This is a genomic window from Leptolyngbya sp. FACHB-60, assembly GCF_014695775.1.
In the GTDB taxonomy this organism is placed as follows: Bacteria; Cyanobacteriota; Cyanobacteriia; order Phormidesmidales; family Phormidesmidaceae; genus Nodosilinea.
This window is the reverse complement of the sequence record NZ_JACJOX010000040.1, coordinates 1-54,135: the sequence shown is the minus strand read 5'-3', so window position 1 is coordinate 54,135 and position 54,135 is coordinate 1. Positions and strand designations below refer to the sequence as shown.

Sequence of the window (54,135 nt, the reverse complement as noted above, 5' to 3'; positions counted from 1 at the left end):
AATCGCGGCAATCGCTTTCTGGCGCAGGTCAAGGCTGTAGGGAGCTGGCATCACAATACTCCTCTCGATATCCTGTCATTTTGCCTGACCGAACCCTTATACGGATCGCTATATTTGAGCAATGTTTTGGCAATTCCCCGGTGAACGACCCATTAAACTTTGCGGCCCTCTCCCCCACCGCCTACGCCGATGCCCTGGGGCGTGAGCACTGTATGGATAGGGGCATTCGAGAACTGTGGCCCCGCATTCCCCGGCTGGCTGGCCCCGCCTACACCGTTAGCTGCCCACCGGGCGATAACCTGATGCTGCACGCCGCCATTTACCGGGCCGCCCCTGGTGCGGTGATAGTGGTGCAGGCGGGTGACACCGACTACGCCATGGCGGGAGGGAATGTCTGTGCGATCGCCCAAAATCGAGGCATTGCCGGCTTTGTGGTCGATGGCGTGATTCGCGACTTGGCCGAGGTGCGCGAGGCTCAGTTTCCGGTATTTGCGCGAGGGGTAATGCCGGTGCCGGGGAAAAAGCAGCAGTTGGGCACGCTGAATCAGGCGATCGTCTGTGGGGGAGTGCGGGTCAACCCTGGAGATATGATCGTGGCCGACGAAGAGGGTATTGTTGTGATTCCAGCGGCCCAGCAGGCGGCGGTTTGGCAGATGGCCCAGCAGCGCACCGACCAAGACGCCGCCCAATCGCTAGCGGATTGGGAAACCAACCACCGTGCCAAAGTCGAGCGGATGTTGCAGGACCTGGGTTTTGAGCCAGAGGGGTAAACCCTTTCCTCAAGCACCACAACACGCAAATCCTGCAACGGCTGACCTACCCCATGAAAGTTAATGTTTTCAAAATCGCCCCCAAAACCGTTGCGGCGGTGATGGGCAAAATCGCACTGATTGGGTTAGCGGGTTGCGATCGCCCGTTAGCGATTCCGTTGACCAAGTAGAAGACGCCCTCGACAGTAATGAAACCCTGAGGCCGTTTGATTTAGATGCCGAAGAAGAAGACAATCGTATTGAAGTTAAGTAATCGACAGCCGTAGTCGCGTTGGTTAGCCCCTCACCCGGCCTGCCGCCCCTACTACAGAGAAGCGGCCTGAAACAGGGTTAGCCCCAGCAGACCGACCAACCCCAGCAAACTGGGCAGAGTAACAAACAAAAGGTTGCGGGCGTCGTTGTGCGATCGCGGTGAATCTTGAAGCAGCCTAGCGTCATTCATGATTGTAGATACCAATTAGTAAACGGTACAGCCGTTAAACGGGATGCCCTAGTCTTGCCCCAGTCTGAGGCGCAAAAAGCCCTACTTCTTCAGAATTCGGTGGAGAATTTCTTGCTTGAGCCGAATCAACTCTGGGCTGGCCAGGTCTCGGGGACGAGGCAAATTGACCGCCACATCCAGCTCAATGCGACCGTTTTGAATCACAACGACGCGATCGGCCAGCACCACCGCCTCTTCGACATCGTGGGTCACCAGCAGAGCGGTGAACTGCTGCTCTTGCCACAGGGTTTCAATCAGCCGCTGCATGTCGATGCGGGTGAGGGCATCAAGGGCACCCAAAGGTTCGTCGAGCAGCAAGAGATCGGGCTGCGTCACCAAGGCCCGCGCCAGGGCCACCCGCTGCTTTTGCCCCCCCGACAACACCGTAGTCCAGTCTTTGGCGCGGTTGTCTAGGCCCACCTGCTGCAAAGCCCAGTGGCTGCGAGGGCGCGTCTTTTCTTTCAAACCTAGCGAAACGTTCTCTAAAACATTGCGCCAGGGCAGCAGGCGCGCATCTTGAAACATTACCCGCGCTTTAGCATTGAGCCCCGCTAGCCGCTGGCCATCGAGCTTGATCTCACCGTGGGAAGGGTTCTCTAGCCCCGCCAGCAACCGCAGCAGCGTGCTTTTGCCGCAGCCGCTTTTGCCGACAATAGCCACAAATTCTCCCGGCAAAATTTCTAGGGAAAAGCGATCGAGCACCGTCAGCTTGCCAAAGGCTTTGGTCAGATTGTTGATCCAAATGTGGCTGCCGTAGGTGGTTTGGGGGAGGGTTGAGGTTGAGAGGGTTTGGGTGTAGGTCATGGGAGTGGGGAGTAGGAAGGTAGGGAGTGGATGGGTGGATGGGTAGGGAGTAAGAGGGTAGGAAGTGAGGGAGCTGTACTGGGTCGATAAATCAATTCACTCACCCATCTACCCTCCTACCCATCCACCCGCCTACTTCAGGTTCTGACTGGGATGCCAGGCGATCGTGACCTTCTCTAGCCAGCGCACGGAGGAGTCGGCAAATTTGCCCAGCAGGGCATAGAGCAAAATGGCCACTACCACCACATCGGTCTGCATAAATTCGCGGGCGTTCATCGCCATATAGCCAATGCCGGAGCTAGCGGCGATGGTTTCGGCCACAATTAGGGTGAGCCACATGTTGCCGAGGGCATAACGCAGCCCCACCAGCATGCTGGGTAGGGCACCGGGCAAAATAATTTGCGAAAATAGCTGGCGACGGGTGAGGCCATAGACGCGGCCCATCTCAATTAGCCCTGGGTCGATGGCGCGAATGCCGTAGAAGGTGTTGACGTAGATGGGAAACAGCACCCCGAGGGCGACCAAAAAAATGCGGGCTTCGTCGTCGATGCCAAACCACAGAATCACCAGGGGAATCATCGCCAAGTGGGGGATGTTGCGAATCATTTGAATGGAGCTGTCGGAGAGCAGCTCTGCGGGGCGAGAGACGCCATTCAAAACGCCAAAAAATAGGCCAATGCTGCCGCCGATTAAAAACCCTACCCCGGCCCGCCAGGCGCTAATGGTCACATGCTTGAACAACTCGCCGCTGAGGGTGAGGCGAATGGTCGCCTGCACCACCTCGGTGGGAGCGGGCAGAATGCGGCTGTTGATCAAGCCCGCCTGGGCCAAAATCTGCCACAGCAAGATTAAAGCAGCGGGCACCAGCCAAGGAATGATGCGCTCCCACGGGATGCCGGCAGTTAGGTTAGAAACGGTGTCTCTACAGCGGATGGTTTGCATCGTTCAAGCGTTTTAGGGTCTGGGGAACTAACCGGAGTGAGCAACGGCATAGAAAAGATGTTTAACGACAGGCTCAAGGTAGGGCTACCTGCCTAGACGGCCGTGAGCACAGCGGGAAGCGATCGCACTAACCTGTCTAGCGAAGTTTGCAGGCGCGCTTTTAGCTCTGGGTCGTTAAACTCAATGCCGCCCGTTTCTAACCGTTGAAACTGCGTATCGACCAGGTAAACCCCTGACAGAATGGGGGTGGCACCGAGCACCCCCAGCACAGGGTTGAGGGCGTAGTCGATCGCCAGCAGGTGCGCCAATGTTCCCCCAGTAGCGATCGGCAGAACCGGCTTGCCCACTAGCGCCTTCTGGGGCAGCAGATCGAGAAAAGCTTTGAGAATGCCCGTGTAGGCTGCCTTGTACACAGGTGTCGAAATAATCACGGCATCAGCGGCGGTGACCTGAGCCGTGGCGGCGTTGATGGCCGCACTATCAAACCTAGCGTGAAGCAAATCTTCCGCTGGCAAATCTCGCACCAGCAAAATCTCTAGCTCCACACCCTGAGCGTTCAGAATTTTCTGTACCTCCTCTAGCACCGCGTAGGAACGCGAGGGATGGGACGGGCTACCCGCGATCGCAACAACTTTCGTCATAACTAAACCTCTTCAGCTAATTGAAAATTCAAAACTTTCCCTACTCAGCTGGCCGGAGCGGGGACTTTATCGTTAGCGATGATCTCGCCAAGCGGGCTGACGTAGCGGCTGGGGGCTGCCGTGGGCAGGTTCTCCAGAGGCAATTTGGGAAATACCAGTTCGGCGAAGCGGTAGGCTTCTTCCAGGTGGGGATAGCCGGAGAAGATAAAGGTGTCGATGCCCAGGTCGATATATTCCTGCATGCGCTGGGCGACGGTGTCGGGGTTGCCGACCAGGGCAGTGCCGGCCCCGCCGCGCACTAAGCCGACACCGGCCCAGAGGTTGGGGCTAATTTCGAGGCTGTCGCGGCGGCCACCGTGGAGGGCGACCATGCGGCGCTGACCTTCGGAGTCGGCGTGGGCCAACGCTTTCTGGGCGGCGGCGATGGTATCGTCATCCAGGTAGCGAATCAGGTCGTTGGCGGCGTCCCAAGCCTGGGCGGTGGTATTGCGCACAATGACGTGGAGGCGGATGCCGAAGCGCAGGGTGCGCCCGTGGGCTTCAGCTAATTGGCGCACCTCGGCGATTTTTTCGGCCACCTGGGCGGGGGGTTCGCCCCAGGTGAGGTACAGATCCACATGCTTAGCGGCGACCTCTTTAGCAATGGGGGAAGAGCCGCCAAAATACAGCGGTGGGTAGGGGTCTTGCACCGGGGGAAACAGCAGCTTTGCCCCTTGCACCGTCAGGTGCTGGCCCTCAAAATCCACTACTTCCTGCTGCATGACGCCGCGCCACACTTCAAGAAACTCGTCGGTGAGTTCGTAGCGTTGTTGCTTGTCGAGGTGCAAGCCGTCGCCTGCTAGTTCGTAGGGGTCGCCGCCGGTGACGACGTTGATCAGCAGGCGGCCGTTGGAGATGCGATCGAAGGTCGCCGCCATCCGCGCGGCCATGCCGGGGGAGCTGATGCCAGGGCGAATCGCTACCAGAAACTTCATGCGCTTGGTGACAGCAATCAGCGATGCGGCGGTAATCCAGGCGTCTTCGCAGGATTTGCCGGTGGGCAGTAGCGCCCCGGCATAGCCCAGTTGATCGATCGCACCGGCCAGCTGCCGCAGATAGTCGGCGGTAATGGCGCGGCCTCCCACAGCGGTGCCCAGGTAGCGGCCGTCGCCGTGGGTCGGTATAAACCAGTGAATGTCGAGGCTCATAGCAATGAAAACCGCAGAGAGAACAACGAAGAGAAAAGACGTAGGAGAGAGTTAGAAGCGCATGCGCAGCATCAGAGCTGTATCGGCCCTACGTCAAGCTTTAGTGCCTTAGTAGGCGTCACCTACCCATTCCAAATGACGGTGGAGACGTCGATTTCTTTGGGAATCAGCTGTAGGTCATAGAAGGTGTCGGCAATGTCTTGCTGGTAAGTCACCACCTCGTCAGTGATGGGCTGAATGCCGTAGCCGCGCCGACTTTCCACCAGATCCAGCACGTCGGTGGGAATCCCTAGCTCGTTCGACAGAAACTTAGAGACCTCGGCGGGGTTTTCTTTGGCAAAGGTGCTAATGGTTTCAGCCTCTTCTAAAACCGCCTGAAGCACGTCGGGCTGGCTATCGGCAAAGGATTTGGTGGCGAGATAGAAGCCTCGATTGCGGGCAATGCCTTTGCCGTCGCGCAGGGTTCTGGCTCCCAGCTGCTTTTTTGCCGCCCCCTGGAAGGGATCCCAGATCACCCAGGCATCGACGCTGTTTTGCTCAAAGGCCGAGCGGGCATCGCCGGGGGGCAGGTAGGCGGTCTCGATGTCGCTGTACTGCAAGCCCACTTCTTCTAAGGCTTTGACCAGCAGGTAGTGGACGTTGGAACCCTTGTTGAGGGCCACTTTTTTACCCTTCAGCCCGGCGACGCTCTGAATCGGCGAGTCTTTCTGCACGAGGATGGCTTCGGCCAGCGAGCCGACGTCTTCCCAGGCGACATAGACCAGGGGCGCATCGGCGGCCTGGGCAAAGATCGGTGGGGTTTCGCCCGTGTAGGCCACGTCAATGCTGCCCACGTTGAGGGCTTCGAGCATTTGGGGGCCAGCGGCAAACTCATTCCAGGTGATGGGAAAGGCCTCGGCCTCAAAGCGCTTTTCGAGGAGTTTTTGATTCTTTAGTAGGTTCAGCACCGTCGAGGACTTTTGGTAGCCCACCCGCAGTTGCTTGGTGGCGGCGGGGGCGGCACCACCGGCACCGGCTTGGGTCGCCCCAGTCTGGGCCTGGGGCGTAAACTCGCTGCTGCAAGCTCCCACTACCCCGGCCAGGGCCATACCCCCCAAGAACAGGCCGCCCTGGCGCAGAAATCGGCGGCGGGAGGTCAAACCCCGCAACACTGGGGTTTGGGCCTGGCTCTGGGAGTGGTTATAGCGAGGCACAATCTGCAAAGGTTCTTCAAACTCCGGCTTTTCAAAATTCATGGATGGGCTCAACTTTGGTGAATGGCAATGGGGAGTGAGGCGAGGGGGTTGGTAGCAGGCCGCTTTAGCCGGGCCGAGGAAGCTGAGCTGGGGGTCCAAATCACGTCTTGCACGCGCACCGCTTTGGGAATTAGCTCTAGCTCGTAAAAGGCGTCGGCAATGCGCTGCTGCTCTGCGATCGCCTCGGGCTGCACTGGGTCAAAGATGTAGCTGCGGCGGCGGGTTACCACATCTAAAATCTCTGGCTCCAAGCCGGTGATGGGGGCCAGCACCTCTACCACTTCGGCGGGGTTATTGTCGGCCCACTGGGCAACTTCAGCGGTATCTTCGAGCAGGGCGACCAGCAGCGCTTCGTTGTCGGCCACGAAGGCTTTAGAGGCCAAGAAAAACTCTCGGTTGGGGGCTAGCTCTTCCCCGGTGATCAGAGTGCGCGCCCCCACCTGTTTTTCTGAGGCTGCATAGAAGGGGTCCCAAATGCACCAGGCATCGATGTTGTTTTGCTCGAAGGCAGAGCGGGCATCGGCGGGGGTGAGGTTCACCGGCTCAATGTCTGACCAGGCTAACCCAGCTTTTTTGAGCGCCTGCACCACCAAAAAGTGAGCGCTAGAGCCGCGCTGAAAGCCCACTTTTTTGCCCTTGAGATCGGCCAGGGTTTGCACTGACGAATCGGCCGGCACCACAATGCCCGAGCTCTTAGGTCGGGGCGCGCCGCTACCCACATAGAAAAAGGGCGTATCCGCCGCCTGGGCAAAAATCGGCGGGGCATCACCGGTGCGGCCAATGTCGATACTGCCCATGTTTAGGGCTTCCAGCAGGGGCGGCCCCGACTGAAACTCAATCCACTCGACGCGGGTGCCGAAGGTTTTTAGCCGTTCCTCTAGCCCGCCCCGCGCTTTGATCAAAATAAACGGGTCAAACTTTTGGTGGCCGATGCGTAGCACCCTGGCCTTGGCTTTGGTGGCGTCGGGTTGGGGTTCGGTGCTGGTGGTGGGGTCGCTGCTACAGGCGGTGACCGATGCACTTAGCCCCATGCCGCTGGCAAATAGATAGGCAAACGACTTCAGCGACTGTCGCCGGGTCAGCCCCCAAGCTCTAGGGCGATGCTGCTTTGCCATGGCTGTACCTCTACAAATGGTCCTTTCCTGACGCAGACCTGACCTTCCAGCAGTTGCTTAAGGCCGGTGCTAAATCAGGAAACTACGGTAAGTCGGTAGAAATACCGCTGTTTGCTGGCGCAGTATGGCACGCGAGCTGAGCGAAGTTCAAGTAAACTCAGTTACAAATGAAATTTAATTTCATTCAATATTTTGGCCGAGGGGTTGGGCCGCTGGGCGTAGACCAGCTCAAAGCAAGGAACCGGTTGATGAGAGATTTGTTAATGCTTGAGCCATTCCAAATCTGGATATATTGCCGTAGTTGATTTAGTTGGGATTTGACAGGCGAAATCCACTGGTAGGAGCGTTGCAGTGCAACGCCCCTACGTCGAACCTGTCATAACCCACGGGCGTTTGCAATGGCAGGTGAAGTCTGGGCTAGAACCGTCCAATAGACAAGGGGGATGAAGAGGCGTCCCTGCTCAAGAGGTTAGATGGAGCGGTAAGCCATCCTGAAAGACCAGCAGTTCACCGGGCTGGATTGGGGTCCAGGCCTCGTTGTCGGTGAGGGAAGTGGTAGCGATCACGGCGACGCGATCGCTCGGGGTGGTCAGTTCTTGAAAATCCACCGTGATGTCTTCGTCAATCAGGTGGGCCGCTGCAAAGGGGGCCTGGCGCACGATGTAGCAGAGCTTGGTGGAGCAGTAGGCAAAGCAGTGTTCGCCATCTGACAGCAAATAATTGAAGATGCCGTGGGGGGCGATCGCCGCCGTGATCTCTTGCAGGGCAATGCATAGGTCTTGAATCGGGGGCTTGCGATCGGGGAACCGCTGCCGAATGTGGTTGAGCATGAGGCAAAAGGCCTGCTCGCTGTCGGTTTGCCCGACTGGGCGGTAGATGCCTTGGTGGTCGAGCGGCAGCGTCGGCAAATCGCCGTTGTGGGCAAACACCCAGTAGCGCCCCCACAGCTCTCGCTTGAAGGGGTGACAGTTTTCTAGCGTGACTGGCCCAATGGTGGCCTTGCGAATGTGGGCGATCACATTCATCGATTTGATCGGGTATTGCCGAATGAAGGCGGCCACGGGCGAGGAGCTAGACGGGTTGTCGTCGAGAAAAACCCGGCAGCCTAGGCCTTCAAAAAAAGCAATGCCCCAGCCGTCTTTGTGGTCATCGGTTTTGCCCCCGCGCGCGCAGAACCCCTCAAAGGAGAAGCAGATATCCGTGGGCACATTGCAGTTCATCCCCAACAGCTGGCACATAGTGGCGTATCTTCACTCGTCTTTCAGTAGCTCTAAGGCTAACTCCGTTACCTCGGCAACCGATACATCATTGATAAATAACGCTCTGTGGTGGCACTGACTCTCTGTTGCAACTGACGCCGCAAACGGGGCAGTGCAGTTGCCCTGGAGATGGCGGGCAGGGTTGGCGGGGCTAATCGACCGACTCCAGTAGACAGTACTCTCTGATCAACTGCCTAGCCAGGGTTTTGTAGCCCATCTGATCAAACAAAATCACGATCTTGTCGCCCTCATAGCGCATCACCGTACCCTCGCCCCACGTTCGGTGAACCACACGGCTATTCAGCGCAAAGGGCTGCCAAGCACCCTCGTCTTCGACCACGATGCCTGCCTGACAGTTGTCGCAAAAGCCGCAGGGCTGATCGCGCGTTTCGCCAAAGTAGTTGAGCAGATATTCGCGGCGACAGTCGCGCAGTTCGGCATAGCCGCGCATCATTTCTAGGCGCGATCGCACGTGGTTTTGATGTCGCTCTTGGGCCTCAACAGCAGCCTGGGAGGCTTCATTGACATCCGTCAGTTCACGGGCAACCACTTCGCCCGTAGATAAGGTCTCGACGGTATCCACCGCCTCTAAGTGGCTGAGGGCGGCGGCCACCTTAGTTCGGGAAAGATTGGTTTTGGCCTGCAAATCCTGCCGCTTGATCGGGTCATCCTGCTCTTGAAGCACGGTGGCTACCTGGGTCACCTGCTCCACATCTACCTGGCCGCCCCTGGCTAAAAAGCGACGAATATTCAGGTCGTCGGGGCAGTAGAACAGCAGCGCAAAGGCTTTTTCACCATCTCGCCCCGCCCGCCCAATTTCCTGGTAGTAAGAATCGACCGAATCGCTAATGTTGTGGTGAATCACAAAGCGGACGTTGGGCTTGTCGATGCCCATGCCAAAGGCGGTAGTGGCCACCATCACCTCAGCCTCGTCATCCATAAAGGCAGCCTGGGCCTGCTCGCGGTCGGCGGCTTTCATGCCGGCGTGGTAGGAGATCGCAGCCACACCGGCTGCCTCCAGCGCCTCAGCTAGAGTCTCGGTGTTTTTGCGAGTGGCTGCATAGACAATGCCCGGTTTTTTAGCGCGTACCACCTGGTCGATCAAGGCCTCTGTCTTCTCGGCTTCGGTCTCAAAGCGCCGCACCTCTAGCCAAATGTTGGGTCGGTCAAACCCCTGCACTAGCACCTGAGCCTCTCGCATGGCCAGGTGTTTGACAATTTCTTCTCGCACCGCCGGGGCTGCTGTGGCCGTCAGCGCCAACACCCTGGGATGGCCGAGGGCATCGATTACAGCGCCAAGTCTGAGGTAATCGGGGCGAAAGTCATGGCCCCACTCGCTGATGCAGTGGGCTTCGTCAACCACAAACAGCGAGGGCTTGGCCGCTTGCAAGCGGTCTAGGGTTTCGGGGTTGTTGAACTGCTCGGGTGCCAGAAAGATGAACTCTAGCTCGTCGTCGGCCAGCGACTCAAAGGCCGCCTCTCGCCGAGACGCACTCATGGTGGAGTTGATCGCGGCGGCCTCACCCACTTCTTGATCTGCGATCGATTCAACCTGGTCATGCTGGAGCGCCACGAGGGGTGAGATGACGACGGTGCAGCCGGGAATCAGCGCCCCCGCCAGCTGATAGATGGCCGATTTTCCCGACCCTGTGGGCATGACTGCCAAGACATCGTGCCCATCAATCAGAGCGGCGATCGCCTCCTCTTGCCCCTCCCGCAGCTCTGCATAACCCAGCTTTGCTTGCGCCGTCTGACGAATCTCTTGGCGAATCTTTTTTCTTGACAATGACTTGGATGGTTGAGCCATGCGGCTGGAAACCTGCTGGTAAAAATTATGGCCTTGCTGAATGGGGTGTGACTTGCCTAGCTCTTACCCAAGCTGATTGTGATAGGCTCTAACAGCCTAGGGTTCAGGGTTTAAGGTGTCGGGTTTAAGGCAGGTCGCGAACCTAATACCCTAAACCTTGAACCACTGCTAATCTGTCACTTTTGGTTTGGCAAGCTCGACTACATCTACATCTTGCTTGTTAGCGGGAGAGTCCATTTTTGGGGCTGTTGACTGTGCTAAACCTAATGCTCGCTACGCTAAAATTTCCTCTGCCTTAGGTACAACCTCGCCTCTATCCACAGCGTCGCTCGACATAGATGGCAGAACGCAGCGTTGAGACAAAACCTAGAGGGATCCGCTCGAACGAGTTAACACCAGGACTGTTCTTCAGGCGGGTTGTGCAGCAATTCTCGAATGTTGGCTTCGATTACGCGATAGCCCACGTTGCCGTTGAGTCGCTGCCGACCCTCGTTAAAAATTAGGGTTGGGCTGACGGTAACGGAATGTTCTTTAACTAATTCAAAGTCTTTCGACAGCAAAGCGTAGGCCTCGCCACTATTAATTTGCTGCTCAAGGGCGGCGATCGGCAGACCTAACTCTTCTGCTAGGGAAAGCTGTACGGTGCGATCGGAAATATTAGAAAGTTCTGTAAAAAAAGCTTTTCGAAATGACCAAACTACCTTTTCAAACGTTTTTTCTGACTTCGGGATAATATTTTTAATTTCTAGCAGCTGAACGGCGTGGAGAAACAGGTGGCAGGATGTCGATGAAGCGGGTGTTACCTTTGTCCAAATATCAGGATTGACGATGATGTGATCGAACTTATTGACGGCTTCAAAGACGTGGTTGCTGTAACCTTTTAATCCTCCTTTTTCGCGCCATCGAATCTCTAGTTTTTCGTGAGCATTCCCAAACACAGGTACGAAGTGATATTCGATCGCAACCTGATCTTGAAAAACCGTCACCAACTCATCCATCCGAATTTGAGCAATGTAGGCCCAGACGCAGAGAACATCGGAAAAATAGGAGATTTGAATAGGTTCCATGGGCTTTGAGAGTAGGAGTGAGGTGAGCGATCGGCAACAACAATGGAGTGAATATGCGCTATTTTACTGTGTTGTCATTTTATCTAGTCTTCGGCTACGTTCTTCTTTAGAACGACACAGTTAACATGAGTTGGCCAATGTATATTAATACTTGCAAAAGGTGAATATATCTGCACCTTCATGCAGAAAGATGGGTTGAAATCTGAGGTTAGCCCTTAGCTATAACCCCCTTCAATCTGGTATAACGCTAAAAACGGCGATGGAGCTCGCCAAAACCGCCCAGCGTGAGTCAGGTTTGATCGCGTAAGGGCTGATGGCTCCTACTTATTCCGGCTTGGGGCGGAAGGGTAGGGGCTTTGGAGTCTTCTAACTACTGCTACAGGCCGCGCAACCGATTCAACTTTGGCGTGGCGACATGTTAGAAAGCATGATTTGGATTTTATTGATGGGCTTTTTTGTCGGGCAGATCGCTCGACGGCTGAAGGCCCCTGCTCTGGTAGGCATGGTGCTGGTGGGTATTGTGCTTGGCCCTCAGGTGGGCAATGTGATTAGCCCAGGGGTGTTGGCGGCGGCCGACGGGTTGCGCACTATTGCTGTCATGGTGATTTTGATGAAGGCTGGGCTGGGCCTCGATCGCGAAAAGCTAGCTCAGCAGGGGTCGGTGGCGCTGCGGCTGGGGTTTTTGCCCGCTGCCTGTGAGGCGATCGCCATTGCCTTGGCCGCTATGGGCCTATTTCAGTTTGATTTGGCCACCGGGCTACTGTTGGGCTGCGTGCTGGGGGCCGAGTCACCCGCCGTCATTGTGCCGGGGATGCTGCGGCTCAAAAGCTTGGGTTGGGGGGTTAAAAAAGGCATCCCCGACGCGATTTTGACGGGCAGTGCTCTCTCGGACGTGTTGTTGCTGCTGGTGTTTAGCCTACTGTTGGCGTTTTTGGGTCAGAGTGCCGTTGATGGGCTGACTTTACCGGGGGTGCTGACCCTGAGTCCGCTGCAACTGCTACCGCTGCAAATTGTGGCTCAGATTTCCCTAGGAATATTGCTGGGGTGGTTGACGGCCCATCTGCTGGTGTCGCTGCTGGCCTGGCAAAACTGGACTCAAAATGCGGTGCAAGATGCCCTGGTGGCAGCCAGCTTTGCCCTGCTGCTGGTGGTAGTGGCCGAAGATTTTCCGGTGTTTTCGGGCTATTTGGCGGTGATGACCGCTGGTTTTTTTCTGATCGAGCTAGATGCCCCGCTGGCGCGACGGCTGCGGGGCGGCTTCGACAGCCTGTGGACGATCGCTCAGATTGTTCTATTTGTGCTACTGGGGGCAAGTATTCAGCTCAGCGTGCTGGGGGATACGCTGTTAGTCGGCCTGCTGGTGCTGGCAATTGGCACGCTGGTGGGGCGATCGCTGGGCTGGTATCTGTCTACGGTGGGCAGCAACTGGACTTGGCAAGAGCGGCTGTTTTTGCTGCCCGGCAACTCGGCCAAGGCCACGGTACAAGCAGCGATCGGCGCGATTCCGCTGGCTCAGGGCATCGAGGGCGGCGAAATTATTTTGGCGCTGTCAGCTCTCTCGATTTTGGTAACGGCTCCCTTGGGGGCCTGGGCGATTCCCACCTTTGCGCCAAAGCTGCTAGAGCGTGGTGAGGTTGACCCGACAAAGGTAACGGTGGCTCGCGATATTGTCTTGCTGGCAGCGGTGGATACATCCCCGCTGGCGACAGGGGTGCTGACCAAAGCTGCCGAACTCGCTCGCCGCAGTGACGCTGAGGTTGTCGTGCTGCATGTGGTGAGAGGGGACGATCCGGCGGGGGTTGAGGAGCTGCGCCAGCGGACGAAGCAGTGTTTAGCCGATATTCGCCATCGGTTTATCACCACGTCAGGCTCGGTGTCCAAGGAGATTGCGCGAGCGGCTCAGGAGTATGGCGCGGCTGAGGTTGTGGTGGGCAAGCGCGGCGATCGCCCCCTAGACAACGTGCTGACGGGGTCAGTTTCCCAGGCGGTGCTAGAGACCAGTCTGCTGCCGGTGGTTGTGGTTAAATCTCAAAAACATTAAAAGCGTTATAAAACGGGGCAGAGCTTTTGAGAGAAATACCGGTAATCCAGTATGTTTTTAGGGTTTGCGCGGATTTGCTAGGGTTGATGTGGCGATCGCAGGTCCGTTCTAGGGTTGCACTGGCGAGCTGGGGCTTTCCCCTTGATGCTGGTGATCTGGATGAGGGTATCTTTCTTCTCCGGTGTCCACCCTGGTATCTATCTACCTAGAGCTAGTGGATTTTGGCTTGGGCTTGCTGCTAATGGTGGTGATGTTCTCGGGCGATTGGTGGCTACCTCGCGGTTTTGCAATCCCCCTGCGTAGCGTTAATTCCCGTAGTTAAGATGAACCCCTTGTCACTCCTTCAGCCCGATACTGAGTTAGATACTGCTGACTACGCCCCCGCCGACAGCGCCCCTGAGGTGAATGCCAAGTCGGCCGCCCCCTGGCTGCGACGGCTGTGGGGCGGTAGCCTGGTGGTGGTTGGCTATCTGCTCTCACCCCTGTGCTGGTGGAATGATTTGGTCATTAATCTACCCCTGGCCCTGGGCTTTGGCTACCTGGCCAGCCGCCCGTTCCCCGATGCCCTGGTGCCCATGACCGGGCTAGGCTATTGGCTGACGAACGTTGTCGGCTTTGTGCTCATGCAGCAGGGGGCGGTTACCGCGCTGCAAAAACAAGAGCCGGGCACCACTGGTCATTCGCTGCGCAACGGCTTGATCACATCTACGGTGTATGCCCTGGCAATTGTGGTGCTGCTGCAACTGCACATCCTCGATGTGCCCGATTTTCTCACAGGTGATCTGCTCACCCAGCTCGATGCTGTGCTGCCCGGCTGGCTCATGACCTGGATTTCAACCTAAGTTAGTCTCTAGTCAAATGGAACAGTCTGCTCGCTCCTCAGCCCCTAGCCCGCTCTGGCTGGGAGTCATTTTACCGCTGTCGGCCCTGATGATTTTGATTGGCCTGGGGCTACTGGTGGCGGCTTACCCGACTCTGCCCGCCTGGGATGCAGCCTTTTTGCTGCACCTGCACCGCTACGCCACCCCAGCGTTGAATCGAGACGTGGCGATCGCCACCGACCTAGGCACGTTTTGGGGCGTGCTGCCCGCCTCCCTGGGGCTGATGGCCCTGGGCCTCTGGCGGCGTCGCTGGCAACCGGCCAGCTATTTGGCCTTTGTAATGGCGGGCAGCGCTGGGCTTAACCAAGTCGCTAAGCTGCTCTGGCACCGGGTGCGCCCTGCCTTATGGGAAGGCATTCCGCCCCACGCCGACTTTAGCTTTCCGAGCGGCCACGCGACCTATTCGATGGCCTTTGTGCTGGCCCTAATTTTGCTCAACTGGGATAGCCCTAAGCGCCCCTGGCTGTTGGGGTTGGGCGGTCTGTTTGTGCTCTGCGTTGGGGCTAGTCGGGTTTATCTGGGAGTGCATTTTCCCAGCGATATTTTAGGGGGCTGGCTGCTGGCGATCGCCTGGGCGCTGAGTCTGCACCAGGCCATGTATCGCTGGCTACCGCTGCTGCCAGGATTAAAGACTTAAGCCAAGGGACGGCCCATTCAAAACTGCTAGGGCAGACACTATTTTTACAGCGGTCGCGCTTTGCCCTTTGGCGATGGAAATTGAATTGTCCGACCTACTCCTCAAAGCGGCTTGTGGGGTCGCGATCGCACTCATATTGTCTCGTGAGCGGAAATGGCGGCAACCAAGACTCACGACGGATAATCCAGTTTTCGTAGGTTGGTGTTAGTTGGTTAGGGGCATCTAGGGAGCCTAGGTACACTTCGATTTCGTCTGCGGTGCGGGCGAAAACAGACGAGCCGCAGCGAGGGCAGAAAAACCGCCCGCCGTAGTCGCGGGTTTCGCCAGCGATCGCCACCGCCTCTTGAGGGAAAATCGCGGAAGCGTGAAAAAGAGCCCCATGATGCTTGCGGCAGTCGAGGCAGTGACAAAGGCCAACTCGGTATGGGCGTCCCGTTGCCACAATTCGGACGTTGCCGCACAGGCAACCGCCGGTGAATTGATCCATGCTGCGTCTCCTCCAAAATCAAACGATCGGAATAGTTATAACGGACAGCACTAATCCGCTTCCCATAGTGTATTCGCCGCTGCTAGTGATGCCAGAGAAAGAGGATTGCTGAGACTATGGTGGCGCGCACAATGACTGCTAACCGTAACGATAAGCGATAGCAGATAAGACCTTAAAGCTAGATGAAACGGTTTTAACTGTCCGCTCCATCATGTTGTTATACTACGTTGCTTTTGCCAGCCAATAGTAGACCTACTGGCGATCGCCCAGGTCTTCCCATTGATTGATTTGAGCTATGCTGGGCTACTCAGCTAACTTAGGCAGAAACGAAAGATCAACAAAATATTTCTTAGGATTTTCTTTCTCGATAAAGACGGTAATTTGCTTTCTCGTCATAAAATCGGTCGGGTCATACCATAGGTTATTGCTCTCAAATACGTGGATTTCTGTAGTAGATGGGTTCTGCCATTGCGTTATAACCTGGAAGGGATGCTTACCATTAACTGAATACGCGGTGTTGACTTCTACGCTCTTAAAATCAGTTTCAATGGATGTTCCTTCCTGCTTCAGACGCTTTTCTTCACCTTCTTTAAGCATAGGCACAACAATCATGCCAGCGCCAATTGCAGAGAATATGCTACCCAGCCCGCCAAAAATAGCTGGCATACCCCATAGCGAAAAAAAGTCATTAATCTCTGCCCTCTGCGGTTCAGCTGGTAGATAAAAAATTTCTATTGCTTGTCCGGTCGAGTAGCTTGGTGGGTTAGAGCCTGACAGCGAGGTGAACTCAATTTCTTCGCCGTCTTGGTTGGCAAAAACCACAACTGGGTAATACATAATTGAATCATCTGATCGAGACTGAATAAGCTCTATCACCGTCCCTTCTGTTCTAATGGCATCGTTAAGAAACGTACTAGTATTCTTGTACGTAAAGAGTGTAGCTGCCAGCATGCCAATTCCGGGTAACAAGAAAGCTAAAGCGAAAGCATGTTTCGTGACGGCTATTGATTTCATCGTTTGCCTCAACTGGGGGTGATTTAGTGAGTTGTCTAGGCTGGGTCGGCTCTAGTTAAGTTACTGCTGTAATTGGCAAGTAAATATAGTGTTCCCAAAGGGTGCCATTACCGCTGTCGTCGGCCTCCCCTCACCATTTGGGGCAAAGGCAACCCCGAGAGCGACGGCTGGCATTACTAGGCAGCGCCATGGTGAGTTCAATTTTCCTCGCCCACAATCCAGCGTTCTACTGCGGGGCACAGCAAACCCTGACGCCAAGACGGGGAACCCTAGTGATCGGCTTAGCCCTTGAGCTCAAGTCTGTCTCCGAGTTCCTAGCCAAGTTTTCCGTTGTTCTCTTTTCTCTCTGCTTTTTGCCATGACTTCCTTCTCGCTCAACCGGGCTGCAACCCAGCCCCCCTACCCAGCCTGCTCCTTACCCAGCTACCCTCTGCTTAAACCCCTAAAAAACCGATGGAGTCACGGTCGCGGCTATTTTGTAATCGCCCTAATTGCGCCGCTGCTGCTGAGTAGCCTGCTGCTGATTTATCTGCACAACACCACCAAAGCGCGGCTCTTGGGGCGGTGATAAAGCATCTTTGCCAATGGCAGGGCATGGGTCATTCACCCTCACCTCTAAGCGCTCAGCGCGGCGATTTTCTTTGGTTGAATACTGCTGCTAGAGCTGCGATCGCAACGATCATCCCTCCGCCCACAATCCAGGCAGGGGAACGCCTCACCTCAGGCGTAGCCTCCTGGTCGGGGGCTGGGGGGTTACGGCTACCCCCGGCGACAACGGTGGTGTAGCTGAGTTCAAAGGGGGCAAAGGTGGCTTCGGCTCTGGGGCGACCGGTGAGCACTATGCGATATTCCCCCAGGTTAGGAAATGTGATCTCGGCCCCAGGAATATTTTGAAATCGCTCGGGCGACATGGCTTGCAGGGTGGGTTGCACAACCGGAGTGGCACCGGGCTGGTTGGTGGCATAGACGGCAAGAGTGCAGTCACACTGCTCTAAAGGAATCACCTGTCCACCCTGCTGGGTGAGGGCTACCCAGACTCGCGCTGGTTCTCCGGCTTTGGGGCTGTGGTTGGGTTCAAGGTGCCAGGTGCCCGCGACATCGCCCGACACTTCGGTCTTGTGGGCTTGGGCAGGTAGCACGGTCAGGCTGCCGAGCAGCAGCCCTGCCATCAGGCTAAGACTTGGCAGGCGCATAGTAGTTCTCCAAAGACAGCAGCGACCAAATCCGCCGCCAGCGCAACAGCAGCGCCAGTAACGCCAGCCCCGCCAAGGCCACGGCTGCCACCCAGTGACGGGTAGAGTGCTCGAACCCACCCAAATAGCTCGACCCCAAAAGCAGCGTATGGGTCACGGCTAACCCAAAAATGGGGATGCTGAGCAGATGGAGCCGTCGCCAGTGGTGGCCCAGGCAAGTTTGCGCCCGATTAAAGCTGGTTAGGGCCAGGGGCACCATCAGCCCAAAGGCGACAATGCCCGCCCAGCCACCCACTTGCAGGCTTGGCAAGAGAAACGGCAAAGCGGCTGGGTTCCACCCCATGGTGACGATATGGGCGACATGGGCCACAGAAAGCACAAAGGCCCCTACCCCCAGGGTGCGACGATAGACGAGCAGAGCTGGCCAGAGACGGCTGAGGGGGCGAGCGATCAGCGCCAGCAGCAGCAACACCAGCGCCCCATGGCCGGTGAAGTCGATCATGTCGCTGCTCCGGAGCAAGGTCAGTAGGCCAATCAGGAGAGTAATCCAACCGCCTAGGCGAAACAGCTGCCCCCGACGATCGCCGCTAACCCAGGCTGTCGATACCCCGACGCCAAGCATCATCGGCAGGGTGCCTACCCCAAAAGCTAGCATGGTGGCTCCGCCCCGCCAGAGGTTGGTGGTCTCTGCTGCCTTCAGCTGCGCTGCATACAAAAATCCGCAGGGCATTAGCCCCCAGGCTAACCCCAGCAGCAGCGGCGTCCACCGCTGGGGATTGAGGGAAAGGGCCTGCATGGCGCGACTCAGCCGACTGTGCCAGCTCGCCTGGGCCATGGGGTTGAGCAGCGGCACTTGGGGCACCTGGCCAGGGCTGATTTGCGCTAGGCCAAACCAGATCAGCAGCAGCCCGGTCACCAGGGCTACCCCCCGCCGCAGGGGGCTGCCGATGCCAGCCATTTGCCCGCTGGCCACCAGCACCGACCCCAGCGCTCCAATCATGAGGCCCACTAGGGCGTAGCTAACTAACCGCCCCAGGTTGAGCAGCAGGTGAAACCCAACCTGCTGCCAGCGATCGCGATCGCTAGCAGGCTGAGATAGCGAGAAGGCCACGGTGATGGGACCGCACATACCCAGGCAGTGGCCAAAACTGCCTAAAAATCCTAAGCTGGTCATGAGCAACAGGTCGAGCATGCTGGCGTTGGAGCGCTGATGGGCCATATGTGAGCGTAACACCCCACCTGACCCGTGTCTTTCGACCGCCTGTCTAAGGCTCTACAAAACTAAACCCTCAAAGTTTTCTTTCTAAACGGTGAATCCTTTCACTGTTGCTGGAGCTGAAAACAGCACGTATAGCACCCCTGCCCCCAGCAGCGTGACCACCAGACTAAAGAGAATCACCCAGCGGCTGTTGGGTTCGTAGGTGTTGCTCTCAATGGCGTCAAGTACTGCAAAGTAGTGCCAGGTTGACAGCAACACGGTGATCAGGCCAATGGAACATAGACCTAGCCCTACCATCCAGCCCTGACCGGTGCCCGGCACATCGGGCGAGACCAGGTAACGCAGACGAGCAATCAAAACGCCGAAGCCAATCAGGGCGATCGCAGTACGCATCCAAGCCAGGTAGGTGCGCTCGTTGGCCATGTGATCGCGGGCGCGAGAGCTGGATTTTGAAGGCGGGGCTGGACTGGGAGCAGGCGCGCTGGTGCTCTGGGGGCGATCGCCCGTGGTTGGAGTGTCAACGGCTTGGGATGGCTGAGTCATTAACGCGGTAAAAAGTTTGGACAGACAGCAAAGCTGGTATGCAAAATCTGATGAGCACAGTCATACCAGGCTCGTTGGCTACATTCTCACCCTGGTTTTGGCTAAATTTCGTAGTGCCAGTGGTCGCTAGATTCGGCCAGGATGAGCTGGCGCGATCGCCGATAAATCAGCCCCTGCTCTTCAAACTGGCGCAGCAGACGAGTCACCGTCACCCGGCTGAGGCCGCTAAAGTCGGCCAAGTCTTGGTGGGTAATTTTGAGGTCAATGAGGCAACCGCGCTCAAGCTGTAGCCCAAAGCGGTTGGCCAGCCACTGTAACAGCCCGAGCAAAACAGCCTCAGCTCGGCGGTGGGTGCGCACCACCATTAGCGCTTCAGCATGCTTTAGGTAGCTAGTGATCACGTCCACCGGCGGCTGCCAGTCAGAGAGAGAAATGCAAACCGCCTCGACATCGTTGAGGGCTTCAATCAGGTAGGGCTCCGCGTTAGAGAGAAACTTCCCCACAATATCGCCTGCGCTCCAAAGGCCGAGGGCGATCGCGGTGCCATCTTCCAGGTAGGTTAGGGTGCGCACCGCCCCTGCCTTGAGCAGCCAGAGGCGATCGCTGGCGGCGGGCAAATAGCCGCGCCGCCCAAAATGACTAGATCCAGACACCGGCAGCCGCTGCAACTGCTCTAACGAAAGGCCCTGCAACCGAGCAGCCACCGGCAGGTCTGCAAGACCCCCTAAACTATCCAGCTGTCTCAACATTGAATGACTCCTATTTAAGGATTTATGAGAAATCCAACATACAGATGCCCTTAGGAAGAGACTGCGGGGATTTGGCTAGCCCTACTGAGGATTGACGTTGATCATCTAGCTATTTGCATTGCGGGTCGCCTAGCTCATCAGGAAAGCGGCGGCTACAAAGATCATCCTAAAATTCATGTTTGGAGCATAACTCAATTTCAAAACATTTTCAAATTAAACTCATTCTAGGTTTAATCACTTTTGAAGCGGCTGCATTGGTGAGTGCATTGGTTAGGCGAAAGTACAATTGCACTATATTAAAATGAATTTGGGCGACCGACTTTGCTGGCAGGAACGCTAACCATGAACGAACCCCTCCAGATGCAGCGGCAAGTAGACGCCATCTACCGGGCTGAGTCGCGTCGGGTTTTTGCCACGCTGATTCGCCTGCTGGGAGATTTTGACCTGGCCGAAGAGGCGCTGCACGACGCCTTTGCCGTGGCCATGGAGCAGTGGCCACGGGATGGGATGCCGGCTAAACCAAGGCCGTGGCTGGTGTCGGTGGGTCGATTTAGGGCGATCGATCGCCTGCGTCGCCGCACCCGTTTTGACGCGTCGTTAGCCGAGCTGGCCCAGCAGATCGATGCCCAGGCCGACCTGCCCAATGATGAAGATGTCGGGGACGATCGCCTACGGCTGATTTTTACCTGCTGCCACCCGGCCCTGCCCCAGGAGGCCCAGGTAGCCCTCACCCTGAGAGAGGTCTGCGGCCTCAAGACCGAGGAAATTGCTAGTGCTTTTTTGCTGGCCCCACCGACTCTGGCCCAGCGCATTGTGCGGGCCAAGGCCAAGATCCGCGCGGCGAGAATTCCCTATCAGGTGCCCGCCCTGGAAGACTTGCCCGATCGCTTAGACACCGTACTCCAGGTGATCTATCTGGTGTTTAACGAGGGATATGCGGCCTCCTCTGGCCCATCGCTGACGCGGGCCGATCTCTCGGGCGAAGCAATTCGGCTAGGGCGACTGGTGCTAGAACTGCTGCCCGACCCCGAGGTGATGGGGCTGCTGGCATTGATGCTGCTGCAAGAGTCGCGGCGTCAGGCCCGCACCTCCACCACGGGCGAGCTGATTCTCTTAAGCGATCAAAATCGCGCCCTGTGGAACCAGGAGCAGATTGCCGAGGGGCGATCGCTGGTGCAGCAAGCTCTGTCGGCAGGGCCAGTGGGGCCGTATGGGATTCAGGCGGCGATCGCCGCTGTCCATGCCGAAGCTCCCGACCCAGCCGCAACGGACTGGGCCCAGATTGTCGGGCTGTATAGCCTGCTGGCCCAGATCGAACCCACTCCCGTCGTTCATCTCAATCGAGCGGTGGCCGTGGCGATGCGCGATGGCCCCCAGGCGGGCCTCCAACTGCTAGATGAGATTCTCGCCGAGGGCGATCTAGCCCACTACCACCTGGCCCATGCGGCCCGAGCGGATCTGTGCCGCCAGTTGGGAGAAACCGCTGAAGCTAAGGCGTCTTATCAACGAGCGCTCGCTCTAGTCAAGCAAGAACCCGAGCGCCGGTTTCTCGAAAGTCGCCTGCGCGAACTGGTTTGATTGCTAGGGGCAGAAATTCGTCTAACCTTGGTTTTCGGTCCTTAAGCCCTCCGTTCAATGGTTGATTTAGCTCCGTAGTCGAGCATTCCAAAAAAAATTAGAAAAAACTTTTGCGCTCCTGTCGATCTGCCCTCCAGCCAAACGACTAATCCACAAAGGTGACAAGTTCAGGCCAAATCCACAGTCAATCACCTTGCTGCCAACCCAGGGGTGCAGGCGACGCAACCCCACAAAACGGGAAACGCAGACAGGCTTTGACCCCAGACCTAAATTTTGGAGGCAATCATGAAATTTATCTGTCTAGGCTATTTCGACGAAACGCAGTGGGATGAGCTTTCTGAAACCGAGCAGGCGGATCTAATGGCCGACTGTTTTGCCTACGATGACGAACTACGGAGGGGCGGCCACTTTATCGGTGGAGAAGCGCTGCAAAGCGTTCGCAATGCGGCGACACTGCGATACCAGAATGGGCAAGTTGTCGTTACCGATGGCCCTTTTGCGGAAACCAAGGAGCAGATCGGCGGCATCTTGATGCTGGAGGCCCGCGATCTTAACCATGCCATTCAGCTGATGTCGCACCATCCCGGAGTGCGCAATGGTCCCTTTGAGATTCGCCCAGCGGATGAGGAGATCAACGCCCAGGTTAACCAAAGCAAAACCCTTCAGACCAACCTGCACTGAGCGCAAATCAGGAATTGCGTAGGTTGGGTGAAACGCAGTGCAACCCAACAAAGCCCACCGTTGTTGGGTTTCGCTAACGCTCTACCCAACCCACCAACTGGAAATTCTCGATTAAACACTCAAGGAGAAATTACCATGACTATCACTACTTTTGCCCATCCGCCCGTGGTGTCGACCGACACCTGGCTGGCGGAACGAAAAGCGCTTTTAGCAGACGAAAAAGCCCTGACTAAACAGCGCGATCGCGTCAATGCCAAGCGTCGCCGCCTGCCCATGGTCAAGCTAGAGAAAACCTACAAATTTGAAGGGTCTGAGGGTGAGACCAGCCTGCTCGATCTATTTGAGGGCCGCCACCAGCTGCTGGTCTACCACTTTATGTTTGACCCCGAGTGGGAGAACGGCTGCTCAGGCTGTACTGGCCTGGTCAATGCAATAGGCGATCTGAGTTTGCTGGGCGATCGCGACACCACTTTCGTGCTCGTATCCCGCGCTCCGCTGACCAAGCTTGAGCAATACAAAGCCCGCCAACGTTGGACTCTGCCCTGGTTTTCTTCCTTTGCCAGCGACTTTAACTACGATTTTCACGTCACGCTAGATGCAGCGGTGGCCCCGGTGCAGTATAACTACCGCGACCAGGAGGAGCTGGCGAGTAACTTAGATCAGCACTTTATGCAGGGCGAAAGCCACGGCATGAGCGTGTTCTTTCGCATCGACGACGAGGTCTTTCACACCTACTCGACCTATGCTCGCGGCTGCGAAGGCCTGACCGATGCTTACAGCCTGCTCGACCTCACCCCCTACGGTCGGCAGCAAGACTTTGAAGATTCTCCTGTGGGCTGGCCGCAGCGACCGACCTATGGCTAACGCCTTCGACCAGCGGGTAGGGACAAGGTCGACGCCAGTTTGCCCAAACCTACTTCCAACCCGCTAGCTACTTCAACCTTGTACAGAAAAAATTGGAGGGACATTATGCACATTGAACCGCAGGCAGAACACCAGTGGCTCGACCGGCTGGTTGGCAAATGGGTTAGCGAATGTGAGTGCAGCATGGGGCCAGATCAGCCCCCGTCAAAGACTCGTGGTACAGAGGTGGTTCGCAGCCTGGGCGGGATTTGGGTTGTGGCCGAAGGCGAAGGCGAAATGCCCGATGGTGGAACCGGCACCACCCTGATGACCCTGGGCTACAATCCCGAAGCTCAGCGCTATACCGGTACCTTTGTCGGTTCTATGATGACCCACATGTGGGTTTACAGCGGCTCTCTAGATGAGGCGAAACAGACGCTAACCCTAGAAACTGAAGGGCCTGATTTTAGTCAAAACTCGATGGCTCCGTACAAAGACATCATTGAATTTGTCAGCGACGACCACCGGATTATGACATCACAGATTCTCACAGGCGACGGGAGTTGGCATCAGTTTATGACGGCCCACTACTGGCGCCAGTAGTCGATTGGGCGTTCCTGAATCAGGGAATTGAACCGGCAAAACCTTTAGACTCTGCATGGCCTCCTGCCCCCCAATTCTTGGGGGGAAACAGAGTTTCCAAGTCCCCCAGAGTTGGGGGCGGGAGGCAAATCATACTCGTGTTAAGCAACGCCGCCAATTGGAAGCCGTCAACTTTGGGAGCTAAGCCATGAAATATATGCTGCTGATTTACAGCGACGAAAATGTCTGGAGTGAGGGTGAACAGGAGCGCTGCTACCAAGATTCGGTCAAACTCACTCAAGACCTCCACGCCAGCGGTCAGTATTTGGGCGCGTCACCCCTGCAATCGGTGGCCACAGCTACCAGCGTGCGGGTGCGCGACGGCAAACGCCTGGTGACCGACGGCCCCTTTGCCGAAACCCGAGAACAGCTCGGCGGTTATTTTCTGATTGAGGCGGAAGATTTGGATGATGCGATCGCGATCGCGGGCCGCATTCCCTCTGTGCACAAAGGCACCGTCGAAATTCGCCCCATTGTCGAACTGACTGGCTTGCCATCTGGCCAGTAGAGGCAGATTTTTGCGGTTTTTTCTTAAATGGGTAGTGCTACCTGTCGATCTCACCGCCTTCTATTCGACTAGTTGATGAAGCAGGGAGCCAGCCGGTTTAGTTGGCTCCTGCATTCCAACCTATATTCGGAGACATCCCATGACTAGTACTAACACTATTACTCGTGACGAAGCTCAAGTTCGCCAGCTGATTGCCGACCAATCCAAAGCCATCACCGCCAAAAACCTTGACCAAATTATGGCGCGCTATAGCCCAGAGGCCGTTCTCTTTGATGTGCAGCCACCGCTTCAGCTCAAGGGCAGCGCTGCTATTCGCGCCATGTGGGAAGCCTGTATGCCCTGCATGCCAGAAACCTCAGGGATGGAAACTAAAGATCTCCGCGTTATCGTCAACGGCGATCTAGCCTTTGCCCACTGGGTGTTTCGCTTTACCGGCATTGAGCCCAGTCATCCAGCGGTAGATATGTGGATGCGCGTTACTGCGGGCTACCAAAAGCGACAGGGTGAATGGCAGATTGTGCATGAGCACTGCTCATTGCCATTTAACCCGGCTGCGGGTTGCGTTGGGTAGGTTTGTCATCGCCCCGCTTGACGCTAGAGACAGTTAACGATTTAAGCCCCCAAAATTATCAAGGAAACCCACCATGAGCCGCAAAATTTTTGTCAACCTGCCAGTTAAAAATCTTGACCAGTCGGTTGAGTTCTTTGGCCAGCTCGGCTTTGAGTTCAATCCTGAGTTTACCGACGAAACCGCTACCTGCATGATTGTCAGCGACGATATTTTTGTCATGCTGCTGACCGAAGACAAGTTCAAAACCTTTACGCCTAAGGCTATCTGCGATGCAACTCAAAACACCGAGGTTTTAGTGTGCCTATCCTGCGATCGCCGCGAAGAGGTTGATAGCCTGGTAAGCAAAGCCGTTAGTGGCGGGGGCTCGACCTATAACGACCCCCAAGACTATGGGTTTATGTATGCTCACGGCTTTCAAGATCTAGACGGCCATATTTGGGAGCTGATGTATATGGAACCTGGCGCTGTCCCTCAGTAGATGTTTATCGGGTGTGTCATCGACTCGTATGACACACCAACCTTGTCTCAGCAGTGCATTACGCACCATCGGTCTTTTGTACTGCTGGATCTTTGACACCTCGACTACAAAATCTAGCTTCGCTCGTTCCCTAATTCTTTAGCTCAGGAGGGCGCTATGAAACTATATTCTTACCTCAGCTTCAATGGCAATTGCGAGGCTGCATTTGCGTACTATGCACAGGTCTTAGGCGGCAAAGTTGGCGACAAGATGACCTACGGAGAATCGCCGATGGCTGACCAAGTGCCTGAAGAGTGGCGTGACAAAATAATGCATTCTCAGCTGATCTTAGGCGATCAAGAACTCATGGGGGCCGACAGCATGCCGGAATACTTTGAAGAGCCTAAAGGCACCTCTGTCTTAATTGCCATTGAAGATCCAGACAAGGCTGAGCATGTCTTTGCAGCCTTGGCCGAAAACGGCACTATTAAGATGCCCATTCAGGAAACCTTTTGGGCGGCCCGGTTTGGTATGGTAGTCGATCAGTTTGGCACGCCATGGTTGATTAATTGCGATCGCCCTGCCTAACCTTTTAGGAAAAGCTGCGTGAGGGCTGCTATTGACAGCAGCCCTCACGCTCCAGCGTTGAGTACTGCGTTTCATCACTAGGTTTGCGGTTCATCTTTTCAGCGATTGGCAGATTCAAACTTAACCATCCAGCTACGGATCAACTAAGAGGGCTGTTTTTGCGGCGATCGCTTGCATTCTAAACAGGTCGGTTTTGAGTTCCTTCGCCGGGCGTAATAAACAACACAGTGCTGGGCTGGTGAACTTTAGCCGTGTGCCAGATGCCTTTGGGCACAATCACATAGGAGCCAGGGGTTTCTAGGGATAGCTTATTTTCAACACCGTTCTGCTCTAGGATAAGGTCAAGCTGGCCCGAGATCAGGCACACAAACTCTTCCCCAATGGGATGCATCTCCCAAGTGCCCCAGTCATGAGCAAAGCTGTATTGAGAGACAAGCCGTTTGTCTTTAAAGTCTCCAAAGGTGCGGTTTAGTTCTTCATAAAAGGTGTCGCTTACCGACACCGGCACAGCATTGCCGCTACCATCCAACACAACGTAGGTAGAGTTTATGCTTAAAGGTTTGACTTCACTGGGCATCGATTGCTCTCAAATTATGTCTGTGACTGAAATTCTTTAAGCTGCTTCATATACTTTTATATTTACTGTATACGTTGTTGGACGGAATTTTCGGCTTTCGGGCATTAATAAACGAGGATGATAAAGTTTCTAGTTGACTTAGGCACAAAAAAATCGGCGGTGCGCCGCCGATTAAATAGGTTCTCTATCTGTTGCTTATTGAGTGATTTCCTTGAGGCCTATATCGTAAGAAACCTCATGTACACCAGGAATAGACTTAACATCTTCAATGATGGCTCGTGCCGTGTCGCGGCTCTTTACCTTACCCGATAGCCGTACTGAGCCATTGGAGACGCTAATTTTGAGGGTGTCAGGAACCTTGCTCTCCACTCGGTCAGTAATGTCCTGATCGCCCAGGGGAGTACCTTTGACATCGGCATATTCAATACCCTGATATTGACTGTCGCCTGGCGTGGACTGAAGCGTTTCGTTGAGGTCTTTTTGCTCGTCGGTCAGCGCAGCACCATTAACCGCACCAGCGAAGGCGGGCTGGGTGAAGCCGATCAGCATGATAGCCAAACAAGTCATGGCTATTAATCCAGACTGTCCAGCTTTGGGGAGACGCACCAGCATCAGGGCTAACCCTAAACCGACCACCGCCATTCCAATCTCTAACGATATCGACATAGATTTTACTCCAATCAAAATTTATGGGTGAAGGCGCAGAGCGATCGCACTTTGCTGGCTGCGCTTCACTAGCTTAGACCAGCAGTGTATAGAACTTTGCTAAGTTACATATCCTCCAACAGCAATAAGGTGACTCCGTCAAAAGGTATAGTTTTGCGATTGCGCCCTCACCTGCTGCCATAGTTGAAAAATTCTCGTTGTCGGTCGAAAAATTTGGGAAAGTTATTCAATTTTTCGCGGCCAAAATTGTCGTTAGACCCCACGCCCAGAAAAATATTAGTTTATATTTTTGGCTTATCTATCGAATAGTAGACACATATACCCGCATTGGTTTTTACCGTGAAACTAAGTGAAGCAAATTTTAGATCATTTGCAATTGCCCTGGCTATTTTAGGCTGTTAGCCGCTTTAGCCTCATCCGGCAAATTTTCATTTACGCAGAGCTTGTAGTTTTTCAGGAGATGACACCATGTGGAGCATTCTTTTATCTGGCTTGGCAACGGCCCTTAGCCTGCTAGTTGTAGATCTAGTTGTGCCTGGGGTCACCATCAGCACCCTAACCGCAGCGGCGATCGCGGCTGTCTCGGTCGGTTTGGTCAACGCCTTTCTCAAGCCGGCGCTGCAAACCGTGACCATGCCCATTAACGCCGTTAGCTTTGGGGCATTTTCGCTGATTCTCAACGGCCTCTGCCTGTGGGCGGCCTCTCTGGTGGTGCCCGGCTTCTACATCTCCGGCATCATCGGCTTTTTGGTAGGCCCGCTGGTGCTATCGGCGGTAAACACCTTCATCAACAACTACTTCGACAAGAAGACCCCTGCCTTTCTACGCGATGGCAAGGGCTCTGAGCTGAGCACCGATCGCTCCTCTCAGCTCTAGTGTCTAGCTCCCAACCCAACTCGCCCCACGGCCCTAAGCCGTGGAGCGAGCCGGGTACCAAGCCCACAGAAACAGCGTTTTTGCCCAGAGGTTATCGAAGTGGAAGATTCCGTTAGCACGCAACCGTCAAAAGATACGGAGGCAAGTAAGTTAGAGCGGTGGGCGTCAATTATTAGCGGCGGCGCCTTGGTTCTCGGCGGCTTGCAGCAGCGATCGCTGCGGGGGATCTTGATGGCGGCTGCCGGCGGCAGCTTAGCTTACCAGGGTGTCCAAAAGAAAAGCACGATCAAGCAGGTTGGCGAAGCCGTTGGCATCGAAAAGGCCATCTTGGTTGAGAAAACCGTCACAATCAATCGTTCGGCATCAGAGCTCTACAGCTTTTGGCGGCAGTTCGACAATCTGCCCCAGTTTATGCGTCATGTCAAGTCTGTGCAGGTTCAAGACGCCCAGCATTCCCACTGGGTGGTCAACGCCCCCCTCGACCAGAGCATCGAATGGGATGCGGTGATTGTAGATGACCAGCCCGATCGCCTGATTGCCTGGACCTCGACCGACGATGCCGAAGTGAATCACTCCGGGTTTGTGCGGTTTCAGCCCGCTACCGGCGATCGCGGCACCGAGGTCAAAGTCGTTATGGAATATGAGCTGCCGGGCGGTGCTATGGCCGCTGCGATCGCCAAGCTCTTTGGCGAAGAACCCGAACAGCAGATTGGCGATGATCTCAGCCGCTTTAAGCAGCTGATGGAAACCGGAGAAATCGCCACCACCGAAGGTCAGCCCAAGGGAGCCTAACCCTGACGCTGACTGCCAATGTTTTTAGACCTAGTACCATGAATTCTTTGTTTTACTCTTTTTCTTCTCTCGTCTCAGTCGTTAAGGCCACCGTCAGGAAAGCTCAGCTCGGTCGGCGGATAGCATTGACTGCTCTAGCGATCGCCCTTTTGATAGGGTCGGTCGGTTATATGCCCAGCGCCCAGGCGGCTGATGCGTCCAAAACCGGAGCCGGTGGCACTAGCGCCGTGCGTCCGAGCCACAACCCGATCAGCAACGAAAACTTTACCGGTGGTGTCGACCTAACTGCCCTCGACCGTCAGGGCAAAAACGTCCAGCCGCCTGCTGAGTCAAAGGTTGGCCTTGTTGACCGGCTCAAAAATCTGTTGCCAGGGCGGTCCTCAAAGAAGTCGCCCGCTAATGCGCCCCGTAGCAATGTCCAGCCCGAGAAAAATCCAACCCTAGACCGCTACCCCAACTAGGATTTAAATCCTGTTGACTTGCCAAGCCCCCAAAGCATGTCTATTCCCGAACCCCCAGGTGAGGCGGCACTGTTAAGGGCTGTTGGCCAAGATCCGCCGAACGCAACCACCCCAGGAGAATTTTGATGAAAGCAGTTTGCTGGCATGGCACCCACGATGTTCGGGTAGACACTGTGCCTGACCCGACAATTTTGAACCCGCGTGACGCCATTATTAAAGTCACCTCTACAGCAATCTGCGGGTCTGATCTACACCTCTATGATGGCTTTATTCCCACCATGCAGTCGGGGGATATTCTGGGCCATGAGTTCATGGGGGAAGTGGTTGAAACCGGGCCAGGGGTAACTAACCTCAAGCAGGGCGATCGCGTGGTGGTGCCCTTTACCATCTCCTGCGGCAGCTGCTTTTTCTGTAACCAAAATCTGTGGTCGCTGTGCGACAACTCCAACCCCAACGCGTGGATGGCCGAGAAATTTTACGGCCACTCGCCGGCGGGTTTGTTTGGTTACTCTCACTTACTGGGGGGCTACGCCGGGGGCCAAGCCGAATATGTGCGGGTGCCCTTTGCCGACGTCGGCCCGCTAAAAGTGCCCGATGGGCTCACCGATGAGCAGGTGCTTTTTCTCACCGACATCTTTCCCACCGGCTACATGGCGGCCGAAAACTGCGAGATTCAGCCAGGCGACACAGTAGCCGTTTGGGGCTGTGGCCCCGTAGGCCAGTTTGCCATTCGCAGCGCCTTTATGCTTGGCGCTGAGCGGGTGATCGCCATCGACCGCGTGCCTGAGCGCTTGGCCCTAGCCCAGGCTGGGGGGGCAGAAATTCTCAACTACGAAGAGATCGACCCTGGCGAAGCACTGAAAGAAATGACCGGCGGTCGGGGACCCGACAGCTGCATCGACTCCGTCGGCATGGAGGCCCACGGCACTGGCCCCATGGCGCTCTACGACACGGTCAAACAGGCAGTACGTCTGGAAAGCGATCGCCCTCAGGTGCTGCGGCAAGCGATCGCCGCCTGTCGCAAGGGGGGCAAGATTTCGGTTCCTGGCGTCTACGGTGGGTTTATCGACAAAGTGCCGATGGGTGCCTTTGTCAACAAAGCGCTGACGATGCGATCGGGCCAAACCCACGTCCACAAGTACCTCAAGCCGCTGCTAGAGCGGGTGCAAAAGGGAGACATTGACCCCTCCTTCTTGATTACTCACCGCCTGCCCCTCGAAGAGGCTCCCCGCGCCTACAAAATCTTTCGCGACAAAGAAGACAACTGCATCAAGGTTGTTCTCAAGCCCTTTACTGCCGCCGTATAAGTAGACGACGAAAGTAATTTACGTAGGCCAGCACCAGGCTGACTAAACACGGCCCAGCTGGCCATATTCACGGATCTACATTGCCAACTACCTAAGGAGCAAAACCCATGGCAAACGATAAAGAAAGCGAACTGATGGGAAATGTTGACGACAAGGAAAGCGAACAAAATCGACTATTAGAGGAAGTTGCCGACAATCCAGGCGCTAGAACCGCTGCTATTCATCAGAACCCAGAACTGATGCAGCAAGAAGCCCGTAACGCTGCTGCCGGTGAAGGACCCAACGCCTCTGGTGGGCCTGGGATACCCTCCGAAGCCGAAGACTATGTGCCTAGCAGCTCTGATCCAGAAGCGACCGATCTACCTACCGCTAACTCCCCCCGTCAAGGTTAATCCATCGACTCAACCACAAACTCTCTTTTGAGAGAGGGAGCAAGCCCTGAATCAAGTCACAGTGAACACAAGAACTCGGAGGTAATTTACCATGACTACCGGAATCCAATCTCAGCAAGTTGTCAGCAATTTAGAATATGACTGGCTGACCGTTATGCAAAGCAAAGCCGAGGCTCTAAACGCCTACGACAAGTACATTCAAGATGCTCGCGAAGCCAACTCTGAAGAATGCGTTGAGCTGTTTAATCGGCTTAAGCAGACCGAGGCAGAGCAAATTCAAGAAATTCGCCAGCACCTCACGAAAACAATGTCGGCCAGCTAAAGAGCTGCTCCGTTTGCTTCGAATTAGTTAACTGCCTAGTCCCCCTTCTTCTATTTATGTGGAGAAGGGGGTTTATTGTATTTTTACCACCGTGGAAGACTCAGACTTTGGTCCTAATCTGGGGCGATCGCATCTCTGGTAGCGACAAACAATTATCTTTCTTAGCAATCCATAGCCGTCGCTACTTTGACTACGACAATCAATAACAGCTATCAAGGTGGCGACGGTAAGCCAGATAAAATCCAAATCTAGCTTTGCTCAGCCTCTCATAACCCTAGTGTTATGGCCAGCGCTACGCTTTGAAATAACGCAATTATTTGTTTTTGACAAGTAAAATCTAGGTCGGACAGGCTGGATCACTCACCAATCCTGGGGTCGCTGTAGGGAAATAGCAGCATAATACTTCTGCTGGAGGATATGGTTCAAAACCTATCTTGACGCCAAAACATAGATTGGTTAAAGCAGGACTATAAGGAGCTATTGTCAGCGAATCTATTCCTCACGACAGGTCGTTTCTCGGGAACAGATTATCTACCATCAGGGCATCATTGTGAGCGATCGTCCTATGCAAACGTTTGATGTCATTCTTATTGGTGCAGGCCATAACGGGTTGGTTTGTGCTGGTTACCTATTGAAAGCGGGCTACAGTGTCCTGTTGCTAGAGCGACGGTCAATCCCCGGTGGGGCTGCCACCACCGAAGAGGCCCTGCCAGAGGAAGCCCCTGGCTTTCGTTTTAACCTCTGCGCTATTGACCACGAGTTCATCCATCTAGGGCCAGTCGTCGATGAGCTAGAGCTAGAGAAATACGGGTTAGAGTATCTCTTTTGCGACCCGATTACCTATTGCCCCCAAGCTGACGGCAGGGCATTTCTGGCCCACCGCTCGATTGACAAAACCTGCGCTGAAATTGCTCGCTATAGCGAGAGAGACGCGGCGCAATATAAAGAATATATGGCCTTCTGGGATAAGCTTACCCAGGCAATTACTCCTATATTTAACGCACCGCCAAAATCTATCGTCGACATCTTAGGCAACTACGGCCTGCACAACATCAAAGATCTGCTGTCGATTTTAGGGGGCGTAGACAAAACGCTGGATCTGGTACGTACCATGCTTACCAGTCCTGAAAACATCCTCAACGAGTGGTTTGATACAGAAGTGGTTAAAGCTCCCCTGGCGCGACTGTCGTCAGAGCTGGGCGGGCCACCCTCTGAGAAAACCCTTGCCATCGGTTCCATGATGATGGGGCTGCGCCATAACCCTGGCATGGCTCGCCCCCGTGGTGGTACAGGGGCCCTGGTCACCGCCTTGGTGCGGATGGTGGAAGACCACGGAGGTACCATTCTCTGCGACCAAGCGGTAGAGCGACTTCTGATTAACGCCGAAGGGCGGGTTGAAGGAGTGCGAACGGCTGATGGGCAAGAGTACCGAGCCAACAAAGGGGTAATTTCAAATATTGATGCCCAGCGCGTCTTTCAAGACTTAGTGCCCGCCGCCGATGCCCAGTCCTTTGCTCCTGAACTGAGCGAGCGGTTAGATCGCCGCATTGTCAACAACAATGAAGGCATTTTGAAAATTGACTGTGCCCTGTCAGAAATGCCTCGCTTTGAGGCCTACAATCACCAAGACGAGTATCTGATTGGCTCTGTTTTGATTGCCGACACGGTGGATCAGGTAGAAACAGCCCATACCATGCCCATGCAGGGATTAATTCCTGATCACGACCCCTCGCTGTATGTGGTGGTTCCCACGGTGATGGATCCAACAATGGCACCCCCAGGCCAGCACACCCTGTGGATTGAGTTTTTCGCCCCCTACGAAGTCAAAGGCGCTGAGGGTACCGGGCTATTCGGCACTGGTTGGACGGATGAGTTGAAGAACAAGGTCGCCGATCGCGTGCTCGACAAGTTGGCCGACTATACCCCCAACCTCAAGCAGTCAATCATTGCTCGACGGGTCGAAAGCCCGGCTGAGCTAACCCAACGCATCGGGGTGCGCAAGGGCAACCACTATCACATCGACATGACCCTCGACCAGATGGTGTTCTTCCGCCCGCTGCCTGAGCTGGCCAACTACCAAACCCCAATTGAGGGGCTGTTTTTGACCGGGGCAGGCACCCACCCAGGCGGCTCGATTTCGGGCATGCCGGGGCGCAACTGTGCTCGGGTGTTTCTCAGTGTGCAAGAACCCCTGTCCTATAACCTAAAAGAAGCCGGCAACTGGTTGAAAGATCGGTTTAAGTCTGTGGCTAGTTTAGGTCGCTAGGGCGTTCCCAATTACTCCAATTCAAAGAGTTTGGTGTTGATTGATAAACAAGTTGAGACAGGGCTACAGACGCAAACGATTATTAAGCCTAGGCAGATCAATTACAGTACCTTAACTATCCTTTAGTAACCTGTTTTTGAACTATGACTTGGCACAACAAAATCGATTTTGACCACTGCGATGATAGCCCTGCCCACGGGGCCTCATCGCACAACCCCATGACCCCAGGTCTCACCAACACCTACGACGATGAACTGAGAGAAAAAGCGGGTATGCACTCGCCGCCGCCGCCACCGGAGTGCATGGGCCTAGAAGGGGAATACGACTCTTTTGGGCTAGTGCGTCGGCTGGCTCAAACCCTTGACCAGCAGCCCGATCTAGCCTCTATTGACACACTAACTTTGACCCAGCACGGCAGCGCACTCTGCTTGGCTGGCTCGGTAGACGGCGCGGCTTTAGACCGCATTGTGGATATTGCCAAACATCTAGACGGCACCCGCGAGGTCGATGTCAGCCAGGTGTCGGTAACCCACTAGCTCGCAGATTTACATCGCAGCAAAAGCTGCTCCTAGTTCCGCAAAACAGGAGGTAAGAGCGGCTTTTGCTGTAAATGTGGCCGCTAGAATACTTTTTCCTGGCTGGATTTGTATTGTCCCTATTCCGCCTGGGGAAGCTCTGAAGCTGCGCCAAGGGGAATAGATGGCGCCAGTAAAATTCAGATCTAATCAGTCCTATCGGCAGATATCGCCCCGGATTAAAACTCTTAGACTGTGAGCGACTTCTCGGATGGAGCCCCTCCATAATGCCTGCCACACTTACTGATCAAAAGCGCACTGCGATCGCAGAAAAGCTAGCCGACATCAAGGCTATTCAAAATTTAATTATTGATAGCGAGCAGGAGTTTCTCAGCCAGTGCAGCGATGACCACCTGCGCAGGCGTCTAGAAGACATGCTCGAAGATGACCAAAAGAACTTAGATATCGTTGAAACAGCTATTACCCAGTACGGGATACAAGCCGAGCCCAAGCCCACCGTGCAAGAATTTGTCAGCCAGGCAAAAAACACGCTCTCAAGCTCTCGGCTGAGCATGTACGAAAAAATTGCCCAGCACGAGCTGCTAAAGCATGGCCAGGTGATGTCGGGTTTGGTGGTTCACAAAGCGGCTCAGATCGTTGGCCAAGATGTCGAAGCGGCGATCGCCCCCCTCAACACTGTCAACTTTGAAAACCGCGCCCACCAAGAGCAACTCAAGGGCATGCTTGAGTATCTAGGGACCCTAGAGCTCACCGGTCAAGAACCCCAGCAGGGCTTGTGGGCTCGGGTGCAAGATGCAGTTGCTGCTGCCACCGGCATCGTGGGTAGCGCCGTTACGCAAACCTCCGACAAAGAGTCCGCCGACGTCATAGATCTGCTCTTCATGGATCACCAGAAGGCCAGAACCCTGATCAGCGAAATCAGAAACGCGGACAACGAAGACCAAATCAAAGCATTGTTTGGCCAGCTGTATAAAGACCTCATGGTGCATGCCAAGGCCGAAGAAGCCGTGGTTTACCCCGCTGTGCAACCGTTTTATGGCAACGAGGACACTCAAGAGCTTTATGACGAGACCGTTGAAGTGGAAAGCGTGCTAAACGAGCTCAAAGCCATGCCTTCGACGGGCGACCAGTTTATGGCTAAGCTCAAGGAGCTCAAGGCCATGCTCGGTCATCACATCCGCGGAGAAGAAAGCACCATGTTTGCCGCCATTCGCAAGAATATGTCGAGCGAAGAGCAGCAGCAGCTGGGTATGCAATTCAAGGAGAGCAAGCAGTCGCTACAGAGCCAAATGTAGGGCCGCTTGATTCGCTGAAATTTGTGGACAGGCCAAATCTTCCTTGATCTGGGAGACAGTTTCAAGGGGTGCCAATTGTAGCTTTCCAATCGTTTGCTACATAGACAAAACTCTTGAATCAACCTCTCGGCAAGGAACACGTTGTGGCTCACTGCTGAAGGTCAAGGAAGATTTTATTGACGGCCTTTTCCATTAAAAAATCACAAACTGTTCAAATTTAGTTCTTCAAAGGAGCATTACTTATGCAAACCCTAAAACGCATTTTCAACCCTAACACCTTACGACAGTGGATAGTTGTCTTCTTAGCCGGCCTAGTTGTACTGACGACAACCGCTTGCGGCACTACCCAAGCCGCTGTGCCTGGCAACAGCTCTGGCAGCACTAACAACCCAGCCACAGCCGATAGCGAGGGTATGTATCCCCATAAAGATACTGACATGGATACCAGTGGGGCTGATGCCAAAGCCGATCGCATGATTCGTCAAGCTGAGCAGCGGATTCAGGAAAACATTGATAAGCCCATTCCTCAGCGGTACGGCGAAACCGCCAAAGACCTCGGTCAGGCGGCTAAGGAAACCGCCAAAGACGCCGGTCAGACGGTCAAGGAAGCCGCCAAAGACGTCCGTCAGTCGGCTAAGGAAGCTGCCAAAAATATTGGTAAGTCGACCCAGCGCGCCGCCGACAATGCTGGTGAAAACGCTCGCGGCATGGTCAATGGGGCCGCTGACACTGTAGATCGCCTTGCTCCTAACCAGCCCAACAGCTAGTTTCTAGCTTTAGCAAAGCAAGTCATCAAAACCAGTATCCAGACGGAGTTAACTATACAGCGTTCCGTCTGGATATCTGTTGCATGGGTAAACCTTAGCCCTGGCTATTTTTTACATAGCACTCACAGCGCCGCTAGTCATACTCACTTTAATTTTTCGAAACCAAGCTCTATGATCGTCAATCTTCAAACGGATGGCTGGGAAATTATTTATCACCGTGCTCACGCACTTTTAGCGGCCCAAATTGCGGGCTATTGGGACTTCAGCAAAAAGACCTATCGCCTCTACGAAACCATTGCCGCGATCGCCCACCACGACCACCTTGAAAAAGAGTGGGAGGGCAATCAGCTAACCGAGGCTGGAGCACCACTAGATTTCACCCTCGACCAAGAATCGCCCGTCGACAAACTAAAAAAACATGCCGATGAAGCCCTATATCAGGGCCGCTGGGTAGCGATGCTGATCTCCATGCACCTGTGCTTTCTAAACCAGGCTAAGGGAGAAGATGACCCAGAAATGGCGAACTTTCTGAAGGAGCAGCGCCAGCACCAGGCCCAGTGGCAGGCCGAGCTTGAAATTACCAAAGAGGACGCCGAAAAAGCCTATACCTATATGCGATGGTGCGATCGCCTATCGCTAATTTTGTCTCAGCGCCAGATACCCGCAGCCGGCCGACAGCTTGAGATCACCAATGGTCCTGACGGCAGTCACTACAGCATTCATGAACTGGATTCCGGCGATTTGTGCGTTACGCCCTGGCCATTTTCCTGCGACAAGTTTACGGTTATGGTTGATGCCTCTTACCTATCGCAGCTTCAGTTTGACTCCAACGAAGCGCTCACTAAAGCTTTAATGGAGGCTCCTCGCAAAACCTTATCCTGGACTTTGAGAAAGTCTGACGATCGATAAAAACGATGCCTTAAAGAGGCATTTGGCGCTTATCTTTCCTTTATCTTTCAAAGGAAGGATAGTGAGACTTTATCGGTAAAAGTTGGGTCACTAAAGGCACCTTTAGGTGAATTGTCACGGTTTTCAAGGCTGAGATTTTCTCAGCCTTGAAAACCGTGACGTAGAGAACGAGCAATACCCCATTCCTTTAAAGAATATTCGGTATCGGAAAAATCCTCTGTGTTGCCCCAAGGAGCAACTAAACAGATGAAGTAAAGGTTCTGCCTAGAGATGGATAAGTTATTTTTAGTTAATCGTTAAAGTTAATTTACAAGAAGACATTCCTAAGGAGATCCATGTTTTCCGTTATAAATAATCGCGACTTGAGGACAGAAAACGAAAGACATGGCTCCTCAATAGTCGAAGATTTTAATTTTGCCGCCGCTGAAGAACAGCTCATTAAGCTGCTCAGCCTGGAAAATCTTGATCAACAAGTCACTCAAGTTCCTGACTGTACCCAGGAGCTAGAAGTTGCCATTTCGGCGGCAATTCCCCTAGCTTACGGAGATCCTTCTGAGCCTGGCGATGACGCTGCCCATTTGTTTTTACAGCGCGTCTTATACCGAATTAATCGCCTCAATCTTTTTTGGTACGACGACTTATCTCACTACAAAAACGAGCGCTCTCTATATTTGCAGTGGGTGCGCGATCGCATTGAGTCGGTCTGGCAAGCTTGGGAACTCGGGCAGATAGATGTCAAATCTCTCCAGCAACAGAATGTAGAGCAGACCCTTCGCGACTGGTATGAGGCAGACTTGAACCCACCTGTCACGGAAAACAAACGATTCCTGCGAGAAGAGCTAGACCGAGAGGGGTATCGACGCCTGCTAGCGATTGCCTCTCTGGATGGCCTAGTAGAAGCTAGCCGCATGTCCCGCATTTTAGGGGGAGCGAGTAACGAAGTTCAGGCCATGTTGATCCGTGTCCTGATGGAAGAGTACGGCAACGGTCGCCTGGCCCGCAAGCACTCTACCTTTTTTGCCAAAATGATGGCCGAGATGAGCCTGAACACCAAAGCAGAAGGGTATTTTGACCTCGCTCCTTGGCAGCTGCTAGCCAGCATTAACCACAACTTTTTGCTGACCGAATGCAAGCGCTATTTCCTGCGTTATAACGGCGGGCTGACCTACTTTGAGATTGTTGGTCCTTCCATTTACACCGATTATATGATGGCGGCCCAACGGTTGAACCTCAGCGAAGAATCGTCGGGATACTGGGAATTGCATATTCGCGAAGATGAGCGGCACGGTCTGTGGATGCTGGAAGACGTGGCACTCCCCCTAGCGGAGCAATACGCCGACAACGCCTGGGAAATTTTGCTGGGCTATGCCCAAGAAAAATTTATTGGAGACCGGGCTGGCGATGCGATTATTCGGTGCATCAAACAGGCAACTTCTCCTTTGCCCAAGATTTCTTTAGCCTAACGCTTCAATCTACTTTTCACCTCCTTATCTTTTTCTTGCCATGAACAAAACTGTGTTAACCTCCGATGCTGCGATCGAGGTTAAGTCTCCTAATCAGGTGTTTTTCTGCCCTGAAGAGTCTCAATTTTATGCCCAGTGTCTAGAAAAGATGGTGCTATCTCAAAGCACTTCAGCAGACACCATCTTTGAATTTGGTTCTGGCGATGGCAGCCCTGTAATTCAGGCTTTGCTCAGAAGTGCCTTTAATGGAACGATCCAAGGGTACGAGCTAAACCCAGACTCTTATCAGTTGGCAAAGCTCAGAATCGAGCAGTATAGTCTAACACCTCATTATCAAGTTCATAATACTTGCTTCTTTGATAGCTCTCCCGAAAAAGCGCGCTACCTGATCGCAAATCCCCCTTACCTGCCAGCCCCAGACAACCAGTTGTATATGCCGGCTCTGCACGGTGGTGCGGATGGGGCGGGTATTACCAATCAGCTCTTGACGCTGGGCTGTGAGCAGGTGATGTTGATGATTTCAGCCTATTCAAACCCCGTTGACACTATTAACCATGCTACGCAACTTGGTTATGATGTGGTCGATTTTATGGTCACTCCCCTAAAGTTTGGCTACTACAGTTCAGAGCCTAAGGTCAGAAATACCATTGCGGAGCTTCAGCGCCGCCGCCAGGCATTCTTCTCGGAAAGAATTTACTTCTTAGCTGGAGTGCTTTTTCGTCAGAAGAGCGCCTCAACAGCATGCATAGCAGAGGAATTTTTGAAGGTAATGACCGCGCTGTAGCTCTATTGCATTCTCAATGGTTGAAGAAACTAAAACCATCGCGTGCGGGGCTAAATTTTCATAGGCTCCTAAGCCACAAAATCCTTGTAGATAAGGATTTTGTGGCTTTTACTGTCGCGTCCTATCAACGGCATTTAAGATGCGGAATTTAGCTTGACGTTAGTAATAACAAAACCACTTTCCGGTAGAGTTGGCATTCTCGACAGTTTAACCTCTAGGTTTTGCGGTGGTACGTCGTACTCAAGCTCGTTGACTAAGAAATTTAGGACCTGCTCCATTAGCTTAATCGTTAGCCATTCTCCTGCGCAGCGGTGGTTTTCGTTGTAATTGCCGCCCCCCTGGGGAATAAAGTCAAAGGCATTTTCTTGCCATTCGCTAAATCGTTCTGGCCAAAACCGATCGGGTTCTTGCCAATGGTTGGCATCGTGGTTGGTGCCATAGAGGTCTAGCAATACCAAAGTATTTTTAGGAAAGTGATACTCTTGCCAATCAAACCCTTCGCAGGTGCGCGCTGGGGCAAAGGGGAAAAAGGGATAGAAGCGTCGCACTTCTTGGATAAATGGGGTGGTGTAGTCGGGGTCATGCCCTTTGAGTTTTGAGTAACAATCGGGGTGCTGGTGCAGAGCGAGGGCGGCAAAAACGACATAGCGACCAATGGCAACAGTAGGGCGCAGCACATTGATCAAGTCCACCGCCGCCACGGCGGTGTCTAGTAGATTGCCGTTGGCGTCACGGTGGAGGGCAAACGCTGACGCCGCTGTCTGCTCAGGTACCTGAAGCTGCTGCGACCGCACCTTCTCAATCACCTCTGAAATCCAGGCTTCGAGCCGCTGGCGGGCCTGAACACCCCGCAAATATCTCAACCCCAAACCACCCCCACCGTCAATTATGGCGGCTAGTTCCAGGGTGCGTCGGGCAACATCTGTTTCAGGCAGGGGCACCCCCGACCAGTCGCAGACAGCCCGACAGAGAATTTCGTTGATTTGCTCAAACAGCACAACCTGATCCTGCTGCTGCCACAGTTGAGCGTACTGGCGACAGTGGTGCAGAGCGAGATCGCTGAGTTGCTGTAGCCGCTCAGGGGTCATCAACCCCATGAAGATCTGCTTGCGCTGCCGGTGGCAGGCTCCGTCTAGCGCCTGCACGCCGCCTTCGCCCAGCAGGGTCTTTTTAAGCCTCGGAGGGGCAGCATTTTTGCGAGAAAATTTGGCGTTGTCGTAAAACACTTCAGCCGCAGCCGCACCCCGCATGCAGATGGTTTTTTCAAGCCGCAGCCGGGTTTGAAAAACATTGGTTCCCATGCGATCGCACCGTTTGCCAATGAATCTGTAGCCGTCGCGCAGCAGCCCCAGCGTACTATCAATACCCGGTTCAACAGGAATATTAGCCATAGCCTTTGCCTCAATTACTGGCCCAACTTAGAGTTACTTAGAGTTAAACAGAGCACTATAAAGGGAGAGGCTGCGATCGCAGCCTCTCCCTAGGACTTAAATCTTGACCACCAATGTTGCCTTACGCATTAACGACCACACCGCCGTTGGGGTGCAGCACCTGACCCGCCATGTAGGATGCATCTTCGGAGGCCAAAAAGACGAAGCTAGGCGCAACTTCCTTGGGCTGCCCCGGCCGCTGCATCGGTACACTTTTACCGAAGTTGGCGACATCGTCTCCCGAAAAGGCGTCGGGGATAAACGGCGTCCAGATTGGGCCGGGGGCAACGCCGTTGACACGAATGCCCTTTTCTAACATAGGGGTAGCCAGGGAGCGAGTAAAGGCCAAAATTGCCCCTTTGGTGGTGGAATAGCTCAGCAGACTAGGGTTGCCCTTATAGGCATTGACCGAGGTGGTGTTGATGATCGAACTGCCCGGCTTCATGTGGGGGGTAGCCGCTTTAGCAAAGTAGAACATCGAGAAGATGTTGGTGGCAAAAACATCTCCCAGCCGAGCCGCATCGATTTCGTCGAGGCTAGGCTCTTGATACTGCACCGCCGCATTATTGACCAAAATATCGAGCTGCCCAAACTCGTCAATGGTTTTTTGCACAGCTTCACGGCAAAAATTTTCGCCGCGAATATCGCCCGGAATCAGCAAACAGCGGCGACCATAGTCTTCCACAGCCTGCTGGGTCTCTTTAGCATCGTCGTGCTCATCGAGGTAGACAATGGCGACATCGGCTCCTTCTTTGGCGTAATGAACTGCGACAGAACGGCCAATGCCGCTGTCGCCGCCCGTGATCAGGGCAACTTTGTCTTGTAGTTTGCCGCTGCCCTTGTAGTTGGGGTCGTCATACTGGGGCCGGGGCGCCATCTCTGACTCTAGGGCCGGGGTGCGCTCTTGGTGTTGGGCAGGAATTTGGTCGGGGGTGACAGTCATGGATTTTGCTCCTTTTGATTAATTGCGAATGTGGCGTACCGTTGTGCTAAATCGAATTTCTAATAAATAAAGCTAGCCGCCGTTCTGGCCTAAGCTTGGAGAGGCGACTTGGTAGAGATCCTCCTCGTTTTTGCTTTACGAAAATCTGCAAGCACCAGTGAAAAGGAAAGAAAGTTAGGAACACCCTCTCATTTGAAAAAGACAATTTATGGGGAGCCCATCCTGGTACTGCAATACACAAACTCTTCACGGAAAATTTCTAAGCGAAATATCCGCCTTATTGAGAGTCTGGCCCCACTGTAACGACCGAGATCGGTAGGGTTATCTTTCTGTGGGGTGAACCCAATTGACAGAAGAACCCTGGGGTCAGTGCTGAACATTTAACGCCAGTTCAAAAGGAATCTGTTGTAACTTTGTTTACCTGTTAAGCTCTTCTGCTCACTCAAAAAAGTGGGTTAGCTAAATTCAACGATAACTTTAGGAAAATTTTTCCGAAATAGACCGTTTTGCTGCTGTAGTTCAGTTTTATAGATGGAGGATCTGGTAACTGCAATTGCCCATTGCTATCGGTGCAAATACTTAATATATGCCCGAAGGTATATGACTGGAGAGATTCGCCATCTCAAGCTAGAGCTAGCTAAAAGACTGTCGAATAGGCTTGGTTAGAGAGGTTTTCGCAAGAGCTGTAGGCTAGAAGCAGCTTACTATCGTCCTAAATGCTTCATACCGTTAGGCTGCTATGAACGTTCAGCTTTATTTGCGTCCTAAAACCTATGGCCTAGCGGTTTTGAGCGTGGCGATGGCGCTTCTTCTGATGGGGTTGCTAAACCTGATAGCCAATATGGCTATGACCCCATTTTTACTATTTTTTGGATCGGTGGTAGTAGCCGCCTGGTGGGGCGGGGCTGCCAGCGGGTTACTGGCTATGGGGCTTTCTGCCTTAGTCAGTAACTACTTTTTTATGGCACCGTATTACAGTTTGAGCTTAGATACTCTATCCATTATTCGGGTTGTAGTCTTTGTTGGGCAAAGTGTTGTTCTGAGTCTGATATGTGGCTCGTTGAGAGCGACCCGGTACCGCTTAGAGAACAGCTCCCTACAACTGCAAGAAAGCGAGTTCTCCCTGCGCTCCACCAACCAGTGGGTGACAGCTATTTTAGAGAGCATTACCGATGGCTTCTATGCGGTCGATTTGCAATGGCGGTTTGTGTACATTAACCCCCAGGCTCAGCACCTGTTTCATCGTCCCCTAGAGGTGCTGCTGGGCCAGTCGATTTGGGAGGTGCTGCCCAATTTGGAGGGCAGCGCCATGGGGGAATCGTTTCAGCGGGCGATGGCAACTCGACAGTCGCTGATCGTTGAAATCCCAGGGGTGGTGCATCCCGATCGCCTGTTTGAAATGCACATCAACCCCCTGGCAAACGGGCTGGCGGTTTATTTTCGAGATGTGACCGATCGCCGGAACAGTCAGCGCCAGCTGTATCAGCAGATGCAAATGCTCGATCTGGCCAACGACAGCATCATTATTCAAGACCTCGACTCGGCTATCATTACTTACTGGAACCAGGGGGCGGCGCGGCGCTACGGCTGGTCGGCGGCGGAGGCGATCGGGCAATCGACTACAGATTTGCTCAAAACCGTTTTGCCAGAGCCTATGGAGGCAATTCGCGAGGCCATTTTGCAGGATGGCTACTGGACGGGGGAGCTAACCCAAACCACCCGCGAGGGCTGCTCAATTATTACCAACAGCCGCTGGACGCTGCAGTCTACTCCGGAAAACGAACCCGACGCTGTTTTAGAAATCAGCTCTGATGTGACTGAGCAAAAGCAGGTGGAGGCGGCCCTGCGCAAGAGTGAATTGCACTTTCGCACCCTGGCCAACTCCATGCCGCAGATGTTTTGGACGGCGCTGCCCGATGGCCAGCTAGAGTACTGCAACCAGCGCTGGTACGACTACACCGGCCTATCCCCGGCCCAGAGTTTTGCCGAGGGCTGGCTGGTGGTGCTGCACCCCGACGATCGCGATCGCTGCCAGACCGCTTGGGATGAAGCACTCCAAAAGGGGCTGCCGCTCACCCTAGAGACCAGGCCGCAGCGGGCCGCTGATGGTCAATATCGCTGGCACCTGGTGCGGGCCTTTCCCCTACGGGATGAGCAGGGGGAGGTGCTGCGGTGGTTTGGCTCATCGACGGATATTCACGACCAAAAAATGGCGCTGGTGGAGCGCGATCGCGCCCTGGATCAGGAGCGCGTCGCCCGCTCTGAGGCTGAGGCGGCCAACCGGATTAAAGACGAGTTTTTGGCGATGCTCTCCCACGAGCTGCGCACGCCCTTGAACCCGATTTTGGGCTGGGTCTCGCTGCTGCGATCGCGCCCCCTCGACGAGCCTACCCGCACCCGTGCCCTTGAAACCATTGAGCGCAACGCTAAAGTTCAGGCTGAGCTAATCGAAGATCTGCTCGACGTGTCGCGCATCTTGCGCGGCAAGCTACCGCTTAACATTCAGTCGGTGGCACTTTCTAGCGTGGTGCAGGCTGCCCTAGAGACGGTGCAGCTCTCGGCCCAGGCCAAGGCGATTACCGTGATCACCGAGTTTGACCCTGACCTGGGCACGGTGGCGGGCGACCACAACCGCCTTCAGCAAATTGTGTGGAATTTGCTCTCTAACGCGGTTAAGTTCACCCCTAAGGGCGGTACGCTCACCATCAGACTGCGCCAAGATGGCCACTCCGCCGTTGTTGAGGTGGCCGACTCCGGCCAAGGCATTAGCGCCGATTTCTTGCCCTATGTGTTTGAGCGCTTTCGTCAGGCCGACAGCAGCAGCACCCGAGCCTACGGCGGGTTGGGGCTGGGTTTAGCGATCGTGCGCTACCTGACCGAGCAGCACGGCGGCGAGGTGGCGGTGACCAGCCCAGGGCTGGGCCAAGGGTCAACATTTACGGTGCGACTGCCCTTGCAGGCAACCCGACCCGACCCCGACCCCAAACTCGCCTCCCCCGGCATCGTCAACTTGACCGGACGGCGGGTTTTGGTGGTCGACGATGACCTCGATTCGCTGCACTTGCTGACGGCGTTGCTGGAAGATTACGGCATGGAGGTGCTGATCGCTGAATCTGCTGAGGTAGGCCTGCACCTAATCGAGCAGCACCATCCCGACGTGCTGATCAGCGATATTGGCATGCCTGATAAAGACGGCATTATGCTGATTCAGGCTCTGCGACAGTGGCCCGCAGCGAAAGGGGGGCTGACCCCAGCGATCGCCCTGACCGCTTATGTCGATGCTCAAACCCGCGATCGCGCGATCGCCGCTGGCTTTCAGCGCCACTTGAGTAAACCTCTTGACTTAGATCAGCTGAGTCAGGCTCTAGTCGAGCTAATCTGCGGTTAGCGACTCAGCCCCACCACCGTTCTGACTACAACCTGCAATTCATTTAACGAAGGAATAACCATGAAAATTTTGATGATTTTGACCTCCCACGACCAGCTAGGAGACACCGGCAAAAAAACTGGCTTCTGGCTAGAAGAATTCGCGGCTCCTTACTACGTGTTCAAAGATGCTGGAGCCGACATTACCTTAGCCTCGCCCCAGGGCGGGCAACCCCCGCTAGACCCCAAAAGCGATGCTCCTGACGCCCAAACCGAGGCCACCGCTCGCTTTAGCCAAGACCCCGACGCCCGAAAAGCTCTAGCCAACACCGCTGTGCTGGCTACGCTGTCAGCCGCCGACTACGACGCCGTGTTTTACCCCGGTGGCCACGGCCCACTGTGGGATCTCGCCGACGACACCCACTCCATTGCCTTGATCGAAGCCTTTTATAAAGCGAATAAGCCTGTAGCCGCAGTGTGCCACGCCCCTGGAGTGCTGCGCCACGCCAAAGCACCCGATGGCGCGCCCCTGGTGCAAAACAAAGGTGTAACTGGCTTTACCAACAGCGAGGAATCCGCTGTTGGTCTGACCGATGTGGTGCCTTTTCTAGTAGAAGACATGCTAAAGCAGAACGGCGGCAACTACTCTAAATCCGAGGATTGGCAGATTCACGTGGTGCACGACGGCCTCCTGATCACCGGGCAAAATCCGGCTTCTTCCGAGGCGGCGGCCCAAGCCGTGCTACAAGCGCTGAGTGTCGCTCGGTAGGGGAAGGGCTGAGGTTGCGATCGGGTTCTAGGTGCAGGGTTTGAGGTGTACTCTTTAGCTACGAACGAGCCTGGGTGAGTTCGACCACGGCCTGCACCAGTTTTTCGAGATCGAGGGGTTTGCTGAGGTGGCGTTGATAACCGCTGGCTAAGCACTGCTGCCGATCTTCGTCGCGGGCATAGGCGGTGAGGGCGATCGCCGGAATGTCTCCCCCCTGCTCGGGGGGCAGGGCGCGCACCTGGCGAATGAGCTTATAGCCATCCATCTCGGGCATACCGATGTCGCTAATCAGCACGTCGGGGTGCAGGGTTTTGAGGGCGGCGAGGGCTTCGGTGGCCGAGCCTGCGGTAATCACATTGGCACCGTACTGCTCTAGCAGCACGGTCAAAAATTCCCGAGTGTCGGCCGAGTCATCGACAGAAAATACTCGAATGCCGCTCAAGTCGAGGGTCGGGTGGGGCAGAGCCGCAGCAGGGTCAGTGCTGGCTTCGACCGATAGCTGGGGGATCCGTACGCAGAAAGTTGCCCCCTGCCCCTCACCAAGGCTGTGGGCCGTGATGGTGCCGCCGTGAATGTCGACTAGCTGGCGCACGATCGCCAGCCCCAGCCCCAGTCCCCCGTGCTTGCGCGTGATAGAAATATCCTCTTGCCGAAAGGACTCGAACAGGTGGGGCAAAAACTCTGCGCTAATGCCAATACCCGTGTCACTGACGTTAATTTCGGCCTGGTCATCGACCGATTGCAGAGTGACAGTGACCTGGCCCTCGCTGGGGGTGAACTTAATAGCGTTAGAGAGCAGGTTGCCGACAATCTGCTGAAGCCGCGCCACATCGCCCGCGACTTGAATCGTGGGCGCTAGGTCGAGTTGGATGGCAATGGATTTAGCCGCCGCCGAGGTTTTTATTGTCTCTATGGCCGATTCGACCACGCCAGCCAGGTAGACCGGCACCGAGTTGAGGTGGAGCTTGCCGCGCAAAATTTTGGCCAGATCAAGCAGGTCATCGACTAGCTGGGTTTGCAGCAGGGCATTGCGCTCGATGGTGGCTAGGGCCTGAGCGGTTTTAGTCGCATCAAAGCTGCGGGTTTGCAGCAGCTTGGCCCAGCCCAAAATGGGGTTGAGAGGCGACCTGAGCTCGTGGGAGAGCACCGCCAAAAACTGATCCTTGAGCCGGTTGGCCTGCTCGGCCTCTTCGCGGGCGATGCGCTCACGCTGGAGCAGCTGCTCGCGCTCGTGCTCGCTCTGTTTGAGCGCAGTAATTTCGGCAAAACCGGCGATCGCACCCCGCACCTCGCCACTGGGGGCGTAGAGAGGCACCGCCTTGCCGTAGATATAGCGCACCGTGCCGTCGGGGTAGACAAACTCAATTTCATCGGTGACTTCCTGCCCGGTGCGAATGGCCTTGTGCATCGGCAGATCTTGGGGCAGCAGTTCTTGCCCCTGTTTGTACTGCTTAAACGGCAGCGTACTGCCATCGGCCCAAGCGGTCGCGGCGGGTAGAGATCCTGACTCCGCCTGCATGAGCTGGTGGGCCATGCGGTTGGCTGTCATCTGGCGGCACTCGGCATCGTGGGCAATCCAGATGGCGGCAGGGGTGGTTTCCATGAGGGCGGCCAGTTCTTCGGCTTGGGTGCGGGCAATGACTTCGCTGCCGATCAGGGCCTGTTCAAAGCGCTTTTGCTCGGTGACGTTCATGGCAATGCCCGTCATGCGGATGGGGTTGCCCGCTGCGTCGTAGAAGGTTTGCCCCCTGACCATGAGCCAGCGTCGGCCATCCTTAGGATGAGCAATGCGAAAACTGGTCTTGAGGTTTTTGCCCAGCTCAATCGCTTCACGAACTTTTTGCTCAACATGGGGGCGATCGAGCGGTGAGATGCAGGCCAGCCAGTTCTCGTAGGAGGGCTTGACCGTCAGGGCCAAGCCATAGAGGTGATAGTGCTCTTCTGACCAAGTGACCTGATTGGTGACCATGTCCCAGTCCCACAGGCCGACCTCAGCGCCCTGCTGGGCCAGGCGCAGCTGCTCTTCGCTTTTGCGCAAGGCTCCCTCCGTCGACGGGCAATGGGTGGCCTGGCCGGTGATAAATACGCCGCCAACTTGGCCAGCTTCATCCCAAATGGGGCTACAGGCCCAGTGATGCAGGGCATCAGCTTGAATAAACTCGAAGGACTGCGATCGCCCGTCGGCAAACACCTGCTCAATGGCGCTGCCTGCCGTTCCCCAGCCACTCACGGCGGCTAAGGGCTGCCCTTGAGCATTAGCGTCAGGCAGCAAAGGGGCGCAGGCCGAGTTGTGCCATAAGATGCGATCGCATCCCCAAACGCAGGCCATCGGTGTCTCGGCGCTAAGCACAATGCCCAGGGTAGTTTTGAGGGCAGCGGGCCAGGTGGCCGCATCGCCCAGCGAGGTCTGCGACCAATCGCGCGATCGCAGCAGCGCTGCCAGCGGGGCAGGGCCAGCAAAAACGGCTTGGGTGGTTCCTTGAGGAGGCATTCTCTTCTCCCGTAACGCCTAATGCACCTAGCGCCAGCAGCCCTCAACTCTAAAGGAGTCAAGCCGCTTTGCAATGCTATATTGCCGCGGCGAATCACCAATTGGCTCAATCAGCTGCCTGGATAGTCTTACTGACCCAAACCTGATTAAACCAAAACTTCGACTGACCCAGAAACCTAGATTGATTCTATGCCTGTCTCGTTGGCTATAGTCTCGAAACTACGGTTATGTCTGATGATCAGTCCTTTTATAGAAAGGGAGATCTATCTTAAGGTAGAAACCTTTTTTTACTTTTGTTACGTTAGCTACCCTGAGCAGACTCATGTTAGCCGCTGTTGCAGCCGATTTGGTCAACAGACCGTTAAAAATATTTGTTGCAAACACTTCACTCAACTGTGCTGTCACCTACACCGTATTTTTGTACGAATGCTTGCATTTGATCCAATCAGACAGAAACGGCTCTAAAAGCGATCGCAGAAGACTTTAGAGCCGAACTATGTGCTACGCTCCTGTTAAGAAAAGAAGCTATTCAAATAAAGACTTCCTTTCGTATTCCATGCAGATCGCTAACAGGTCAAAAAATATGGAGATTTCGATGTCATCATCAAGGGAAGCAACAAAAAACTTTCTAAATCAGACAAGGAATGATTTTTCTATCCCTTAAACTAACGCAGCAAAGATTATGCTTAGTGCTGTTAAATGCCTAAAGCAACTTTACTAGCCAGCTCAATTTTAAGCGTTAAAGACTTACCCGAAAGCTAATGAAATTACAATACTCTTCGTTCAATAGCCCAGAAACGAGGAGAAAAGAAAAAAAGGTGCCCCACAGTTTCGCAAGTCTCAATTCGAGACGTCTTTTCAAAAGCCTTTCTATGAATGTTTTGCGGCTTGAGTGGTTGTATGTATTACAAAAATAGAATGTACTTGGGCACAGGCAACAGTCGTTAGAGGTATATCTTGAGGTCGATGTTGAGTCTGTGCCATTGTCCTGGGGTTGTGATGCTATAGCCGAAAACGTAGCAGATGCTACTAGAAACTCTGCCAAAGGGTTGATTGTAGAAGGTTTGCGATCGCACTTACAGCATTTTCGGCTTTAAATCTCGTATATAACAACTAAGTTGAAAGGATGATGGCAATGGAACACGTTCTACGTCGCCTCAATCGCAACCTAGCCCGAATTTCTATAGTGGTAGTGGCCGCACTGTTTTTGCTATTAGGAGTAGCTAACCCGGCGATGGCCTTTGGCAACCCAGCATCAGTCCCTCTGACGGCACCACCCAAATGAACAAACTCCAGGAAACGTCGGAGCGTGCCCTCGACGCTGAACCCCGCAACCAGTAAGAAGTTTCAGCGCAAAGCCCAGCAAGGCCCCAACGAAGTGCAGGGCGATGCTGATCTGCACACCATGAACTCCCCCGCAGATTCTCAGTCATCCACCACTGTGCAAGATCAGATTGAGAATGTTCTAGAGAAAATCATCCCCGGCAACTAAATTGCCTCGGTACCAGCTATGTCTTAAGCTGCCACCTGATGCCCCAACCCCTCTTCCTAAAAAAGAAGAGGGATTTTTTTAGGCTTGCTAAACTGAGGACTGATTTGTAAACGTCCTAAACCTTGTAGAGTCCCCAAATCGGGCATTGCTAACGCAGGTATTATTAACCTACATTTCCTCAACTCTGGGAGAAACCAGAGCTTTCGAAACCCTCTAGCCTTGTGAGATTTAGGCGGCAGCGCGAATGTATTGCGTTACCAGTTTTGCCCAGCGATGCTCTTGTGAACTCAGTAGTTGTCTGCCCAAGCTAGTCAGCCTGGTGATTGAGGACAATGTCTTGGCAGAGCCGCTGAAGGTTGGAGTGGGACCCGGCGGCCAGAGCTGGCTGAGCAACCCGGCGATAGCTGCGGTGAGCCTCTTTGTTTCGCCCTAGGCGCTGTAGGGCAACACCGCGAAAGAGCCAGGCTTGACTGTGGTCAGGGTTGAGCCAGAGGGCGCGATTGCAGCAGGTAAGTGCGGCTTCTAAGCGGTTGAGCCAAATCAACACCACGGCTTTTTGCACCAGCAGGCGAGTGGTGGCAAACCCAGCTAGGGTTTGGACCTGCTCTAGGCTGGCCAAGGCATCTTCGTAGCGGCTCAGGCAGGTGAGGGCCTCAGCTCGGTTAAGCCAGCTTTCAACATCGTGGGGTTGCAGGGCTAGGGCTTGCTCAAATAGCTCCAGGGCGTCTTGAAAGCGGCCCATCTCTAGGCGAATTTTGCCGAGTTCGCACTGGCCCATGGCAACGGTTTCGTCGTCACGGAAAGGTAAGGGCCTGGGGACGGTGGCCAGATGGCCTTGGGGTGTCGCTGCGTTGGATCGAAGGCCAATGGGTAAGATTTGGCGATCGCGAACCATAGTTTCCATAGCGTCTGTCCTTTTCCTAACGGGAATCGGTGCATTTGCAACTAACGGTAATTAGCGGTTGTGGCGATATTGTGTCGGTGGCGTCTCGGTAACGTCTCAGCAGTGCTGCCCCCGCTAGATTTAGCCCTTTTGTCACAGCCTTGGCACAGCAATGACACACGACAAATCTACTCTGAACACCATTGTTAGGAGGTAGACGATGAATCTGGAACTGTCCTACAAGCGGTATCAGCTCAATATTCCCCATGGTATTTGGCAAGAATTTTTTGCCCAGCTCACCGATGAGCACCGGGGACGGCTGATTACTTTGAAGCAATTAGATCAAGAGTTGGGCGACTTTAACGTACTGTGTCAGAAGCCGCTGTTTTCGATTACCTACGACCAGCCCGATCACAGCAAAGACCTGATGGTCACGGTTAACCGCTTTTTAGGCACCCGTGAGGCTGTCTATGCCCACCGTATTGTGTCTCCTCAAGCCGTCAGCATCGTTACCGACGAAGATGGGACAATTCAGTCTTGCACCATCACCGATGAGGATTATGCTCAGACCGTGATTAGTTTTCAGTTCCAGCGGCTGAGCCCACCCGGCGGGTTTTAGGGCTACGGTTTAACTGATGTTTTCAGAAGGGGTGCTCGATCGAGCACCCCGTTCGATTTTTGGGGTGGTCTGAACCCAGCAAGGGACGGGTTTTTGCAGCACCCCGTTAGCGGTTGACGGTGCTCATATCGGCGTAGCGATCGCCCACGGCAGCACCCTGGGGGGCCACGGCGTCGATGCGATCGAGTTCAGCCTGGGACAGCTCAATCTCCACCGCCCCCACATTTTCTTCGAGGTACTTGCGGCGCTTGGTGCCAGGGATGGGCACCATGTCGTCGCCCTGGGCGAGCAGCCAGGCCAGGGCGAGCTGAGCTGGGGTCACACCTTTTTCCTGGGCGATCGCCTTCACCTGATCGACTAGGGCCAGGTTTTTGGCAAAGTTCTCGCCCTGAAAGCGGGGGGCGTGGCGGCGGTAGTCGTCAGGGGCAAAGTCGTCGGGGCTTTGAAAGGCACCGGTCAAAAACCCGCGACCCAGAGGGCTATAGGGCACAAAGCTAATGCCTAGCTCGCGCACCGTCGGCAAGATTTCGTCCTCCGGCTCCCGGCTCCAGAGCGAGTATTCAGTTTGCAGAGCGCTGATGGGGTGCACGGCGTGGGCGCGGCGAATGGTGGTTGAGGCCGCCTCTGACATGCCTAAGTAGCGCACTTTGCCCGCCTGCACCAGCTCGACCATCGCCCCGATGGTGTCTTCGATAGGCACGGTGGGGTCTACCCGGTGCTGGTAGTAGAGGTCAACTACCTCGACCCCGAGACGTTTGAGCGAGTCGTCGCAGCACTGCTTGACGTAGTCGGGCTTGCCGCTCACACCACCCCAGCCGCCCTCGGCGGTGCGCACATTGCCAAACTTGGTGGCCAGCACCACCTGGTCGCGACGACCTTTGATGGCGCGACCCACCAGCTCTTCGTTGGTAAAGGGCCCATACATGTCGGCGGTGTCGAGCAGGGTGACGCCTAGCTCTAGAGCGCGGTGCAGGGTGGCGATCGCCTCCGCTTCATCGCGATCGCCGTAGAACTCTGACATGCCCATGCAGCCGAGCCCGATGGCAGAGACTTCTAGTTGACCTAACTTACGGGTTTTCATGGCTTAACTCCTGGTTTGCGGTGTTTTATCTCAATATCGTTCTCCCCCAAGCCCAAGATTTAGGCTGGGGTTCTCAACCTCCCGCAGCACAGATCCATAGGACAGGCGATGCAAGGGGTCGATTTTAAGGCTGGAGCCAGTTCATCACTGGCAACCTGACGACAAGTAGTTTTGCTGCTGTTCTATCTGTCGCCTGCAAGGGCTGCAACGTTACGCATTAAGCAGAGCGGGTCTGTTCAGATGGCTTGAGTGAGTCATGGAGGGTTACCTCTAGTTCTGAGTAGTGCTGAATCTTCCAGTCGATGACGGCCAGGTTGTCTTGAAGCTGCTGAATTTGGGCCAGCACGGCTTCACGGTGAGATTCCAGGATCTGCCGTCGGCTGTGGAACCCAGAGTCGGGCTGCGATCGCACCAGCTCTGCGTACTCCTGCATTTGACGAATGGGCATGCCCGTCAGCCGCAGCTTATTCAAAAACTCGATCCAGCGGAGGTCGTTGGCTGAGTAACGCCGATGGCCGCTTGTGGAGCGACCAATGGGCGCAATCAGGTTGCAGCGCTCGTAATAGCGCAAGGTGTAAACGCTAAGCCCAGTGGCGGCGGCAACCTGCTGAATGGTGAGTTCCTGTTCCATATCTGCACGTTAGAGGTTAGAGCGCACTCTAAGTCAAGCAAAATTTTTCAGATCTGTCTGGTTTGAGCTGGGGCGAGGGTGCTTACCCTAAGAGATCCGTTTGAAACCGCCGATTCGTCAGGGCAGAAGCCGTTTGCTCTACTCAGGCGCTTGTGGGGAACGAAGGTGTTGAGTTCGCATTCAGTATTAGACTTTAACCGCGGCTGCACCTAGCCCAGGCTCATTCGTTTTTCTCCGGCATGGCAGAACCCATTACCACCCTGACTGACTATGCGATCGCCTTAGAATGCTTACTCTTAGCCGGACTGCTGCTGGGGCAGGGGGGTGTGCAACGACTATGGGCGGCAGCCTTTGGCAGCGTTAGCGGGGCAGCGGCGCTGGGAGGTATCTATCACGGGTTTGCCCACCAGATGTCTCTGGCACAGCGAATTTGGCTCTGGCAGGGCATGGGCATATCGGTGGCGATCGCCAGTTTTTTTACTGTTGTGGCGGCGGCAATGACCCTGCGCCGTGGCCGTCGCTTGGCGCTGCTGGCGCTGGCGACGGCAAAACTGGCCGTGGCGATCGCTGTAGGGATCGCCCTGTGGGGCTTTGCCCTGCGGGTGGCCGACTACCTCAGCGCGTTGATCATTGTGCTGCTGGTGCAATGGCTCCAGCACCGTCCTGATCGTGCCGCACCAGCTTGGATGATCGCGGCGATCGCTCTCTCTGGGCTAGGGGCGATCGGGTTACTGATTCCCTGGCCAAGGGTCAGCCCCCTGGTGGTCTACCACCTGGTGCAAATGGTGGCGCTGTTCTGCATCTACCGCAGTGCTACCGCTAAGCACCCGGCTAGTGCCAGTGTTTCTAGCTAGATCCGGGTCAGGACTTGGGGGTTAGCGGCAACGGTCGATCGGGTAGCACCGGTAGCGATAGAGCTTTGAGCACATCTAGAAAGGCGCAGCCTGGTTCTGGCGGGCGCTGATATAGCTAAAGCCACTTAGGTTAGGACACTGCTTGCTTGAGGATTGACTCGATGGCAGCCCGCAAGCCATCGTCATGGGGAAGGAGTTTTCGAATGCGGCTTTTTAACCAACC

The 54,135-nt window shown here is 54.8% G+C and carries 56 protein-coding genes and 1 riboswitch; of the genes, 32 read left to right on the top strand and 24 right to left on the bottom strand.

Annotated elements, in window-relative coordinates:
- The first annotated feature begins 140 nt into the window (after positions 1-140).
- Complete coding sequence (locus H6F57_RS15690; protein ID WP_190625821.1) at positions 141-770, top strand: RraA family protein; 630 nt, start codon at positions 141-143, stop codon at positions 768-770.
- 304 nt (positions 771-1,074) lie between these two features.
- Here the strand turns inward: H6F57_RS15690 and H6F57_RS15685 are convergent, their stop codons facing one another.
- The 10 genes from H6F57_RS15685 to H6F57_RS15640 form a co-directional block, all read right to left on the bottom strand.
- Complete coding sequence (locus tag H6F57_RS15685; RefSeq protein ID WP_190625820.1) at positions 1,075-1,212, bottom strand: hypothetical protein; 138 nt, start codon at positions 1,210-1,212, stop codon at positions 1,075-1,077.
- Between the two features lie 81 nt (positions 1,213-1,293).
- Positions 1,294-2,055, bottom strand: coding sequence for an ATP-binding cassette domain-containing protein (locus tag H6F57_RS15680; protein ID WP_190625819.1), 762 nt, complete (start codon positions 2,053-2,055; stop codon positions 1,294-1,296).
- Positions 2,056-2,187: 132 nt separating this feature from the next.
- Positions 2,188-2,997 carry an aliphatic sulfonate ABC transporter permease SsuC gene (gene ssuC / locus H6F57_RS15675; protein ID WP_190625818.1) on the bottom strand — a complete coding sequence of 270 codons (810 nt, stop codon included), beginning with the start codon at positions 2,995-2,997 and terminating at the stop codon, positions 2,188-2,190.
- A 92-nt stretch (positions 2,998-3,089) separates the two neighbouring features.
- Positions 3,090-3,638, bottom strand: coding sequence for an NADPH-dependent FMN reductase (gene ssuE, locus H6F57_RS15670; protein WP_190625817.1), 549 nt, complete (start codon positions 3,636-3,638; stop codon positions 3,090-3,092).
- A 44-nt stretch (positions 3,639-3,682) separates the two neighbouring features.
- Complete coding sequence (gene ssuD / locus H6F57_RS15665; RefSeq protein WP_190625816.1) at positions 3,683-4,825, bottom strand: FMNH2-dependent alkanesulfonate monooxygenase; 1,143 nt, start codon at positions 4,823-4,825, stop codon at positions 3,683-3,685.
- Between the two features lie 122 nt (positions 4,826-4,947).
- Complete coding sequence (locus H6F57_RS15660) at positions 4,948-6,060, bottom strand: sulfonate ABC transporter substrate-binding protein (protein ID WP_199289601.1); 1,113 nt, start codon at positions 6,058-6,060, stop codon at positions 4,948-4,950.
- A gap of 8 nt (positions 6,061-6,068) precedes the next feature.
- On the bottom strand, positions 6,069-7,175 hold the full coding sequence (locus H6F57_RS15655; protein WP_190625815.1) for a sulfonate ABC transporter substrate-binding protein: 1,107 nt from the start codon (positions 7,173-7,175) through the stop codon (positions 6,069-6,071).
- Between the two features lie 461 nt (positions 7,176-7,636).
- Positions 7,637-8,413, bottom strand: a complete 777-nt coding sequence (locus H6F57_RS15650; protein WP_190625814.1) for a class II glutamine amidotransferase — start codon at positions 8,411-8,413, stop codon at positions 7,637-7,639.
- Positions 8,414-8,585: 172 nt separating this feature from the next.
- The gene (locus tag H6F57_RS15645; RefSeq protein WP_190625813.1) at positions 8,586-10,241 is read right to left on the bottom strand and encodes an ATP-dependent DNA helicase RecQ; all 1,656 of its coding nucleotides are present in this window, start codon (positions 10,239-10,241) and stop codon (positions 8,586-8,588) included.
- Positions 10,242-10,630: 389 nt separating this feature from the next.
- The gene (locus tag H6F57_RS15640) at positions 10,631-11,308 is read right to left on the bottom strand and encodes a DsbA family protein (protein WP_190625812.1); all 678 of its coding nucleotides are present in this window, start codon (positions 11,306-11,308) and stop codon (positions 10,631-10,633) included.
- Positions 11,309-11,554: 246 nt separating this feature from the next.
- Positions 11,555-11,638: riboswitch (Fluoride riboswitch) on the top strand.
- Between the two features lie 85 nt (positions 11,639-11,723).
- Here H6F57_RS15640 and H6F57_RS15635 point away from each other — a divergent pair.
- From H6F57_RS15635 to H6F57_RS15625, 3 genes are all read left to right on the top strand, one after another.
- Positions 11,724-13,349, top strand: a complete 1,626-nt coding sequence (locus H6F57_RS15635; RefSeq protein WP_190625811.1) for a cation:proton antiporter — start codon at positions 11,724-11,726, stop codon at positions 13,347-13,349.
- A gap of 332 nt (positions 13,350-13,681) precedes the next feature.
- Complete coding sequence (locus H6F57_RS15630; protein WP_206753718.1) at positions 13,682-14,191, top strand: hypothetical protein; 510 nt, start codon at positions 13,682-13,684, stop codon at positions 14,189-14,191.
- Positions 14,192-14,207: 16 nt separating this feature from the next.
- Positions 14,208-14,867, top strand: coding sequence for a phosphatase PAP2 family protein (locus tag H6F57_RS15625; protein WP_190625810.1), 660 nt, complete (start codon positions 14,208-14,210; stop codon positions 14,865-14,867).
- Positions 14,868-14,961: 94 nt separating this feature from the next.
- Here H6F57_RS15625 and H6F57_RS15620 read toward each other — a convergent pair whose 3' ends face one another.
- Positions 14,962-15,354, bottom strand: a complete 393-nt coding sequence (locus tag H6F57_RS15620; RefSeq protein WP_190625809.1) for a GFA family protein — start codon at positions 15,352-15,354, stop codon at positions 14,962-14,964.
- A 303-nt stretch (positions 15,355-15,657) separates the two neighbouring features.
- Positions 15,658-16,368 carry a DUF3592 domain-containing protein gene (locus tag H6F57_RS15615; RefSeq protein ID WP_190625808.1) on the bottom strand — a complete coding sequence of 237 codons (711 nt, stop codon included), beginning with the start codon at positions 16,366-16,368 and terminating at the stop codon, positions 15,658-15,660.
- A gap of 358 nt (positions 16,369-16,726) precedes the next feature.
- Here H6F57_RS15615 and H6F57_RS15610 point away from each other — a divergent pair, with 358 nt between their 5' ends.
- Complete coding sequence (locus H6F57_RS15610) at positions 16,727-16,936, top strand: hypothetical protein (protein ID WP_190625807.1); 210 nt, start codon at positions 16,727-16,729, stop codon at positions 16,934-16,936.
- Between the two features lie 55 nt (positions 16,937-16,991).
- On the opposite strand, the gene H6F57_RS15605 is transcribed toward H6F57_RS15610, so the two are convergent.
- The 4 genes from H6F57_RS15605 to H6F57_RS15590 all read right to left on the bottom strand — a co-directional run bounded on the left by H6F57_RS15605 (position 16,992) and on the right by H6F57_RS15590 (position 20,072).
- A complete protein-coding gene (locus H6F57_RS15605) occupies positions 16,992-17,561 on the bottom strand; it encodes a hypothetical protein (RefSeq protein WP_190625806.1) in 570 nt (189 codons plus the stop codon).
- Positions 17,542-18,753: a sulfite exporter TauE/SafE family protein gene (locus H6F57_RS15600; RefSeq protein WP_190625824.1), complete on the bottom strand. Its 1,212-nt coding sequence runs from the start codon at positions 18,751-18,753 to the stop codon at positions 17,542-17,544. Before H6F57_RS15600 ends, H6F57_RS15605 begins: the two co-directional genes overlap by 20 nt.
- A 111-nt stretch (positions 18,754-18,864) precedes the next feature.
- Positions 18,865-19,323, bottom strand: a complete 459-nt coding sequence (locus H6F57_RS15595) for a DUF202 domain-containing protein (RefSeq protein ID WP_190625805.1) — start codon at positions 19,321-19,323, stop codon at positions 18,865-18,867.
- A gap of 101 nt (positions 19,324-19,424) precedes the next feature.
- Positions 19,425-20,072 (bottom strand): Crp/Fnr family transcriptional regulator, encoded by a 648-nt coding sequence (locus H6F57_RS15590; protein ID WP_190625804.1) that lies wholly within the window; start codon positions 20,070-20,072, stop codon positions 19,425-19,427.
- A 342-nt stretch (positions 20,073-20,414) separates the two neighbouring features.
- Between H6F57_RS15590 and H6F57_RS15585 the strand changes: the two genes are divergently transcribed.
- From H6F57_RS15585 to H6F57_RS15550, 8 genes are all read left to right on the top strand, one after another.
- On the top strand, positions 20,415-21,650 hold the full coding sequence (locus H6F57_RS15585; protein WP_190625803.1) for an RNA polymerase sigma factor: 1,236 nt from the start codon (positions 20,415-20,417) through the stop codon (positions 21,648-21,650).
- A gap of 285 nt (positions 21,651-21,935) precedes the next feature.
- Positions 21,936-22,331 carry a YciI family protein gene (locus tag H6F57_RS15580; RefSeq protein WP_190625802.1) on the top strand — a complete coding sequence of 132 codons (396 nt, stop codon included), beginning with the start codon at positions 21,936-21,938 and terminating at the stop codon, positions 22,329-22,331.
- A 135-nt stretch (positions 22,332-22,466) separates the two neighbouring features.
- On the top strand, positions 22,467-23,195 hold the full coding sequence (locus H6F57_RS15575; RefSeq protein ID WP_190625801.1) for a DUF899 domain-containing protein: 729 nt from the start codon (positions 22,467-22,469) through the stop codon (positions 23,193-23,195).
- Positions 23,196-23,300: 105 nt separating this feature from the next.
- Positions 23,301-23,777, top strand: a complete 477-nt coding sequence (locus H6F57_RS15570) for a DUF1579 domain-containing protein (RefSeq protein WP_190625800.1) — start codon at positions 23,301-23,303, stop codon at positions 23,775-23,777.
- A 187-nt stretch (positions 23,778-23,964) separates the two neighbouring features.
- Positions 23,965-24,324 (top strand): YciI family protein, encoded by a 360-nt coding sequence (locus tag H6F57_RS15565; protein ID WP_190625799.1) that lies wholly within the window; start codon positions 23,965-23,967, stop codon positions 24,322-24,324.
- A 139-nt stretch (positions 24,325-24,463) separates the two neighbouring features.
- Positions 24,464-24,895, top strand: a complete 432-nt coding sequence (locus H6F57_RS15560) for an SgcJ/EcaC family oxidoreductase (RefSeq protein WP_190625798.1) — start codon at positions 24,464-24,466, stop codon at positions 24,893-24,895.
- A 73-nt stretch (positions 24,896-24,968) separates the two neighbouring features.
- Positions 24,969-25,373 carry a VOC family protein gene (locus H6F57_RS15555; protein ID WP_190625797.1) on the top strand — a complete coding sequence of 135 codons (405 nt, stop codon included), beginning with the start codon at positions 24,969-24,971 and terminating at the stop codon, positions 25,371-25,373.
- A 156-nt stretch (positions 25,374-25,529) separates the two neighbouring features.
- A complete protein-coding gene (locus H6F57_RS15550) occupies positions 25,530-25,940 on the top strand; it encodes a VOC family protein (RefSeq protein WP_190625796.1) in 411 nt (136 codons plus the stop codon).
- Positions 25,941-26,118: 178 nt separating this feature from the next.
- Here H6F57_RS15550 and H6F57_RS15545 read toward each other — a convergent pair whose 3' ends face one another.
- Positions 26,119-26,517, bottom strand: coding sequence for a hypothetical protein (locus tag H6F57_RS15545; protein WP_190625795.1), 399 nt, complete (start codon positions 26,515-26,517; stop codon positions 26,119-26,121).
- A 195-nt stretch (positions 26,518-26,712) separates the two neighbouring features.
- Positions 26,713-27,183: a BON domain-containing protein gene (locus tag H6F57_RS15540; RefSeq protein WP_190625794.1), complete on the bottom strand. Its 471-nt coding sequence runs from the start codon at positions 27,181-27,183 to the stop codon at positions 26,713-26,715.
- A 468-nt stretch (positions 27,184-27,651) separates the two neighbouring features.
- Between H6F57_RS15540 and H6F57_RS15535 the strand changes: the two genes are divergently transcribed.
- The 13 genes from H6F57_RS15535 to H6F57_RS15475 all read left to right on the top strand — a co-directional run bounded on the left by H6F57_RS15535 (position 27,652) and on the right by H6F57_RS15475 (position 39,353).
- A complete protein-coding gene (locus tag H6F57_RS15535) occupies positions 27,652-28,059 on the top strand; it encodes a phage holin family protein (protein WP_190625793.1) in 408 nt (135 codons plus the stop codon).
- A gap of 99 nt (positions 28,060-28,158) precedes the next feature.
- On the top strand, positions 28,159-28,851 hold the full coding sequence (locus tag H6F57_RS15530; RefSeq protein WP_190625792.1) for an SRPBCC family protein: 693 nt from the start codon (positions 28,159-28,161) through the stop codon (positions 28,849-28,851).
- 38 nt (positions 28,852-28,889) lie between these two features.
- A complete protein-coding gene (locus H6F57_RS15525; protein WP_190625791.1) occupies positions 28,890-29,312 on the top strand; it encodes a hypothetical protein in 423 nt (140 codons plus the stop codon).
- 125 nt (positions 29,313-29,437) lie between these two features.
- Complete coding sequence (locus H6F57_RS15520; protein ID WP_190625790.1) at positions 29,438-30,619, top strand: zinc-dependent alcohol dehydrogenase; 1,182 nt, start codon at positions 29,438-29,440, stop codon at positions 30,617-30,619.
- Between the two features lie 107 nt (positions 30,620-30,726).
- Entirely contained in the window at positions 30,727-31,011 is a 285-nt protein-coding gene (locus H6F57_RS15515) for a hypothetical protein (protein WP_199289599.1), read from the top strand.
- Positions 31,012-31,102: 91 nt separating this feature from the next.
- Entirely contained in the window at positions 31,103-31,333 is a 231-nt protein-coding gene (locus H6F57_RS15510; protein ID WP_190625789.1) for a hypothetical protein, read from the top strand.
- A 565-nt stretch (positions 31,334-31,898) separates the two neighbouring features.
- Positions 31,899-33,599 carry a beta-carotene ketolase CrtO gene (crtO, locus tag H6F57_RS15505; RefSeq protein WP_190625788.1) on the top strand — a complete coding sequence of 567 codons (1,701 nt, stop codon included), beginning with the start codon at positions 31,899-31,901 and terminating at the stop codon, positions 33,597-33,599.
- A 143-nt stretch (positions 33,600-33,742) separates the two neighbouring features.
- The gene (locus H6F57_RS15500; protein WP_190625787.1) at positions 33,743-34,135 is read left to right on the top strand and encodes a BON domain-containing protein; all 393 of its coding nucleotides are present in this window, start codon (positions 33,743-33,745) and stop codon (positions 34,133-34,135) included.
- Positions 34,136-34,401: 266 nt separating this feature from the next.
- Positions 34,402-35,430 (top strand): hemerythrin domain-containing protein, encoded by a 1,029-nt coding sequence (locus H6F57_RS15495; protein WP_190625786.1) that lies wholly within the window; start codon positions 34,402-34,404, stop codon positions 35,428-35,430.
- A 242-nt stretch (positions 35,431-35,672) separates the two neighbouring features.
- Positions 35,673-36,197 carry a hypothetical protein gene (locus tag H6F57_RS15490; protein ID WP_190625785.1) on the top strand — a complete coding sequence of 175 codons (525 nt, stop codon included), beginning with the start codon at positions 35,673-35,675 and terminating at the stop codon, positions 36,195-36,197.
- Positions 36,198-36,368: 171 nt separating this feature from the next.
- Complete coding sequence (locus H6F57_RS15485) at positions 36,369-37,106, top strand: DUF3891 family protein (protein WP_190625784.1); 738 nt, start codon at positions 36,369-36,371, stop codon at positions 37,104-37,106.
- 335 nt (positions 37,107-37,441) lie between these two features.
- Positions 37,442-38,569, top strand: coding sequence for an iron-containing redox enzyme family protein (locus tag H6F57_RS15480; RefSeq protein ID WP_190625783.1), 1,128 nt, complete (start codon positions 37,442-37,444; stop codon positions 38,567-38,569).
- A 40-nt stretch (positions 38,570-38,609) separates the two neighbouring features.
- On the top strand, positions 38,610-39,353 hold the full coding sequence (locus H6F57_RS15475) for an SAM-dependent methyltransferase (protein WP_190625782.1): 744 nt from the start codon (positions 38,610-38,612) through the stop codon (positions 39,351-39,353).
- Positions 39,354-39,487: 134 nt separating this feature from the next.
- Here the strand turns inward: H6F57_RS15475 and H6F57_RS15470 are convergent, their stop codons facing one another.
- Positions 39,488-40,744 (bottom strand): cytochrome P450, encoded by a 1,257-nt coding sequence (locus H6F57_RS15470; RefSeq protein ID WP_190625781.1) that lies wholly within the window; start codon positions 40,742-40,744, stop codon positions 39,488-39,490.
- A 121-nt stretch (positions 40,745-40,865) separates the two neighbouring features.
- A complete protein-coding gene (locus H6F57_RS15465) occupies positions 40,866-41,726 on the bottom strand; it encodes an SDR family oxidoreductase (RefSeq protein WP_190625780.1) in 861 nt (286 codons plus the stop codon).
- Positions 41,727-42,465: 739 nt separating this feature from the next.
- Here H6F57_RS15465 and H6F57_RS15460 point away from each other — a divergent pair.
- Together H6F57_RS15460 and H6F57_RS15455 are read left to right on the top strand one after the other, a co-directional pair.
- Positions 42,466-45,114, top strand: a complete 2,649-nt coding sequence (locus H6F57_RS15460) for a PAS domain-containing protein (RefSeq protein ID WP_190625779.1) — start codon at positions 42,466-42,468, stop codon at positions 45,112-45,114.
- Between the two features lie 60 nt (positions 45,115-45,174).
- The gene (locus H6F57_RS15455) at positions 45,175-45,861 is read left to right on the top strand and encodes a type 1 glutamine amidotransferase domain-containing protein (protein ID WP_190625778.1); all 687 of its coding nucleotides are present in this window, start codon (positions 45,175-45,177) and stop codon (positions 45,859-45,861) included.
- A gap of 58 nt (positions 45,862-45,919) precedes the next feature.
- On the opposite strand, the gene H6F57_RS15450 is transcribed toward H6F57_RS15455, so the two are convergent.
- Positions 45,920-48,352, bottom strand: a complete 2,433-nt coding sequence (locus tag H6F57_RS15450) for an ATP-binding protein (protein WP_199294775.1) — start codon at positions 48,350-48,352, stop codon at positions 45,920-45,922.
- A 1,135-nt stretch (positions 48,353-49,487) separates the two neighbouring features.
- On the opposite strand from H6F57_RS15450, the gene H6F57_RS15445 reads away from it, so the two are divergent.
- Together H6F57_RS15445 and H6F57_RS15440 are read left to right on the top strand one after the other, a co-directional pair.
- Positions 49,488-49,637, top strand: a complete 150-nt coding sequence (locus tag H6F57_RS15445) for a hypothetical protein (RefSeq protein ID WP_190625777.1) — start codon at positions 49,488-49,490, stop codon at positions 49,635-49,637.
- A 24-nt stretch (positions 49,638-49,661) separates the two neighbouring features.
- Positions 49,662-49,844: a hypothetical protein gene (locus tag H6F57_RS15440; protein WP_190625776.1), complete on the top strand. Its 183-nt coding sequence runs from the start codon at positions 49,662-49,664 to the stop codon at positions 49,842-49,844.
- Positions 49,845-50,151: 307 nt separating this feature from the next.
- Here the strand turns inward: H6F57_RS15440 and H6F57_RS15435 are convergent, their stop codons facing one another.
- Complete coding sequence (locus H6F57_RS15435; RefSeq protein ID WP_190625775.1) at positions 50,152-50,748, bottom strand: tetratricopeptide repeat protein; 597 nt, start codon at positions 50,746-50,748, stop codon at positions 50,152-50,154.
- A 199-nt stretch (positions 50,749-50,947) separates the two neighbouring features.
- On the opposite strand from H6F57_RS15435, the gene H6F57_RS15430 reads away from it, so the two are divergent.
- Complete coding sequence (locus tag H6F57_RS15430; RefSeq protein ID WP_190625774.1) at positions 50,948-51,346, top strand: DUF5335 family protein; 399 nt, start codon at positions 50,948-50,950, stop codon at positions 51,344-51,346.
- A gap of 106 nt (positions 51,347-51,452) precedes the next feature.
- Here H6F57_RS15430 and H6F57_RS15425 read toward each other — a convergent pair whose 3' ends face one another.
- The gene (locus H6F57_RS15425; protein ID WP_190625773.1) at positions 51,453-52,427 is read right to left on the bottom strand and encodes an aldo/keto reductase; all 975 of its coding nucleotides are present in this window, start codon (positions 52,425-52,427) and stop codon (positions 51,453-51,455) included.
- 217 nt (positions 52,428-52,644) lie between these two features.
- Entirely contained in the window at positions 52,645-53,058 is a 414-nt protein-coding gene (locus H6F57_RS15420) for a MerR family transcriptional regulator (protein ID WP_190625772.1), read from the bottom strand.
- 239 nt (positions 53,059-53,297) lie between these two features.
- Between H6F57_RS15420 and H6F57_RS15415 the strand changes: the two genes are divergently transcribed.
- On the top strand, positions 53,298-53,912 hold the full coding sequence (locus H6F57_RS15415; RefSeq protein ID WP_190625771.1) for a hypothetical protein: 615 nt from the start codon (positions 53,298-53,300) through the stop codon (positions 53,910-53,912).
- Positions 53,913-54,135: the final 223 nt, after the last annotated feature.

What these genes read in the sequence shown, in the direction of transcription:
- H6F57_RS15685 (WP_190625820.1), bottom strand. Translation starts at nt 1,212, where the DNA reads ATGAATGACGCTAGGCTGCTTCAAGATTCACCGCGATCGCACAACGAC.
- H6F57_RS15680 (WP_190625819.1), bottom strand. Translation starts at nt 2,055, where the DNA reads ATGACCTACACCCAAACCCTCTCAACCTCAACCCTCCCCCAAACCACC.
- ssuC (WP_190625818.1), bottom strand. Translation starts at nt 2,997, where the DNA reads ATGCAAACCATCCGCTGTAGAGACACCGTTTCTAACCTAACTGCCGGC.
- ssuE (WP_190625817.1), bottom strand. Translation starts at nt 3,638, where the DNA reads ATGACGAAAGTTGTTGCGATCGCGGGTAGCCCGTCCCATCCCTCGCGT.
- ssuD (WP_190625816.1), bottom strand. Translation starts at nt 4,825, where the DNA reads ATGAGCCTCGACATTCACTGGTTTATACCGACCCACGGCGACGGCCGC.
- H6F57_RS15660 (WP_199289601.1), bottom strand. Translation starts at nt 6,060, where the DNA reads ATGAATTTTGAAAAGCCGGAGTTTGAAGAACCTTTGCAGATTGTGCCT.
- H6F57_RS15655 (WP_190625815.1), bottom strand. Translation starts at nt 7,175, where the DNA reads ATGGCAAAGCAGCATCGCCCTAGAGCTTGGGGGCTGACCCGGCGACAG.
- H6F57_RS15650 (WP_190625814.1), bottom strand. Translation starts at nt 8,413, where the DNA reads ATGTGCCAGCTGTTGGGGATGAACTGCAATGTGCCCACGGATATCTGC.
- H6F57_RS15645 (WP_190625813.1), bottom strand. Translation starts at nt 10,241, where the DNA reads ATGGCTCAACCATCCAAGTCATTGTCAAGAAAAAAGATTCGCCAAGAG.
- H6F57_RS15640 (WP_190625812.1), bottom strand. Translation starts at nt 11,308, where the DNA reads ATGGAACCTATTCAAATCTCCTATTTTTCCGATGTTCTCTGCGTCTGG.
- H6F57_RS15635 (WP_190625811.1), top strand. Translation starts at nt 11,724, where the DNA reads ATGTTAGAAAGCATGATTTGGATTTTATTGATGGGCTTTTTTGTCGGG.
- H6F57_RS15625 (WP_190625810.1), top strand. Translation starts at nt 14,208, where the DNA reads ATGGAACAGTCTGCTCGCTCCTCAGCCCCTAGCCCGCTCTGGCTGGGA.
- H6F57_RS15620 (WP_190625809.1), bottom strand. Translation starts at nt 15,354, where the DNA reads ATGGATCAATTCACCGGCGGTTGCCTGTGCGGCAACGTCCGAATTGTG.
- H6F57_RS15615 (WP_190625808.1), bottom strand. Translation starts at nt 16,368, where the DNA reads ATGAAATCAATAGCCGTCACGAAACATGCTTTCGCTTTAGCTTTCTTG.
- H6F57_RS15610 (WP_190625807.1), top strand. Translation starts at nt 16,727, where the DNA reads ATGACTTCCTTCTCGCTCAACCGGGCTGCAACCCAGCCCCCCTACCCA.
- H6F57_RS15605 (WP_190625806.1), bottom strand. Translation starts at nt 17,561, where the DNA reads ATGCGCCTGCCAAGTCTTAGCCTGATGGCAGGGCTGCTGCTCGGCAGC.
- H6F57_RS15600 (WP_190625824.1), bottom strand. Translation starts at nt 18,753, where the DNA reads ATGCTCGACCTGTTGCTCATGACCAGCTTAGGATTTTTAGGCAGTTTT.
- H6F57_RS15595 (WP_190625805.1), bottom strand. Translation starts at nt 19,323, where the DNA reads ATGACTCAGCCATCCCAAGCCGTTGACACTCCAACCACGGGCGATCGC.
- H6F57_RS15590 (WP_190625804.1), bottom strand. Translation starts at nt 20,072, where the DNA reads ATGTTGAGACAGCTGGATAGTTTAGGGGGTCTTGCAGACCTGCCGGTG.
- H6F57_RS15585 (WP_190625803.1), top strand. Translation starts at nt 20,415, where the DNA reads ATGAACGAACCCCTCCAGATGCAGCGGCAAGTAGACGCCATCTACCGG.
- H6F57_RS15580 (WP_190625802.1), top strand. Translation starts at nt 21,936, where the DNA reads ATGAAATTTATCTGTCTAGGCTATTTCGACGAAACGCAGTGGGATGAG.
- H6F57_RS15575 (WP_190625801.1), top strand. Translation starts at nt 22,467, where the DNA reads ATGACTATCACTACTTTTGCCCATCCGCCCGTGGTGTCGACCGACACC.
- H6F57_RS15570 (WP_190625800.1), top strand. Translation starts at nt 23,301, where the DNA reads ATGCACATTGAACCGCAGGCAGAACACCAGTGGCTCGACCGGCTGGTT.
- H6F57_RS15565 (WP_190625799.1), top strand. Translation starts at nt 23,965, where the DNA reads ATGAAATATATGCTGCTGATTTACAGCGACGAAAATGTCTGGAGTGAG.
- H6F57_RS15560 (WP_190625798.1), top strand. Translation starts at nt 24,464, where the DNA reads ATGACTAGTACTAACACTATTACTCGTGACGAAGCTCAAGTTCGCCAG.
- H6F57_RS15555 (WP_190625797.1), top strand. Translation starts at nt 24,969, where the DNA reads ATGAGCCGCAAAATTTTTGTCAACCTGCCAGTTAAAAATCTTGACCAG.
- H6F57_RS15550 (WP_190625796.1), top strand. Translation starts at nt 25,530, where the DNA reads ATGAAACTATATTCTTACCTCAGCTTCAATGGCAATTGCGAGGCTGCA.
- H6F57_RS15545 (WP_190625795.1), bottom strand. Translation starts at nt 26,517, where the DNA reads ATGCCCAGTGAAGTCAAACCTTTAAGCATAAACTCTACCTACGTTGTG.
- H6F57_RS15540 (WP_190625794.1), bottom strand. Translation starts at nt 27,183, where the DNA reads ATGTCGATATCGTTAGAGATTGGAATGGCGGTGGTCGGTTTAGGGTTA.
- H6F57_RS15535 (WP_190625793.1), top strand. Translation starts at nt 27,652, where the DNA reads ATGTGGAGCATTCTTTTATCTGGCTTGGCAACGGCCCTTAGCCTGCTA.
- H6F57_RS15525 (WP_190625791.1), top strand. Translation starts at nt 28,890, where the DNA reads ATGAATTCTTTGTTTTACTCTTTTTCTTCTCTCGTCTCAGTCGTTAAG.
- H6F57_RS15520 (WP_190625790.1), top strand. Translation starts at nt 29,438, where the DNA reads ATGAAAGCAGTTTGCTGGCATGGCACCCACGATGTTCGGGTAGACACT.
- H6F57_RS15515 (WP_199289599.1), top strand. Translation starts at nt 30,727, where the DNA reads ATGGCAAACGATAAAGAAAGCGAACTGATGGGAAATGTTGACGACAAG.
- H6F57_RS15510 (WP_190625789.1), top strand. Translation starts at nt 31,103, where the DNA reads ATGACTACCGGAATCCAATCTCAGCAAGTTGTCAGCAATTTAGAATAT.
- crtO (WP_190625788.1), top strand. Translation starts at nt 31,899, where the DNA reads ATGCAAACGTTTGATGTCATTCTTATTGGTGCAGGCCATAACGGGTTG.
- H6F57_RS15500 (WP_190625787.1), top strand. Translation starts at nt 33,743, where the DNA reads ATGACTTGGCACAACAAAATCGATTTTGACCACTGCGATGATAGCCCT.
- H6F57_RS15495 (WP_190625786.1), top strand. Translation starts at nt 34,402, where the DNA reads ATGCCTGCCACACTTACTGATCAAAAGCGCACTGCGATCGCAGAAAAG.
- H6F57_RS15490 (WP_190625785.1), top strand. Translation starts at nt 35,673, where the DNA reads ATGCAAACCCTAAAACGCATTTTCAACCCTAACACCTTACGACAGTGG.
- H6F57_RS15485 (WP_190625784.1), top strand. Translation starts at nt 36,369, where the DNA reads ATGATCGTCAATCTTCAAACGGATGGCTGGGAAATTATTTATCACCGT.
- H6F57_RS15480 (WP_190625783.1), top strand. Translation starts at nt 37,442, where the DNA reads ATGTTTTCCGTTATAAATAATCGCGACTTGAGGACAGAAAACGAAAGA.
- H6F57_RS15475 (WP_190625782.1), top strand. Translation starts at nt 38,610, where the DNA reads ATGAACAAAACTGTGTTAACCTCCGATGCTGCGATCGAGGTTAAGTCT.
- H6F57_RS15470 (WP_190625781.1), bottom strand. Translation starts at nt 40,744, where the DNA reads ATGGCTAATATTCCTGTTGAACCGGGTATTGATAGTACGCTGGGGCTG.
- H6F57_RS15465 (WP_190625780.1), bottom strand. Translation starts at nt 41,726, where the DNA reads ATGACTGTCACCCCCGACCAAATTCCTGCCCAACACCAAGAGCGCACC.
- H6F57_RS15460 (WP_190625779.1), top strand. Translation starts at nt 42,466, where the DNA reads ATGAACGTTCAGCTTTATTTGCGTCCTAAAACCTATGGCCTAGCGGTT.
- H6F57_RS15455 (WP_190625778.1), top strand. Translation starts at nt 45,175, where the DNA reads ATGAAAATTTTGATGATTTTGACCTCCCACGACCAGCTAGGAGACACC.
- H6F57_RS15450 (WP_199294775.1), bottom strand. Translation starts at nt 48,352, where the DNA reads ATGCCTCCTCAAGGAACCACCCAAGCCGTTTTTGCTGGCCCTGCCCCG.
- H6F57_RS15445 (WP_190625777.1), top strand. Translation starts at nt 49,488, where the DNA reads ATGGAACACGTTCTACGTCGCCTCAATCGCAACCTAGCCCGAATTTCT.
- H6F57_RS15435 (WP_190625775.1), bottom strand. Translation starts at nt 50,748, where the DNA reads ATGGAAACTATGGTTCGCGATCGCCAAATCTTACCCATTGGCCTTCGA.
- H6F57_RS15430 (WP_190625774.1), top strand. Translation starts at nt 50,948, where the DNA reads ATGAATCTGGAACTGTCCTACAAGCGGTATCAGCTCAATATTCCCCAT.
- H6F57_RS15425 (WP_190625773.1), bottom strand. Translation starts at nt 52,427, where the DNA reads ATGAAAACCCGTAAGTTAGGTCAACTAGAAGTCTCTGCCATCGGGCTC.
- H6F57_RS15420 (WP_190625772.1), bottom strand. Translation starts at nt 53,058, where the DNA reads ATGGAACAGGAACTCACCATTCAGCAGGTTGCCGCCGCCACTGGGCTT.
- H6F57_RS15415 (WP_190625771.1), top strand. Translation starts at nt 53,298, where the DNA reads ATGGCAGAACCCATTACCACCCTGACTGACTATGCGATCGCCTTAGAA.